This window comes from Deltaproteobacteria bacterium, assembly GCA_016235345.1.
GTDB lineage: Bacteria > Desulfobacterota > Desulfobacteria > Desulfobacterales > Desulfatibacillaceae > JACRLG01.
On the sequence record JACRLG010000013.1, the window covers coordinates 115,344 to 171,765 of the forward strand.

General features: G+C 58.1%; 57 protein-coding genes (2 of these 57 only partly in view). 22 read left to right on the plus strand and 35 right to left on the minus strand.

The window, feature by feature from the left end; translation table 11 throughout:
• From bamA to HZB23_06655, 6 genes are all read left to right on the plus strand, one after another.
• Positions 1–1,163 carry the final stretch of an outer membrane protein assembly factor BamA gene (gene bamA, locus HZB23_06630; protein ID MBI5844325.1) on the plus strand. It extends 1,462 nt beyond the left edge of the window, so 1,163 of the gene's 2,625 nt are visible here — the last part of the coding sequence; its start codon lies off the left edge, out of view; the stop codon is at positions 1,161–1,163.
• Between the two features lie 130 nt (positions 1,164–1,293).
• A complete protein-coding gene (locus HZB23_06635; GenBank protein MBI5844326.1) occupies positions 1,294–1,884 on the plus strand; it encodes an OmpH family outer membrane protein in 591 nt (196 codons plus the stop codon).
• The gene (lpxD, locus tag HZB23_06640; GenBank protein MBI5844327.1) at positions 1,881–2,924 is read left to right on the plus strand and encodes a UDP-3-O-(3-hydroxymyristoyl)glucosamine N-acyltransferase; all 1,044 of its coding nucleotides are present in this window, start codon (positions 1,881–1,883) and stop codon (positions 2,922–2,924) included. Before HZB23_06635 ends, lpxD begins: the two co-directional genes overlap by 4 nt.
• A 75-nt stretch (positions 2,925–2,999) precedes the next feature.
• Positions 3,000–3,788: an acyl-ACP--UDP-N-acetylglucosamine O-acyltransferase gene (gene lpxA, locus HZB23_06645; protein ID MBI5844328.1), complete on the plus strand. Its 789-nt coding sequence runs from the start codon at positions 3,000–3,002 to the stop codon at positions 3,786–3,788.
• Positions 3,785–4,612 carry a UDP-2,3-diacylglucosamine diphosphatase LpxI gene (lpxI, locus tag HZB23_06650; GenBank protein MBI5844329.1) on the plus strand — a complete coding sequence of 276 codons (828 nt, stop codon included), beginning with the start codon at positions 3,785–3,787 and terminating at the stop codon, positions 4,610–4,612. Before lpxA ends, lpxI begins: the two co-directional genes overlap by 4 nt.
• Positions 4,609–5,523, plus strand: a complete 915-nt coding sequence (locus HZB23_06655) for a Gfo/Idh/MocA family oxidoreductase (protein MBI5844330.1) — start codon at positions 4,609–4,611, stop codon at positions 5,521–5,523. Before lpxI ends, HZB23_06655 begins: the two co-directional genes overlap by 4 nt.
• Before the next feature lie 375 nt (positions 5,524–5,898).
• On the opposite strand, the gene HZB23_06660 is transcribed toward HZB23_06655, so the two are convergent.
• The 7 genes from HZB23_06660 to HZB23_06690 form a co-directional block, all read right to left on the minus strand.
• Positions 5,899–6,447 (minus strand): hypothetical protein, encoded by a 549-nt coding sequence (locus tag HZB23_06660; protein ID MBI5844331.1) that lies wholly within the window; start codon positions 6,445–6,447, stop codon positions 5,899–5,901.
• Positions 6,448–6,748: 301 nt separating this feature from the next.
• On the minus strand, positions 6,749–7,735 hold the full coding sequence (locus tag HZB23_06665) for a 4Fe-4S binding protein (GenBank protein MBI5844332.1): 987 nt from the start codon (positions 7,733–7,735) through the stop codon (positions 6,749–6,751).
• Between the two features lie 126 nt (positions 7,736–7,861).
• Positions 7,862–8,779 carry a PAS domain S-box protein gene (locus HZB23_06670; protein MBI5844333.1) on the minus strand — a complete coding sequence of 306 codons (918 nt, stop codon included), beginning with the start codon at positions 8,777–8,779 and terminating at the stop codon, positions 7,862–7,864.
• Between the two features lie 66 nt (positions 8,780–8,845).
• Positions 8,846–9,067 carry a hypothetical protein gene (locus HZB23_06675; GenBank protein MBI5844334.1) on the minus strand — a complete coding sequence of 74 codons (222 nt, stop codon included), beginning with the start codon at positions 9,065–9,067 and terminating at the stop codon, positions 8,846–8,848.
• 37 nt (positions 9,068–9,104) lie between these two features.
• Entirely contained in the window at positions 9,105–9,584 is a 480-nt protein-coding gene (gene smpB, locus HZB23_06680) for an SsrA-binding protein SmpB (GenBank protein MBI5844335.1), read from the minus strand.
• Between the two features lie 220 nt (positions 9,585–9,804).
• Positions 9,805–11,592 (minus strand): phosphoenolpyruvate--protein phosphotransferase, encoded by a 1,788-nt coding sequence (ptsP, locus tag HZB23_06685; GenBank protein ID MBI5844336.1) that lies wholly within the window; start codon positions 11,590–11,592, stop codon positions 9,805–9,807.
• 5 nt (positions 11,593–11,597) lie between these two features.
• Complete coding sequence (locus HZB23_06690; protein MBI5844337.1) at positions 11,598–11,885, minus strand: HPr family phosphocarrier protein; 288 nt, start codon at positions 11,883–11,885, stop codon at positions 11,598–11,600.
• 235 nt (positions 11,886–12,120) lie between these two features.
• Between HZB23_06690 and HZB23_06695 the strand changes: the two genes are divergently transcribed.
• Positions 12,121–12,570, plus strand: coding sequence for an Hsp20/alpha crystallin family protein (locus HZB23_06695; GenBank protein ID MBI5844338.1), 450 nt, complete (start codon positions 12,121–12,123; stop codon positions 12,568–12,570).
• A gap of 227 nt (positions 12,571–12,797) precedes the next feature.
• On the opposite strand, the gene HZB23_06700 is transcribed toward HZB23_06695, so the two are convergent.
• The 3 genes from HZB23_06700 to HZB23_06710 form a co-directional block, all read right to left on the minus strand.
• Entirely contained in the window at positions 12,798–13,709 is a 912-nt protein-coding gene (locus HZB23_06700; protein MBI5844339.1) for an amino acid ABC transporter permease, read from the minus strand.
• Positions 13,706–14,554, minus strand: a complete 849-nt coding sequence (locus HZB23_06705; protein ID MBI5844340.1) for a transporter substrate-binding domain-containing protein — start codon at positions 14,552–14,554, stop codon at positions 13,706–13,708. Before HZB23_06705 ends, HZB23_06700 begins: the two co-directional genes overlap by 4 nt.
• Positions 14,555–14,952: 398 nt before the next feature.
• Positions 14,953–15,783: an amino acid ABC transporter permease gene (locus HZB23_06710; protein MBI5844341.1), complete on the minus strand. Its 831-nt coding sequence runs from the start codon at positions 15,781–15,783 to the stop codon at positions 14,953–14,955.
• Between the two features lie 124 nt (positions 15,784–15,907).
• On the opposite strand from HZB23_06710, the gene HZB23_06715 reads away from it, so the two are divergent.
• Positions 15,908–16,282, plus strand: coding sequence for a PilZ domain-containing protein (locus tag HZB23_06715; GenBank protein ID MBI5844342.1), 375 nt, complete (start codon positions 15,908–15,910; stop codon positions 16,280–16,282).
• 42 nt (positions 16,283–16,324) lie between these two features.
• Here the strand turns inward: HZB23_06715 and HZB23_06720 are convergent, their stop codons facing one another.
• Positions 16,325–17,056, minus strand: coding sequence for a 4-vinyl reductase (locus HZB23_06720; protein ID MBI5844343.1), 732 nt, complete (start codon positions 17,054–17,056; stop codon positions 16,325–16,327).
• A gap of 410 nt (positions 17,057–17,466) precedes the next feature.
• Between HZB23_06720 and HZB23_06725 the strand changes: the two genes are divergently transcribed.
• Together HZB23_06725 and HZB23_06730 are read left to right on the plus strand one after the other, a co-directional pair.
• Positions 17,467–18,132 carry an adenylate kinase gene (locus tag HZB23_06725; GenBank protein MBI5844344.1) on the plus strand — a complete coding sequence of 222 codons (666 nt, stop codon included), beginning with the start codon at positions 17,467–17,469 and terminating at the stop codon, positions 18,130–18,132.
• A gap of 302 nt (positions 18,133–18,434) precedes the next feature.
• Entirely contained in the window at positions 18,435–19,187 is a 753-nt protein-coding gene (locus HZB23_06730) for a DUF1003 domain-containing protein (protein MBI5844345.1), read from the plus strand.
• 88 nt (positions 19,188–19,275) lie between these two features.
• Here the strand turns inward: HZB23_06730 and HZB23_06735 are convergent, their stop codons facing one another.
• Positions 19,276–21,117 (minus strand): acyl-CoA dehydrogenase, encoded by a 1,842-nt coding sequence (locus tag HZB23_06735; GenBank protein ID MBI5844346.1) that lies wholly within the window; start codon positions 21,115–21,117, stop codon positions 19,276–19,278.
• Between the two features lie 526 nt (positions 21,118–21,643).
• On the minus strand, positions 21,644–24,484 hold the full coding sequence (locus HZB23_06740; protein ID MBI5844347.1) for an FG-GAP repeat protein: 2,841 nt from the start codon (positions 24,482–24,484) through the stop codon (positions 21,644–21,646).
• Positions 24,485–24,812: 328 nt separating this feature from the next.
• Here HZB23_06740 and HZB23_06745 point away from each other — a divergent pair, with 328 nt between their 5' ends.
• The 5 genes from HZB23_06745 to dctP all read left to right on the plus strand — a co-directional run bounded on the left by HZB23_06745 (position 24,813) and on the right by dctP (position 31,594).
• Positions 24,813–26,018 (plus strand): 3-dehydroquinate synthase, encoded by a 1,206-nt coding sequence (locus tag HZB23_06745; GenBank protein MBI5844348.1) that lies wholly within the window; start codon positions 24,813–24,815, stop codon positions 26,016–26,018.
• Complete coding sequence (eboE, locus tag HZB23_06750) at positions 26,015–27,145, plus strand: metabolite traffic protein EboE (protein MBI5844349.1); 1,131 nt, start codon at positions 26,015–26,017, stop codon at positions 27,143–27,145. The genes HZB23_06745 and eboE overlap by 4 nt, the downstream gene beginning before the upstream one ends.
• Before the next feature lie 60 nt (positions 27,146–27,205).
• Positions 27,206–28,546, plus strand: a complete 1,341-nt coding sequence (gene glmM / locus HZB23_06755; protein ID MBI5844350.1) for a phosphoglucosamine mutase — start codon at positions 27,206–27,208, stop codon at positions 28,544–28,546.
• Positions 28,547–28,842: 296 nt separating this feature from the next.
• Complete coding sequence (locus tag HZB23_06760; protein ID MBI5844351.1) at positions 28,843–30,342, plus strand: FAD-dependent oxidoreductase; 1,500 nt, start codon at positions 28,843–28,845, stop codon at positions 30,340–30,342.
• A gap of 202 nt (positions 30,343–30,544) precedes the next feature.
• The gene (gene dctP, locus HZB23_06765) at positions 30,545–31,594 is read left to right on the plus strand and encodes a TRAP transporter substrate-binding protein DctP (GenBank protein MBI5844352.1); all 1,050 of its coding nucleotides are present in this window, start codon (positions 30,545–30,547) and stop codon (positions 31,592–31,594) included.
• Positions 31,595–31,795: 201 nt separating this feature from the next.
• Here dctP and HZB23_06770 read toward each other — a convergent pair whose 3' ends face one another.
• The 16 genes from HZB23_06770 to HZB23_06845 all read right to left on the minus strand — a co-directional run bounded on the left by HZB23_06770 (position 31,796) and on the right by HZB23_06845 (position 44,965).
• Positions 31,796–32,347 (minus strand): type I restriction enzyme HsdR N-terminal domain-containing protein, encoded by a 552-nt coding sequence (locus HZB23_06770; protein MBI5844353.1) that lies wholly within the window; start codon positions 32,345–32,347, stop codon positions 31,796–31,798.
• Positions 32,347–32,769, minus strand: coding sequence for a ribosome silencing factor (gene rsfS / locus HZB23_06775; GenBank protein ID MBI5844354.1), 423 nt, complete (start codon positions 32,767–32,769; stop codon positions 32,347–32,349). The genes HZB23_06770 and rsfS overlap by 1 nt, the downstream gene beginning before the upstream one ends.
• A gap of 68 nt (positions 32,770–32,837) precedes the next feature.
• Complete coding sequence (locus tag HZB23_06780; GenBank protein ID MBI5844355.1) at positions 32,838–33,476, minus strand: nicotinate-nucleotide adenylyltransferase; 639 nt, start codon at positions 33,474–33,476, stop codon at positions 32,838–32,840.
• 62 nt (positions 33,477–33,538) lie between these two features.
• Complete coding sequence (locus HZB23_06785) at positions 33,539–33,868, minus strand: hypothetical protein (GenBank protein MBI5844356.1); 330 nt, start codon at positions 33,866–33,868, stop codon at positions 33,539–33,541.
• 29 nt (positions 33,869–33,897) lie between these two features.
• Positions 33,898–35,148, minus strand: coding sequence for a glutamate-5-semialdehyde dehydrogenase (locus HZB23_06790; GenBank protein MBI5844357.1), 1,251 nt, complete (start codon positions 35,146–35,148; stop codon positions 33,898–33,900).
• A complete protein-coding gene (proB, locus tag HZB23_06795; protein ID MBI5844358.1) occupies positions 35,141–36,328 on the minus strand; it encodes a glutamate 5-kinase in 1,188 nt (395 codons plus the stop codon). The genes HZB23_06790 and proB overlap by 8 nt, the downstream gene beginning before the upstream one ends.
• A 93-nt stretch (positions 36,329–36,421) precedes the next feature.
• The gene (gene obgE / locus HZB23_06800; protein ID MBI5844359.1) at positions 36,422–37,468 is read right to left on the minus strand and encodes a GTPase ObgE; all 1,047 of its coding nucleotides are present in this window, start codon (positions 37,466–37,468) and stop codon (positions 36,422–36,424) included.
• A gap of 131 nt (positions 37,469–37,599) precedes the next feature.
• A complete protein-coding gene (gene rpmA / locus HZB23_06805; GenBank protein ID MBI5844360.1) occupies positions 37,600–37,893 on the minus strand; it encodes a 50S ribosomal protein L27 in 294 nt (97 codons plus the stop codon).
• A 186-nt stretch (positions 37,894–38,079) separates the two neighbouring features.
• Positions 38,080–38,448, minus strand: coding sequence for a 50S ribosomal protein L21 (rplU, locus tag HZB23_06810; GenBank protein MBI5844361.1), 369 nt, complete (start codon positions 38,446–38,448; stop codon positions 38,080–38,082).
• Positions 38,449–38,721: 273 nt separating this feature from the next.
• A complete protein-coding gene (locus tag HZB23_06815; protein MBI5844362.1) occupies positions 38,722–39,522 on the minus strand; it encodes a hypothetical protein in 801 nt (266 codons plus the stop codon).
• Between the two features lie 144 nt (positions 39,523–39,666).
• Positions 39,667–40,512: a DUF1566 domain-containing protein gene (locus HZB23_06820; GenBank protein MBI5844363.1), complete on the minus strand. Its 846-nt coding sequence runs from the start codon at positions 40,510–40,512 to the stop codon at positions 39,667–39,669.
• 14 nt (positions 40,513–40,526) lie between these two features.
• Positions 40,527–41,186 (minus strand): hypothetical protein, encoded by a 660-nt coding sequence (locus tag HZB23_06825; GenBank protein MBI5844364.1) that lies wholly within the window; start codon positions 41,184–41,186, stop codon positions 40,527–40,529.
• Positions 41,183–42,439, minus strand: a complete 1,257-nt coding sequence (locus HZB23_06830; GenBank protein ID MBI5844365.1) for an AAA family ATPase — start codon at positions 42,437–42,439, stop codon at positions 41,183–41,185. Before HZB23_06830 ends, HZB23_06825 begins: the two co-directional genes overlap by 4 nt.
• Positions 42,440–42,542: 103 nt before the next feature.
• Positions 42,543–43,247 carry a hypothetical protein gene (locus tag HZB23_06835; protein MBI5844366.1) on the minus strand — a complete coding sequence of 235 codons (705 nt, stop codon included), beginning with the start codon at positions 43,245–43,247 and terminating at the stop codon, positions 42,543–42,545.
• Positions 43,248–43,253: 6 nt separating this feature from the next.
• On the minus strand, positions 43,254–43,433 hold the full coding sequence (locus HZB23_06840; protein MBI5844367.1) for a hypothetical protein: 180 nt from the start codon (positions 43,431–43,433) through the stop codon (positions 43,254–43,256).
• Positions 43,434–43,675: 242 nt separating this feature from the next.
• Complete coding sequence (locus HZB23_06845) at positions 43,676–44,965, minus strand: acetyl-CoA C-acetyltransferase (GenBank protein MBI5844368.1); 1,290 nt, start codon at positions 44,963–44,965, stop codon at positions 43,676–43,678.
• 145 nt (positions 44,966–45,110) lie between these two features.
• Between HZB23_06845 and HZB23_06850 the strand changes: the two genes are divergently transcribed.
• Both HZB23_06850 and HZB23_06855 read left to right on the plus strand, forming a co-directional pair.
• On the plus strand, positions 45,111–45,644 hold the full coding sequence (locus HZB23_06850; protein ID MBI5844369.1) for an NRDE family protein: 534 nt from the start codon (positions 45,111–45,113) through the stop codon (positions 45,642–45,644).
• Positions 45,551–45,787 carry an NRDE family protein gene (locus tag HZB23_06855; GenBank protein MBI5844370.1) on the plus strand — a complete coding sequence of 79 codons (237 nt, stop codon included), beginning with the start codon at positions 45,551–45,553 and terminating at the stop codon, positions 45,785–45,787. Before HZB23_06850 ends, HZB23_06855 begins: the two co-directional genes overlap by 94 nt.
• Before the next feature lie 6 nt (positions 45,788–45,793).
• On the opposite strand, the gene HZB23_06860 is transcribed toward HZB23_06855, so the two are convergent.
• Positions 45,794–46,201, minus strand: a complete 408-nt coding sequence (locus HZB23_06860) for a hemerythrin family protein (GenBank protein ID MBI5844371.1) — start codon at positions 46,199–46,201, stop codon at positions 45,794–45,796.
• A gap of 126 nt (positions 46,202–46,327) precedes the next feature.
• On the minus strand, positions 46,328–46,963 hold the full coding sequence (locus HZB23_06865) for a hypothetical protein (GenBank protein MBI5844372.1): 636 nt from the start codon (positions 46,961–46,963) through the stop codon (positions 46,328–46,330).
• Positions 46,964–47,304: 341 nt separating this feature from the next.
• On the opposite strand from HZB23_06865, the gene HZB23_06870 reads away from it, so the two are divergent.
• From HZB23_06870 to prmC, 5 genes are all read left to right on the plus strand, one after another.
• On the plus strand, positions 47,305–48,027 hold the full coding sequence (locus HZB23_06870; GenBank protein MBI5844373.1) for a lipid-binding SYLF domain-containing protein: 723 nt from the start codon (positions 47,305–47,307) through the stop codon (positions 48,025–48,027).
• A gap of 1,029 nt (positions 48,028–49,056) precedes the next feature.
• Complete coding sequence (rho, locus tag HZB23_06875; protein ID MBI5844374.1) at positions 49,057–50,334, plus strand: transcription termination factor Rho; 1,278 nt, start codon at positions 49,057–49,059, stop codon at positions 50,332–50,334.
• A 75-nt stretch (positions 50,335–50,409) separates the two neighbouring features.
• Complete coding sequence (gene rpmE, locus HZB23_06880) at positions 50,410–50,628, plus strand: 50S ribosomal protein L31 (protein ID MBI5844375.1); 219 nt, start codon at positions 50,410–50,412, stop codon at positions 50,626–50,628.
• Between the two features lie 261 nt (positions 50,629–50,889).
• Positions 50,890–51,954 (plus strand): peptide chain release factor 1, encoded by a 1,065-nt coding sequence (gene prfA / locus HZB23_06885; GenBank protein ID MBI5844376.1) that lies wholly within the window; start codon positions 50,890–50,892, stop codon positions 51,952–51,954.
• Between the two features lie 11 nt (positions 51,955–51,965).
• Positions 51,966–52,850: a peptide chain release factor N(5)-glutamine methyltransferase gene (gene prmC / locus HZB23_06890; GenBank protein MBI5844377.1), complete on the plus strand. Its 885-nt coding sequence runs from the start codon at positions 51,966–51,968 to the stop codon at positions 52,848–52,850.
• Between the two features lie 73 nt (positions 52,851–52,923).
• Here the strand turns inward: prmC and HZB23_06895 are convergent, their stop codons facing one another.
• The 4 genes from HZB23_06895 to HZB23_06910 all read right to left on the minus strand — a co-directional run.
• Positions 52,924–54,246, minus strand: a complete 1,323-nt coding sequence (locus HZB23_06895; GenBank protein MBI5844378.1) for a (Fe-S)-binding protein — start codon at positions 54,244–54,246, stop codon at positions 52,924–52,926.
• A gap of 179 nt (positions 54,247–54,425) precedes the next feature.
• Complete coding sequence (locus HZB23_06900) at positions 54,426–55,688, minus strand: DUF362 domain-containing protein (protein ID MBI5844379.1); 1,263 nt, start codon at positions 55,686–55,688, stop codon at positions 54,426–54,428.
• 284 nt (positions 55,689–55,972) lie between these two features.
• A complete protein-coding gene (locus HZB23_06905; GenBank protein ID MBI5844380.1) occupies positions 55,973–56,161 on the minus strand; it encodes a 4Fe-4S binding protein in 189 nt (62 codons plus the stop codon).
• A 241-nt stretch (positions 56,162–56,402) separates the two neighbouring features.
• A protein-coding gene (locus tag HZB23_06910) for a response regulator (protein ID MBI5844381.1) crosses the window boundary here: on the minus strand, positions 56,403–56,422 show its 3' end. It continues 3,532 nt past the right edge of the window; 20 of the gene's 3,552 nt are visible here — the last part of the coding sequence; the start codon falls outside the window, past its right edge — the gene reads right to left on this strand; the stop codon is at positions 56,403–56,405.

The window sequence follows — 56,422 nt, forward strand, 5'->3', positions numbered from 1 at the left end:
GCGTCATACGCCGGGAGCTTGCGGTCCAGGAAAAGGGGCTCTACAGCGGCACGGCCTTGAAGAGGGGGCTTTCCAACATCTCCAGGCTGGATTATTTCGCGGACCTCAAGGTCGATACGGCCATGGGAAGCTCCGACGACAAGATGATCCTTTCCCTTGGGGTGGAGGAAAAACCCACCGGCACCTTCAGCTTCGGCGGCGGCTATTCCAGCGCGGACAACGCCTTTTTCATGACCTCCATAGGCCAGAGAAACCTCTTCGGGCGCGGCCACACCTTAAACCTCCAGGCCCGGATAGGAGGCAGCTCCACCCTCTACAACCTGGCCTTCACCGAGCCCTATTTCATGGGAACCAGGCTTTCCACGGGGATCGACCTTTACCGCTGGGAAAAGGAATACGACGACTACACCAAGCTGTCCAACGGCGGACGCCTCCGCTTCGGCTACAAGCTGACCGACAACTGGCGCATAGGATGGTCCTACGGCTACGAACTGGCCGACATCAGCGAGCTGACCGAGTACGCGGCGGCCTCCATTGTCCAGATGGAGGGAGAGAACGCCGAGAGCCTGGTGTCGTTCAACCTTTCCTACGATTCGCGCAACCGCTTCTTCAACCCCACCAAGGGCAACTACGAGCGCTTCACGGTTGACTACGCGGGCGGCTTTCTGGGCGGCGACATAGCCTATACCAAGTACACACTGGAAGGCGGGGTCTACATCCCGCTCATAGGCGACCTTGTGGGCTTCGCCCACGCCGAGGGCGGCTACATAAGGGAAAATTCCGACGGAATACTTCCCATCTACGAGCGATTCTACCTGGGCGGCATCAACTCCCTTCGCGGCTACTACTGGGACGAGCTGAGCCCGCTGGATTCCACCGGGGCCGAGATAGGCGGCAACAAGTACGTGCAGGCCAACCTGGAGCTTCTGTATCCCATAATCAAGCAGGTCGGCCTCGTGGGCGTACTTTTCTTCGATACAGGCGACGTTTACGACAACGAGGAGGACATAGACCTCGGAGACCTTTACCAGTCCTGGGGCCTGGGCGTAAGATGGTACTCGCCCATGGGGCCCATAAGGCTGGAGCGCGGCTTTCCCATCAACCCGCCTGACGGGGTGTCCACCGAGGGACGCTGGGAATTCACGATGGGCACGGCTTTCTGATGCAGGTTTAGAGGTGGGATCAGGGGATGTTTAAGCATCTTTCGGACTTCAATTTGATGTCGAAGCGGGCCGGGGCCTTTTCCCGGAACGCAAAGCGACTTTTCGGACAAATCATGAAAGGGATGGAATAATGTTTAAGAAAACATCAATCTTCATCTTCCTGGCGGCCATGCTGGTCGCCGGAAGCTCACCCGCCATGGCGGAAAAAATTGGAGTTGTCGACATGCAGCGGGTTCTCAACATGTCCAATGCGGGCAAAAACGCTTCCGCCACCTTGAACGCCAAGGGCGAGGCCATGGAAAAGACCCTCACTGCCAAGCGCAACGATTTCGAGGAAGAGCGCAAGGGCTTCGAGAAAAAGGCCGCCATGATGTCCGCCGAGGCCCGCGAGGACAAGCAGCGCGAGCTTCGCATCAAATACACCGACCTTAGGGACCTTGAAAGAAAGTACGCCGAGGAGCTTAAGCGCCTGGAGTCGAGCCTTCGTGAAGGCATCCTGAATGAAGTCATCGAAATGATGGAGGAAATCGGCAAAAAGGAAGGCTACTTCCTCATCATGGACAAGATGGAGGCGGGCGTGGTCTTTTCCCAGCCCTCCCTGGACCTCACCGACCGGGTCATAAGGGACTTCAACGCAAGGTGGAAACCCAGGGCGGCTGCGGCCAAGCCTGCGGCCAAGCCCGCCGCCAAGCCCGTCGCCAAGCCCGTTGCCAATAAATGAAGCCCATGAGGCTTTCGGACATAGCCGAAGCTGTGGGCGCGACCTGCCTTTCGGACCCGGACTTTACGGTGGCCGGTGTTGCGCCCTTTGAAACCGCAGGCGAAACCGAGCTTACATGCGCGGCGAGCCCCAGGTTCTTGAAGGAACTCGCCGGTTGCCGGGCCGGGGCCCTGATACTTCCCGTTTCGGCGGAGGCCCCCCCCGGCGTCCGGGTTCTTGCAGCGCTTAATCCCCTGGCCGCCTTCGCCAGGGCCATATCCCTGTTTCACCCAAAGGTCATAAGGGAAGGCGTCCATGCCTCCGTGGCGGTGGGCGCTGATTTCAGGGCGGGCGAGGGCCTCTTTGCCGGTCCGGGGGTCGTGATAGGCGACAAGGTCAGCCTTGGCAGCCGGGTCTGCCTTCATCCCAATGTGGTCCTGGGCGACGGAGTGGTCCTTGGCGACGACGTGGTGCTCCACCCCGGAGTCAAGGTTCTCGACCGCTGCACCGTGGGGGACCGCACCATAATCCACGCAGGCACGGTTATAGGAAGCGACGGTTTCGGCTTCACCCAGGACCAGGGGCGTCACCTCAAAATCCCCCAGACCGGTTTCGTCTCCATAGGAAGCGACGTGGAAATAGGGGCCAACTGCGCCGTGGACCGCGCCACCTTCGGGGCCACGAAGATCGGAAACGGCGTCAAGATCGATAACCTTGTGCAGGTGGCCCACAACTGCACCGTGGGTGACCACGCCATCCTGGTGGCCCAGGTGGGCATAGCGGGGTCCACCTGCATAGGCCAGTACGCCATTCTTGCAGGTCAGGCAGGGATAGCCGGTCACATCAGCATAGGCGACGCGGCGGTGGTGGGGCCCCAGGCCGGGGTGGGCCACTCGGTGGCTCCGGGCGAGGTGGTGAGCGGGACCCCGGCGATTCCCCGTTCTGTGTACCTGAGAAGCCAGCGGCTGGTGGGCAAGCTCCCGGAATGGCACCGTGAATACAGGGAGCTTCTTATAAGGGTGAGAAAGCTGGAAGAGATGATCCGGGACGAAAAATCCTGACGCGGCGCAGAAACCGGCCGGTTTAACATCCGGTCGAGAGAATGAACCACATCATTCCCCCTGGGGAGACAGATCATGATCCATCCCACAGCCATAGTGGACAAGCGCGCCGAACTGGGGCCTGACGTGGACGTCGGGCCTTTCGCCGTTATCGAAGGCGACGTCACCATAGGAGCAGGAACCAAAATCGGCAGCCACGTCAACATCTTCCGCTATACCCGCATAGGGGCCGGGTGCGCCGTGCACTCCCACGCGGCCCTGGGCGGGCCTCCCCAGTCCCTTCGTTTCGCGGGCGAGGAAACCTGGGTGTCCATCGGCGAAAAATGCACCATAAGGGAATTCGTCACGGTTCACCGGGGCACCGGCTTCGGCGGCGGTTTAACTTCGGTGGGCGACGAGAACTTCCTCATGGCCTACACCCACGTGGCCCACGATTGCAAAACGGGCAAAGGCGTCATCTTCGCCAACAACGCCACCCTTGCCGGGCACGTGGAAGTGGGCGACTACGCCACCGTGGGCGGCCTTTCCGCAGTTCACCAGTTTTCCCGCATAGGGGAATACGCCTTCGTGGGCGGCATGAGCGGAGTGGCCAAGGACATCCCCCCCTACGTCCTGGCTTCGGGCGAGCGCGTCCGCCTTTATGGAATCAACAAGGTTGGCCTGGTGCGCCGGGGCTTTTCCGCCGAATCGGTGGACGGGCTCAAGAAGGCCTACCGCATAGTCTTTCGGCTGGGGCTCACCATGAACGAGTCCATCAGCCGGGTAAGGGCCTCGGTGGAGCAGTCCCAGGAGGTAATCAGGTTCCTGGAATTCCTCCAGACCTCCAACCGGGGTGTGGCCAGGGCCAGGGGCGCGGGCGAATGACCCCCCCCATCCCCGTGGGCCTTCTTGCAGGTTCGGGCCGCTTTCCCGTGCTTTTTTGCGAAAAGGCGCGGGCTCGCGGCATCCCCGTTTTCGCCGCCGCGTTTTTCGGCCAGACCGATGAATCGGGCGTGGAAAAGGCCCGTGCCGTGGAATGGTTCCACCTGGGCGAGGTGGGCCGGGTCCTTTCCTGGTTCAAAAATAACGATGTGGCCGACATGGTGTTTCTGGGCGGCATCAGAAAGCCCGACATCTACTCGGACATCCGCCTGGACCCGACGGCGGTCAGGCTCCTCTCCTCCATCTCAACCACCCACGACGACGACCTTCTGCGGGCAATCGCAGCCTTCATCGAAAACGAGGGCATAAGGGTGAGGCCCTCCACCTGGCTTCTGCCGGAGCTTCTCGCGCCTTCGGGCGTCTGGACCAAAAGGGAGCCAACCCCTCTGGAATGGCGCGACATCGGCTTCGGGTTCGGCCTGGCCAAAAAAATAGGGGCGCTGGACGTGGGCCAGTGCATTGTTGTGGCCGACCGCTGCGCCGTGGCCGTGGAGGCCATGGAGGGCACGGACGCGGCCATCCGCCGGGCGGGAACCCTGCGCCGGGGAAACACCGTGGTGGTTAAGGTGAAAAAGCCCATACAGGACGCGCGCTTCGACCTTCCCGCAGCCGGAGTGGAGACCATAAAATCCATGATGGAGGCAGGGGCGGGGGTTTTGGCCCTGGAAGCCGGGGCCTCGGTGGTGATCGACCGGGAGGAGATGATCGCCCTGGCCGACCTCAACAATATCGCCGTGGTGGGAGTTACGGAAGAGATGACGCCATGAAAAAGATTCGCGCAGCCGTCATAGGAACCGGCTACCTTGGGCAGTATCACGCTGAAAAATACGCGGCCCGCCCGGATGTGGAGCTGGTGGCCGTGGTGGACCCGGACTGCGGACGGGCATCAGCCGTGGCCGACAAATGCGGCACAAGCGCCTGCGGAAGCCACGCCGAGCTTTTGGGCAGGGTGGACGCCGTATCCATAGTGACCCCAACCCCCACTCATTTCGACATAGGCCGGGACTTCCTCTCCCACGGCGCTGACGTGCTCATGGAAAAGCCCGTCACGGTAAGCCTGGAAGAGGCCGACACCCTAATAGGCCTTGCGGCCCGTAAGGGGCTCATCCTCCAGGTGGGCCACCTGGAGCGCTTCAACCCGGCTGTAAAGGCCCTGTCCGCCGCTGTCGCCGCCCCCTTTTACATCGAGGCCAGGCGCATGTCGGTTTTCAAGCCAAGGGCCGCAGACACCAGCGTAGTTCTGGACCTCATGATCCATGATTTGGACATCGTTTCGAGCCTCGTAAAATCCAAGGTGAAATCCATAAGCGCCACGGGAACTCGCCTCATCACCGACAAGCCCGATCTGGCAAGCGCCCGGATAACTTACGAAAACGGGGCCGTGGCCGACATAACCGCAAGCCGCCTTGCCCTGGCCGACGACCGCAAGATGAGCGTTTTTTCAAGGGACGCCTGGTTTTACGTGGATTTCGCCGAACGGATACTGAAGGCCGTGAAGCCCGGAAACCCCAGGTGGGAAACAACAGTGGCCGGCCAGAGCTTCGAGAAGGCCGACGCCCTGGCCGAGGAAATCGCGGCCTTCGTGGAAAGCATAAAGACCCGCAAGCCCCCCCTTGTTACGGGCGAGGTGGCCCGCGAGGCCCTGGCCTCGGCGCTTTCCGTGGACGGAATGATTTGACGAAGTACTGCGTTAACCTGTACGCCCGTTGAAAAAGGCATGACGTGAAGCCTGGGTGCCAGTCTGAATATTAGCGATGAAATTCGAAGGTTGGTGAACAGAGCGAGGGCATCATGCACGCGCCGCCCGCAAAGGATATCCCGCTTTTCAAGCGGAGCGCGGAATGTGGGCAAGACACCTTACCGTCACCTTCAATCTGAGGTGCGGTTGGCGGAAGCAATCAGCGGAGACATGAAGGCTTCCGCCCACGTTACAGAAGACCTGATTCATGCGGCCCTTTTGGTCGTAGCCATAAGCCACCGAGTAACCCTCGCCGATATTTAGAGCCCTTGCCGAGATACCTAACTGTCTGGCAAGTGCTCAATTTTTTAAATCTTATTTACAACAACCGCACGGTTTCCAAGAACCTTCGATTCTTCGCATCCATGGATCAAATTTTTTAGAATATTTATGTGGAAAAGAAATTATTAATTGTTTAGAATTATAATTGCCTTCTATCATATCAATTTTATGTAATGTTTTGATGCCATTTCTTATACTTACAATCAAAATTATATGCCGGAACTTATAAGTATAAATACTAAAATATGTAATTGATTTACCATATTTTACATTTAATTTTCGTAACATATATTTAAATTCTGTTTCGCCATTAATTAGTAGATTTTCTGGTATAAGATCGAATCCAATTGACTCTACAATAAATTTTTCTTGTTCATCTTGCAATTTAACATACCATAAATATTCTCCTTTCAAACTTTTTGGATCCATTATTAACTGAACGGGATAATCGAATGATGGGTTTGAGCCAATATTAAAGTTTTTCCAAATATCATCACCATATAAATTAGATGAAAATTGAACATTTAAAATAATAAGTACATATATAATATATTCAAAATTTATTTTAAGTATAGTTTTCATATTTTTTTACTATGCTAATCAGAAAGGGCCTAGTTCAAAGTCAGGAATATGACCATTTCGTCTTCTTATCATTTTTAGATTTTCTTTCATTTCTATTGGTATTTTCTCGGTTGGCGGCAACAATAAGAAACCTGGCTCTTCCGCAGAATTTGTGGGTTAGCAGGCAGGGTTTAGGGCTCATTGAGCGTGGGTTTTTTGAGGCATAGGGGGTCTATCTCCGGTGAGGTTTAGGACTGGGGCGCGAACTTTTCGGTCCGCGCCGTGAAGCCTGACACAGCAGTTCACGTTTTTAGACAGGCTGTCAGGTCGCCTTTTTCATTTTCGCCTCCAGTATGGCGATCCCCAGGTCCAGAACCCGGCCAAAGGGCTCCTCGCGGCCCGGCTTGAGGCGAAGGGCGATGGCAGCAGTGGGGCAGACCCCGGCGCACAGCCCGCATCCCAGGCAAAGACCCGCATCCACCACCGCTGTTTCCGAAACGGCCACCGCATCCACAGGGCACCTCGCCTCGCAGTCGCCGCACCCGGCGCACAGATCCGGGTCCACCACCGCCTCGTAAAGGGCATTGAAATACCTATGCCTGTCGTGGCCCTTCTGGGTGATCCCCTTCATGGATGCGCAGCAGCAGGGGCAGCAGTTGCAGATGTTTGAAAGGTGCGCCGTATTGACCCCCGCGTGCACAAGGCCCGCCCGGTCCGCCTCGTGAAGGACCTCTATGGCCTCGTCCGCAGTGATTTCCCGGCCCATTCCGTTTTCGATGTAATACCGGGCGGCCACTCCGAAACTGAGGCAGGTTTCCAGGGGGTAGTCGCAGCCGTGCCCTGTGAGGCGGGATTCCTTGCGGCACACGCACTCGGCCAGCGCAATGGTTTTCGCGGCCCTTATCTCCTTTTCCACAGCCGGGTAGGGATAAAGGGCCATGTCCGCGCAGATGCTTTCGGAAACAGGCAGAACCTTGAACCCCGGCACGTTGCTCGCGGCCATTTCGTTCTGGTAGGCCAGATCGTAATATTCCTTGAAAAGGGCGGCCAGTTCGGCGTCCATTTTTTTGACGGAATACTCGTAAATGCCGATCATGAAGGGGGCTGAGTTGAAAAATGTCTGGGAATCGCGGGTAAGCCGGAAAACGAGCCCCTTTCGGGACATGGATTCCAGGCGACCGGCAAGGCTTTTTTCATCGATTCCCGCGCGGGCCGCTATCTGGCCGGCTGTTTCCGGGAAGGGGGACAGGAGGACTGCGGTTTCCGCCTCCTCCGGGGTGAAGAGCTTCTTTAGGATCGCAATTTCCACCCCTTTCTCCGTTTTCGGAAATCCGAGGGGGAACTGGTCCAAAAATTCCCTGAGCGAAAAATACGCCTTATCCTGCATGACGCGCCTTCCACTGTTGCGAAACCGGCGTCAGAACACCGTCCGGCCTCAGTTGGCGGTTAAAAAGGAGCGCAGGTTCTTGCGGCTTTTTTTGATGCCGAGCTTCTTTCTTATGTTGTCCCGGTGAAACTCCACCGCCCTGCGGGTGGTCTGGAGAATGGAGGCGATCTCCTTGGACGAATGGCCCTGGCGCACCAGATTCGCCACCTCCATCTCCCTTGGGGAGAGGTTTCTTTCCCTGGTTCCCATGCGGGCCACGAAGGAATCCATTATCTGGGTGAGGTTGGATTCCAGGACATTGATGGACACCATCTGGTCGTCCGTAAGGGGCCCCTCCTTCATGCGGCCTATGAGGGGCATGACGAGTTCCTCCACGTTTCCCATCACCCGGTTCTTGAAGTGGACCACGTCGCTTCTGGACTGGGCCGCTATCTGCTGAAGGGCCTTGTTGACGGCGGTAAGCTCCTGGGCCCTCTTGGCCAGCTCCATCTCCTTTTCCGTGAGCTTTTCCGAAAGGGAGCTGGTGGCCTCCTCCAGCTTCTGCATCTCCCTCACCCGCCCGGTGATGTCCACGAAATTGCCCACAACGGCGGGGCGGCCCCGGTAAGTCACCGCCGCCGCCAAAAGCCTGACCCACACGGTGGAGCCGTCCCTGTGAACCACCCGAAAATCGTAGCAGTTGGGCACGTCCTCCCCCCGGCAACGGGCGATGGCGCGTGAAACCACCATTTCCCTGTCGTCCGGATGCACGAATTCCAAAAAATCGCGTCCCAGAAGGTCGTTTCTGGAGTACCCTGCATACAGAGCCATCTGGTCGTTTATATAAAGGAACTTGCCGTCCTGCTGTAAAAAGGTCCCCACCTGGATGTTGTGTGCAAGAAGGCGAAAGAGTTCCAGATCCTCAAGGCATTCCGCAAGCTCGGCCCTGGTCTTTTCCAGGGTTTTTTTCATCTGCGCGTTATCCAATCCTCCTCCTTGGATTTTTATGGTTTCCGAAATGCCTTGCTAAGGGGCGGTTTCATGTTTTTCGGCTCACAGACCCGTGACCGGCCTTCTCGCTCCGAACAGGAGTTCACACGGCGCGTTTTTAACCACGTGCTTCTGAAGCTTTTCGCACCAAAGGGAAACAAAGGTTCGGCAGGAGCCGTCCAGGCCGTCGGTTTTGGCCTGCCGGGCGTTTTCGCACCTTAAGTCGCAGAAGCGGACCTTGGAGGATTTCACCCCGGCGTTTTCGTCATCATAGGGTTTTTCCACGCCCGCCTTCCCTTCGCCCATATTCCAAACGGCTGTTTCAATCCCTGGAGTCCTTCTTTTTGGCCCTGTCCATCTCGCGCTTGTGCTCGCGCTCCTGGATGGCGTCCCTTTTATCGTGCTGGCGCTTTCCCCGGCACATGGCGATGGTTATCTTGGCTCGCCCGTTCGAGAAATAAATTTCAAGGGGAATCAGCGCGATCCCCTTGTTTTTGATCTTTCCCTCCAGGCGGTAAATCTCGTGCTTGTGCATGAGAAGTTTCCGCACCCGCAGGGGCTCCTGGGGAACGTAGGTGGCTGCCGGATACTCGCCTATATGAATCTGGTAAATGAAGATTTCGCCCTTCCTGATTTTAGCGTAGCCGTCCTTCAGGTTGGCCCTGCCGTCCCTGAGGCTTTTGACCTCCGCACCGGTGAGAACGAGCCCCGCCTCGTATTCGTCATCAACGAAATAGTCGTGGCGGGCCTTCCGGTTTACGCACACGACCTTTACGTTTCTTTTTTCCTTTACCTTGGCCATTTTAAAAATCAATTCCTTGAGGCGATTGTAAAACCTCGTGTAGGTTGGGTGGTTCCGAGCCGAAAGGCGAGGGTTCACCCAACATTTCTCTAATACTTCCTATGTGTTGGATGAACCTGCCCTCCGGGCAGAACCACCCAACCTACATGAAAATTGCCGTTTCGAGAGGTTCTTCAATTACCTCCCTTGTAACCTATTCAATAGGCCCCGCAAGGCCCGTTCAGCCCGTTATATGGCTTGGGGCTAAGAGCCCCCTGTCCCTCAGGGTCGCCCCGCAGGATTCCTCGATGAGCCGCGCCACACCTTCAGCCGTCTTTTCCCGCGCGGCCCGCTCAGCCACTTCCCGGCAGTGGGAGCCCGAAAAGGCGCGCACTGCGTTTTTCACCGGGCCAATGGCCGCCGGGTGCATGGAAAGCTCGGTGAAGTTCATTCCCAGCAAAAGGGGCGTGTGGAAGGGGTCGGCGGCCATTTCCCCGCACATGGCAAGGCGCACGCCGGTATCCCGGCAGACCTCGGCCACCCTTCCCAAAAGCCTTATCACCGCCGGATGCAGGCTCTGGAATAGATGGGCCACGTGCTGGTTGCCACGGTCCACGGCCAGGGTGTACTGGATGAGATCGTTGGTGCCCACGGAAAAAAAGTTCACATGCTCGGCCAGAAGATCGGCCATGACCGCAGCAGAGGGCACCTCTATCATCACCCCCACTTCGGGTTCCGGGCTGAAGGACACCCCCCGCGAATCCAGTGCGTCCGCCGCCTCCTTCACCGCCCGCCGGGCCGCCACCAGTTCCGTAAGCCCGGAGATCATGGGAAAAAGCAGGCGCACCTTTCCGTAGGCCGCGGCCCGCAATATGGCCCTCAACTGGGTCTGGAACACCTCCGGGTGGGCCAGGCAGAACCTTATGGCCCGAAGACCGAGTGCGGGGTTGTCGGCATGTTCGAAAAAAATGCCCTTGCCCACCTTGTCGCCGTTGACATCCAGGGTGCGTATGGTGACGGGCCTTGGGGCGGCCAGTTCCACCACCTCCCTGTAGTTTTCGAAAAGCTCTTCCTCTGTGGGCAGCTCCGTGCGGTTGAGATACAAAAACTCGGTGCGGTAAAGGCCGATGGCGTCGCCGCCCTTGTCCATCACCGCCACAACCTCCTCTTTAAGCTCCATGTTGCCGGACACCGTGACCGAAAGCCCGTCGGAAGTTTGCGCCGGAAGATGGCTGCCCTTCTGCTGCACGGACTGAATCTTCGCGGCGTCGGCCCGCTTTTCCTCGTAGAGCACAAGGGTATCGTCGTCCGGGTTCACTATGACCGCCCCGGCGGCCCCGTCCACGATAAGGAGGTCCCCCGTCCTTATGCTTGAAGACGCCCCGGCAAGGCCCAGGACCGCCGGGATGCCAAGGGTGCGGGCGATGATGGCGGTGTGGGAGTTCACGCCTCCCAGGTCCGTCACAAAGCCCATGACGTGCTCGAGGTCCATGCGGCTGGCTTCCGCCGGGGAAACGTCGTGGGCCACCAGGATGGCCCTTCGGGCCACGTGGGAGTAGTCCGGGGCCTTGCCGCCCAGAAGGTTTCTGAGCACCCTGTGATAGACGCTGGCCACGTCCGAGCCGCGCTCGCGCAGGTAGGGATCCTCTATGCGGGCGAAAACCGTCTTCACCATGTCCACGGTGGTTTTTAAAGCGTACTCGGCGTTAACCCTGGCCTTCTGGATGGTCTCTATGGTGCGGCTGTAGAACAGCTTGTCCTTCAAAAGGGACTTTTCCATCTCCAGAAGATAAAGATGCTGGCCCATCTCCTTGGGGGAGCGCTTGATGAGGCGGGATATCTCCTGCTCGGTGGTTTTCACCGCAGCCTTGAACCGGTTGACCTCGCGTGCCACCTGTCCGCCGTCCAGGCTGTAGCGGGCCACCACTTCTGGCAGGTCGCGGTCCACCAGAAAGGCCAGTCCGATGGCGATTCCGCTGGATGCCGGAATGCCTTTCAAGCTCGTTTCGGGAACACCGGATTGTGGCATGGCGTTTATTTTTCTCCGAAGCCGTCCCTTACAAGGGCGGCCAAAGCGTCCACAACGTGCCGGTCAGCCCGGTCGTCGGCTGAAATGGTGAATACTGAGCCTGGCCCGGCTTTGAGCCTTAAAAGCTCAAACACGTCCTTTGCGTCTGCGCTGGCGTCGCCAAGACCTATGCGTATGCCGCCCCGCGCCTTCATGGCGGCCCTGCTGATGATCTGAGCCGGCAAAAGATGCATGAAGTCCCGGTCGTTGAAGGCGGCGCGGACCGTGTAGGGTTTTGAAAAAAACCGTTTCATGCGCGCCCCGGCTCCAGATTCGCCGACCTTAAGGCCTTCCCTCGAAAACCGACTGAAAAAACCAGGAAAATTTACATCGTCGGCGCGCTTATGTCAAACGATGCATTGCGATGCCGGATGACCGGCCCCTGTCCGGCGGCCCTGCCCCATCTTGACAAAGATAGCGCCGTGATTAAGGTTCTATACAAGGTTGATATGGAACAACCTGCAACCAGGAAGAAAGGAGGTGCGGATCATGTTCGCTCTTACACCGATTTTAAGACGATCAGGACTTGCGGCAAGGCCCACGAAATCGGTCTTTGACCGTTTCATGGAAGAGATGGGCCTGCCCGACCTGTGGCTGGAAGAGGATGAAAAAAGCTGGATTCCGGCCCTGGACGTCACCGAAACCGAAAAGGAAATAAAGGTTTCCGCCGAGGTTCCCGGCATAGCAAGGGAAGACATCGCGGTAAGCCTCACCGAAGGGCTTCTCACCGTGAGCGGGGAGAAGAAGGAAGAGAAAGAGGAAAAATCCGAGGGCCGCACCGTGTCCGAAAGGTGCTACGGTTCCTTTTCCCGCACCGTTCGCCTGCCCGCCGAGGTGGACGCGGAAAAGGTGGAGGCCTCCTACAAGGACGGCGTCTTAACCATCAGCCTGCCCAAGTCGGAGAGCGTAAAAACCACCAAAATCACGGTCAAGTCTTAAGGCCGTCCACAAGCGCGAACTGCTGTGTCAGACTTCGCCGGGTGCGGTGCGCACGTATCTCGATACGCTTACGCCCGCACCCGGCTAGTCTTCCTTGCATTTCATCACTTGTGATCGGCCTTAATGAAACCGGGGCAATCCGGCTGAAAAAAACAGGGGTTACGGGGCGGTCCGGGGAGACGATGTTTCCCCGGACCGCTTTTTTTTCTGCCGACTGCCGACTACCGTCAGGGCCGTTTCAGGGAGTTTTCCAGGCGTCTGGCCCCAAGGGAGGCGGTGAGGGTGAGCACGAGGTACAGGGCCGCCACGCAGAGCCACACCTCGAAGGTCTTGTAGGTGGCGTTCATTATCTGCATGGCCTCGAAGGAAAGGTCCGGGATGGATATGACGCTCATTATGGCCGAGTCCTTGATGGTTGAAACGAACTGGCCTGCAAGGGGGGGAATCATCCGGGAAAAGGCCTGGGGTATGATTACATGGATCAATACCTGCCTTCGTGAAAGCCCAAGGGAACGGGCCGCGTCCCACTGCTCGCGCTCGATGGACAGGATGGCCCCCCGGACGATTTCCGCCACGTAAGCGCCCTCGTACAGGGCAAGGGTGACCACCGCCGAGGCCACGGCGGCGAACTGTCCCGGAGGGGCCACCAGAAAGGCGCAGGCCCCCCGGAGGACGGGGGGGAGCGCCCCAATCGCCCTGGAAACGGCGTCCGACGGAAAAAACTGCCCGCTTATGAAATAATACCCGATGAAAATGATGACCAGGGGCGGCAGGTTGCGGAAAATCTCGATGTAGGTGCGCGAGAGCATCCGAACAGGGCGAAGGCGGGACATGCGGGCCAAGCCCGCCAGTATCCCGGCAACTGCGGCGAGAATCGTGGCCCAGGCCGAAAGGCGCACGGTCATCCCAAGGCCCTTGGCCAGGGGCCCCGGATGCCAGCCGTCCGCGTTCCGCCGGGCCAGCCAGCCGAAAAGGGCGGGCCAGTCCCATTGGTAGTGCAGGTTTTCACCCACCCGCCACGCGGCCCACAAAAGAAAGAGCCCCAAAAGGGCGAAAATGCAGGCGTCAACAGCCGTGAAACGGGGGCGGCGGGGCGAGGCCGAAAAATCCCCTCCCCGCCGGTCCTTAAAATCGGTCATTTGAGCGAAGCTTCCCACTCGTCGGTTTCGAACCAGTAATGCTTTCGTTCGGCAAGCCAGCCCTCGGCATCAACGGTCCTTATCCAGTTGTCGAAATAGTTTAATGTGTCGGAGTCGCCCTTTTTCACGGCAAAGCCGATGGGCTCTTTCGTGAAGGTGCCGCTTACGGGCAGGTAAAGGCGTTCCGGGTTCTTTATGGCCTGCTGGGCCGGAAGGGGGGCCGAGGCCACCAGGGCGTGGGCGCGGCCATCCAGCACCTCCTGAACAGCCGGGGCCTCGTCGGCAAAGGCCCTTATGGCGGCGTTGGGGAAGAACTTCCGGGCCGCCTTTTCGGCGGTGGTGCCCTGGCGTACCGCTATGGTGATTTCGGGCTTGTTGAAGGCTTCCAGGCTCGTGAGGCCGGGGGCCAGGGCCTTGCTGGCCGCAATGGCCATGCCGGTGTAATCGTACGGAACGGTGAAGTTGACCTTCAGGTTGCGCTCCGGGGTTATGCCCATTCCGCCTATGACCACGTCGAACTTGCCCGAAAGCAGGGCCGGGATTATTCCGTTCCACTCGGTGGGCACGAATTCCACGGCGACTCCCATGTCCTTGGCAAGGCGCGAGGCCACGTCGATTTCAAAGCCGGTGAAACGGCCCGTCTTGTCCTTCATGGCCCAGGGCACGAAGGTGTCGAAACCAACCTTCAAGACCCCCCTCTTCATTATCTCCTCTATGCCGTTTTCGGCGGCGAGCCTCTCCTTCAATGGCTTTTCCGGCTTGGGCTCCTCCTTGGGGCCTGTGCAGGCGAAAAAAATCAAAGCTGATAAAAGGATCGTCAAAAACCCCCACACGGATTTTTTCATGCCGCCTCCCTTGGCTTTTGGGGTTGATTCAGACAGCCTGTAGCAGCCTGTTGAAAAAGACTGAAAGTATTAAGCGGAGCATGATTCTTTTCCCTTTTTTAAGGGAATCCGGCCCGGAGAAGAAATGCCCCGATCTTCTGCCGCCGCCCTTTTCGGTAAAGCGAAAAATGGAAATAAATAGCGCTCCCGGTAATATTGATGACTCCGTAAAAAGTGGTCATTAGTGTTCGATTTTAGCAATATGGCCATGTCTCTGACGTTAGCCAACCAACCCGGATGGCTTCGTAAAAAGGCGTCAGGCAAGGAAAGCGAGCGTTTTTGAGGGTGAGCGTACTTTTCGTGCGTGGCCCCTCTTCAACGCGATGCTTGACGCAGCATCACGCCTTTTTACGAAGCCATCAGTATTTTGTTTTGGTTCTGCGATACAGCACGTCAGCCGCAGCGGAAAGCAAAAGCGTGAGAACCAGGTAGACCGCCGCCACGCAAAGCCAGGTCTCGAAGGCCAGGAAGGTGTCCGAAACCACACTCCGGGCGGCCATGGCCAAATCGAAAAGGGCTATGGTGCACACCAGGGCCGAGTCCTTCACCAGGGAAACCGCCTGGCTGGTGAGGGGAGCCAGCACGTGGGAGAGGGCCTGGGGAAGCACCACGTGGGCGTAAACCTGCGGCCTTGAAAGCCCCAGGCTCTGGGCGGCCTGCCACTGGCCGTGGTCCACGGCAAGAATCCCGGCCCTGATTATCTCAGAGGCGTAGGCCCCCTCGAAGAGAGACAGGGCAAGAACCGCCGAGGTGAAGCGGTCCATGGGAAAAACCTTGCCAACCACGAAATAAAGAAAATAAATCTGGATCAAAAGCGGCGTGTTGCGGATCGATTCCACGTAGAGCCGCGAAAAAAGCCGCCCGGAAAAGGAATGGGACAGGGCCGCAAGGGCGGCCAGAAGGCCTGCCAGGGACGCGAAAAAAAAGGAGCAGGCAGTCACCTTCAAGGTTGTGGCAAGGCCCCGCATAAGCGGCCCGGCCACGAGGCCCGAATCGGTAAAGGAGAAAAACTTCGCGGGCATCCTGTGCCATTGCCAGTTGTAGCCCGATTCCCTGGCCCCCGTCACCGCCACGTAAATAAAAAAAACCGCCACGGCCAGATAGACCGCAAGGTCAAAGGCAAGCCTTGGGCCGGGCTTGCCGAAAAAAGACCGGAGACTTGCAGCTTGGCTTTCCCTGGTGCGTCGCATCATGGCGCAAGGCTCTTCTTGAAGTTCCTTTTCCGGTAAGGTATGACAGGGAAAAAAATAATACAAGGCGATTGACGCCTTTTTGTATCCTTAAAAACGATTCTGGCGTTCTCCGGGGGGAAACATGGTGAAAGCAGGCGACAAGCGGCGTTTCCTGAGAATAGGGCGAGACGTGCCCATCGAGGTGAACCGGCTCAGCTATCCGGTTGACGACAGCACCTCCCAGGGCGGGCAGGGCAGGGACGTCTCCGGCGGCGGGATGAAATTCTGGGTTCCCGTGCCTTACGAACCCCGCGCAAGGCTCATGCTCTCAATCAGAATCCCCGGCGAGGGCGTGGATGCGCCAGCGCTTTCCGCCGTGGCCGAGGTGGTGTGGTGCATGAGGGCGGAACGCCGTGAAGGCTACGAGGTGGGCATCCGTTTCGTGGACATGGCCGCCGAAGACTACAGGACCCTGAAGCGCTTTATCGAAAGCGCCTCCCATAACGAGGACGCCTGATTCCGAAAGCCCCTTCCCTGCCCAGCCTTTCTCAACAGGCTGCTAAACCCTCTCCACCGTAAACACGCAACAAGGCGCTCCCATGGCCTTGCAGGCCGTTTCCCTGGCCTTCATCGGCTCGTTTGAAATGGTGCTCGCGTAACCGGCCACGATACCCGCGTAAAAATGGCAGACAGGCGTTTTGGACGGCCCCAGCCAGCGGGCTTCCTGGGAGTTTTTAAGGCTGACTTTCAAGGGCATGGATGAAAAATCGAAATCCAGGTGCCCCCAGCCGCCCTCGTCAGTAATGAGCCTCGACATGGTCTTTACGATCTGGCCGAAAAAATCCGCCACAACCGGGTCGGTCTGAACCTGGTCCAGGATTTTGCTGTTCATTATGAGCGGCGTTAAGCTGGAAGGCGCCCACCTGCCGTGTTCCAGGGCCTGCCCGACCTCCCAGGTGCAGAGTTTTTGGCCCATGCGGTAGAGGGCCTCGTTTTTTTCCTTCTCGGACACGTACTCGCCAAGGGTAGCGTGCAGAAGCTCGATAATTTTCGAGCCCGCCATTATCTCCTCGACCCCGCCGATGCCTATGCGGCCCTTTTCCATGTCCACGTCGTGAATCTCGAAGGCCGTGGCCCCCATGTAGGCCCTGGCGAAGACCGGAAGCCTCCGGCCAAGCACCGGTGCGTTGGCCAGGGGCCGCAGAAGCCGCCGAACCAGGAAAGGGTGCTTTTCAAGGGTCTTCATTATCCCGCCCAGAACCGCCATCTGGATATTGCCCGATTCCGCCATGTCTCTTCCCCCGCAAAAATTGAAAAGTCTCAAACGATTCGAATTCCGGCGCGCCATTCGCCCGGTTGCGGGCGCGCCCTGAAAAGGTGTTTGGATTGATTGGGGCATACCGCACTATTGCCGGATTTGCAAGATGGCCGGTTCCCGGACAGCCGCCCTCCATTGCCCGAAAGCCCCCTAAAATGGCCCGTCCCGCTTGACAAGCCTCTGTCCTTCGCATAGAACCCCGTTCGATGGAATAAATCGGCCAAAAGGCCGGTAATTGAAATACTTGGGAAATTTCCAAGGGTGCTGCGAAAAAGCGGCAACCCGGACCCACGTTGAAGCCGAAGCGCACCGACGGTTTCGGGCGCTTCCCTAACCTGACCCGATTTTTTGGGCTAAAATCAACCACAAGGAGAGTCAACATCATGCGGGTTCTTTTTTTCGGACCGAACGGCAGCGGCAAGGGCACCCAGGGCGCAATCGTAAAGGAAAAGTACAAGCTGCCCCACGTCGAATCGGGCGCAATTTTCCGCGAGGCCATCGGCAAGGGCACCGAGCTTGGCATGAAGGCCAAGGCCTTCATCGACAAGGGCGACCTCGTTCCCGACGACATCACCATTCCCATGATCCTTGCCCGCCTTGGCCAGGATGACTGCAAGAAGGGCTGGCTCCTGGACGGCTTTCCCCGCAACGTGAACCAGGCCAAGATGCTGGACGAGGCCCTTCAGAAGGCCAACATGGGCCTCGATATCGTCATCGAAATCCTTCTTGACCGCGAAACCGCCAAAAACCGCATCATGGGCAGGCGTCTTTGCGTCAACGACAACAACCACCCCAACAACATCTTCATCGACGCCATCAAGCCCAACGGCGACAAGTGCCGGGTGTGCGGAGGCGACCTCAAAACCCGCGCAGACGACCAGGACGAGGCCGCCATCAGCAAGCGCCACGACATCTATTACGACACCAATACCGGCACCCTGGCCTCGGCCTACTATTTCCGCGACAAGGCGAACGGCCCCCGCTACATCACACTGGACGGAAGCCCCGGAGTGAAGGAAGTCGCAGCGGAACTGGTCACCAAGTTGTAAGGCTGTCCAAAAACGCGAATAGCTGTGTCAGGCTGGCTTGGTCGGCTCGTTATGTACATTTAGTACACGGCCTCCCCGCCCAAGCCAGCCTTCCTTGCTCTTCATCGTTTTTGATCAGCCTTATCCGTGGCGACAAGTAACGGATTTGCAGCCTTCCAGTCCATGCTCCGGGCCTCCTTCGCGGTTTTTGCCAATTCTTTTCGATCCCAGCGCTTTTAGGGCACATAGTCCTTTCCGACATCCTCCATCAGTTTTGCTCGCCGGTATCCGTTCATCATTTTTTTTGCCAGGGGGGATTAAGTATGAGCCATTCCAAAAGCGAAAAAGCCGCGCTTTGCCAGATCTGCGGGTCGCATGATGAATTGAAGCCTGCGATTCTGGTCCGGCCAGCCCTGGCCAAGATAATAAGGCGGGATCACGGCGACTTCGACGACAAGGGATGGATATGCGCAATCGATTACAAAGCCTATCGCGGGAAATTCGTGGAGGAGCTCATAAGGACCGAAAAAGGCCAGCTTACCGACCTTGAAAACGAAGTTATAAAGAGTTTGAAGGAAGGGGAGATTTTTGCCCATGATCCGATAAAGGACCTGGTCGAACACCTTACCCTGGGCCAGAAAATGGCGGATAAAATTGCCGAATTCGGGGGAAGTTGGGGTTTTATTTCCATTTTTGGGGTAATCCTCTTTTCCTGGATGGGCATAAACACCCATATCCTTTTATCAAAGCCCTTTGACCCGTATCCGTTCATATTTTTGAATCTGATGCTTTCGTGCATAGCCGCAATCCAGGCCCCGGTAATAATGATGAGCCAGAAACGGCAGGAGGCGCGGGACAGGGAAAGCTCCATGCACGATTATCAGATCAATCTGAAGGCCGAGCTTGAAATACGAAACATCCAGCAAAAGCTGGACCACCTTATGTCAAGCCAGTGGGACAGGCTTCTGGAGCTTCAAACCCTCCAGATGGACCTCATGGAAGAGGTCCGGGCGGCGGTGGCCGTTTTCAGGGAAAACGCCCCTCCCGCGCCGAATTCCAAAAAGCCGGGCGCATAACGGCCCGAAATCGATTGAATAAAAAAAGGCTCCCTTCCACCTGATAAGCGGAAAGGAGCCTTTTTTTATTTCAGCTTACTGCCGGGAGCTACTTACCGGAGAACCCGTCGTCCGTGATGTCCATGGGGGCGGAGTTCATGTTTTTGATGGCTTCCATCTTGCCCTTGGTGACGGGAAGGATGGCGTTCACGAAATACTCGGCGGTCTTCACAAGGCCGTCGTAGTAGGCCGCGTCGCGGTTGGATGCGATCTTGGCCGCGTCGCCGCCGGTGAGGGCCTCCAGCTTGGGCTTGGCGATGGCGGCGCGCCACAGGTGCATCCAGGCCATGATGGTGTCGCCGGTGACATCCAGGAAGTTGTAGGAGTATGCGAAGGCCGTTCCCACCTTGGCGCTCATTGCGGTGGCGCCCATGAGCATGGCGATTTCGGCGAGCTTATTGGCGGCTTCCTCGACCTTGGCGGCCAAGTCTTCCAGGCCGGGAATGGCCTTGGCCTCGGCCACCTGCTTCTGGATGGCGGCGATCAGGTCCATGAAAGGCTTGCCGCCCTTCATGCCCAGCTTGCGGCCCAGAAGGTCCATGCTCTGGATGCCGTTGGTGCCCTCGTAGATGGATGTTATCTTGCAGTCGCGCAGAAGCTGCTCCACCGGGTATTCCTTGCAGTAGCCGTAGCCGCCGTAGGTCTGGACAGCGTAGGTGCAGACCTCGAAGGACTTGTCGGTGCAGTACGCCTTGACGATGGGGGTCAGGACCTCAATCATGCCGTTGGCGGCTTCCTTGGCAGCCTCGTCCTTGGAGGAGCGCATGGTGTCGAAGCACTTGCCGATGAAATAGATGAAGGAGCGCATTCCGTCCACGTGGGCCTTCATCCATATCAGCATTCTGCGGACGTCGGGATGCACGTTGATGGTGACCTGGGGCGCATCGGGGTTCATGAAATCCAGAAGGCTTTTCCCCTGCTTGCGCTGGCGGGCGTAGTTAAGCGCGTACATGTAGGCGCAGGTGGCGAAGGTGTAGCCCTGGATGCCGACGCCCAGGCGGGCCTCGTTCATCATCTGGAACATGACCTTCATGCCCTTGTTCTCTTCGCCCAGAAGGGTGCCCCGGCACTTGCCCTTGCCGCCCAGGATCAGCGAGCAGGTGGCGTTGCCGTGGATGCCCATTTTTTCCTCGATGCGGTCGCAGATCACGTCGTTGGGCTCGCCCAGGGAGCCGTCGTCGTTCACCCAGATTTTGGGGACGGCAAAGAGCGAGATGCCCTTGGTGCCAGCCGGAGCGCCCTCAATGCGGGCCAGGACCGGGTGAACGATGTTGTCGCAAAGGTCGTGGTCGCCGCCGGAGATGAAAATCTTGTTGCCCTTGATGGAGAAGGTTCCGTCGGGGTTCCTGGTGGCGGTTGTTTCGAGGGCCCCCACGTCGCTTCCGGCTCCGGGCTCGGTGAGGAGCATGGTGCCCCCCCATTCTCCGGAATACATCTTCTTCATGTAGAGCTTCTTCTGCTTCTCGGTGCCGTACACCTCCACAAGGTGGGCCGCGCCGTGGGTGAGGCCGGGATACATCATGAAGGCGCAGTTCGCGCCGACAAAATACTCAGCCGCAGCCTGGGTCACCATGATGGGCATTCCCTGGCCGCCCACTTCCGGGTCCTCGGCCATGGCGATCCACTCGCCTTCGCAGTACTTCTGGTAGGCCCGGTGAAAACTTTCGGGCACCGTGACCTTGCCGTTGTCCCATTTTGCGCCTTCGGAGTCGCCTATGGCCTGGGTGGGAAGGATTTCCTTGATGGCAAGGCTCCGGGCCTCGTTGACGATGAGGTCGATGGCCTTCTTGTTGAACTCCTTGTAAAATGCGGTCTTGGAAAGCTCCTCCGCGTTCATCTGCTCGAAAAGGACGAAGTCCACGTCCCTGCGGTCGGCAATTAACTGCGCCATGATGTGCTTCCTTTCATGCCTTTGTAGTATTGTTTTTCACCCTTTTCGAAAAGGGTGGTCGGGACCATCAGATATTAGAAATGAATGAACATTCAGTCAGTGTCAATGAAAAAAAAGGCTTGCTGAAAAAAGTGTGCGCCCGGAATAAAATTTTGCATGAAGCCGCAGCCTCAAATTTTTTCTCAAGCGTATATAATATGCTGTAAACCCTCAGTAATAGTGGCATTGGGGCAGGGCGTTGATCCGGGCCGCCGAAGGGGAATTTATGCATTAAAATAATTCGGGTGGGTAAAAAATCGCAAAAAAAAGTCCCCCCGTCCGGCAGTGCGGACGGGGGGACAAAGTGGAGAACGCTTCAATTACCAGCCTGTCTAAAAACGCGAACTGCTGCGTCAGGCTTCACGGCGCGGTCCGCCACGTACGAAAAGTACGCTTGCTCCCGCGCCGTTCGCCTTCCTTGCATTTCATCGTTTTTATCCAGGCTTCGCATCAAGCCTTTTTCAACAGGCTTCACATCAAGCCCGGATCAGAGCTTCGCCACGTACTCCTTTACCTTGCGGGCAAGGGACGAGGCCGCTTCCAGCACCATGCGGCCAGCCGAGCCTTCATCCGCAACCGATCCGATAAAGCATACCGGGTCGGGGTCGCTCTCGTAAAGCACGAAGAAGGAGAAGCCCGTCACCCCCGTAACCGTTGCGGTGTTGAGGAAGCGGTTATGGGTGGTGGTAAGCAGGGTGTAGGTTCCCCCAAGGGTTGGCGAAGCATAGATGTCGAGGTATTTTTCGTTCAGTCCCGCCACCTGGGAATCCTGGTAATGGAAGGTGATGGACGTGGCGAAGGCGGCCCGGTCCGAGGTGATCTGCCACTGCATGTTGGCGGTGCGGGCGAGTATCATGTTCACCCCGGCGTCGCTCCGGGTGAGGACCACCGTGGTGGTGCTGTCGTTGGTGCCGCTTGAAAAGTCCATGGTGACGCCGGTTGTTCCGAAGCTCTTGGGTGCGGGGTTTCCGCTGTGGCTGGTGCGCTTGACCGTGTCGGAGGCCGGAAGCACGCCCTCGCACACCACGTAGACCTCGCCCGCAGCCGCACGGCCCTCGGCTGGCCCGTCGGCCAGGGCTGCGCCGAATATGAGGTCGTCCGCGCCGTTTTCGTTAACGTCGCCAAAAGCCATCGCGCCTGAGGCAGTCATGGCGTCGCCCGCCGTGGCCCCGTAAATGGTGACATCCTCGCCGCTGCCGTTGAAGTCTATGGAGGCGGCAAGGGCGTTGGAGCCGTAAACCACGTAGGCTTCGCCCGCGTCGGCGCGAAGGTTGGACGGCCCGTCCGCACCCGGCCCGCCGAGCACCACGTCCGCGTTGCCGTCGCCGTTGACGTCGGCAAGCATTATTCCGCCGCCCGCCGTCAGGGCGTCGCCCCCGTCAGCCCCGTAGAATATGGTGTCTGCGCTGGCGGCAAGATCAAGGGTGGCCCCGAACCCGGCGTTGCCCTTTACAAGGTATGCCTCGCCCGCGTTGGCCCTTGCGTTGCCCGCGCTTGCCGCGTCCATGGCTCCCAGCACGATGTCGTCGATGCCGTCACCGGTGACGTCGCCCACCTTCAAAGCACCTTCCTTGGTGAGGGCGTCGCCTGCGTCGGCCCCGTAGATGGTGAGGTCTTCGCCGCTGGTGGAGAAATCTATGGTGGCCCCCAGGGCGGCTGATCCGTATATGACGTATGCCTCACCCGCCCCGGCCTTGGCGTCGCCCGATGCGTCGGCCCCCGGCGCTCCCAGCACCAGGTCGTCGGTGCCGTCGCCGTTCACGTCGCCCACGGCCATTGCCCCGCCGGAGGTGAGGGCGTCGCCTGCGGTTGCCCCAAGAATGGTGACGTCCTCGGCTCCTGTTCCTATGTCGTAGGTGGCGCTCATGGCCCCGGAACCGTAAATGATGTAAGCCTCGCCGTTACCCGCGTTTTTGGTTCCAAGGATGAGGTCCCTCACCCCGTCCTCGTTCATATCGCCCAGGATCATGGCCCTGTCTATGGTGAGGTTCTCGCCCGCTCCACCGCCGTAAACCGTCACGTTCTGGTGTGTTCCGGGCTGGGTGGTGTCGAGGTCCACGGACGTGGGCAGGGTGGCGGCCCCGTTGATTACGTAAGCCTCGCCCGCGCCCGCCAGAAGGTCGCCCGCCCCGTCTGCGTCAGGGGAGCCCAGGACCACGTCGGCCCTGCCGTCTCCAGTGATGTCCCCCAAAAGTATCGCGCCTCCCACGGCGTCGCCCGCAGTGGCACCGTATACCGGCACGAACCCGGTTCCCGATACGATGGTGAGTGTTACGGGAAGGCTTGCAGCCCCTGCTATGAGATAGACCTCGCCCGCCCCGGCCCTGCCGTTGGCCGGGCCGTCGGCCCCCGGAGCGCCCAGGACCAGATCGCCTATTCCGTCGCCGGTAATGTCGGCCACCGCCACGGCGGAGCCTAAGGCGTCACCTGCCTCGGCTCCGGTGATGGTCATGCCCGGAATGGTTCCGCTGGTTCCGGCCACGTCGCGGGTTCCGGCAAGGGGCGCGTCCCCGAAGAACACGTAAACTTCGCCCTTGCCGCCCTGGGCCGCCGGTGCTCCCACGATCACGTCCACGACGCCGTCGCGGTTCACGTCGCCCACGGCAACCGAAGGCTCCCCGGCGGGCAGTCCGTCGCCTGCGGTTCCGCCGTAAATGAGGAGGTCTTCAGCCGCGTTGGCCATGTCCACGGTGGCGGGCAGGGCGGGCGGGGTGGCTGTTCCGTTCACCCGGAAGGCCGCGTAGGTCGTGTTGGGCGTGACGGTCCAGGTCTGGCCGAAATCAAGGCTTTGGGCCATGTCTCCGGTAAGGGCCGCCGTGGTGTTCCGCCAGTTGAAAAGGTCGGTGTGGTCGGGAGGTCCCGAAAGCCAGACCCAGTAGGTGGAGCCGCCGGTAAGAACCGTTGTCCCGCCGAAATTAACGGTCACCTTGGCCGCAGCGTCGGGGGCCACCGCAGCCTGGATTTCCAGCACGTTTCCGGGCTGCCCCGCGTTATCGGTGGCAATCATTATATTGAAGGTCTTGGCGGGAATGGCGTCGTGGGATTGCAGAAAAACCACGGGAACTTCTATGCTGTCCAGGTAATAATCGGTGCCTGCCGGAAGGGTGAAGCTCATGGCCCGCTCGGTCCTGAACATGCAGCTCAAAAACATGTAAAAGCACCCGAAGCCCAGGCCGGAATCGGCGCTGAAGGTGTCGCCCGCGTCGAAGCTGTTATAAAGGACTGCGGCAGGCGCTGGAGCGGCGGAAAAGGCCAGAACAAGTACCGCCAGCATAAGGGCGGGCATGAATTTCCTGACTGCGATTTTCCTGATGGATTTACCTGTCATGGCCATACTCCTGCATAAGAGTCTTTCTTGGATGGGCTTGGCCTTTCGGATGATAGGCCGGAGGGTTGGGTTTGAGGATGCCTGCCCGACGCCTTAAGCGCCCGACAGAATTTTTACTCCTGACACCCCATTGTTTAAATATCATACCGTATCCTTACTATTCAAGATAAGCAATAATCGTGCCGTTTATTTTTTCCAACGGCGCGCGCCCCATCCCGCACTCATCCTCATGGTTGACTCGAATCTCATTTTCTTTTAGGTATTCATATTGAAAATGCGGTAAGAATTTGACTTGCCATGAATTACAACCCCGGAAAGGGCTATCTTCATGCCTAAGCCCAGTCCCCAAGGCCCGACGAACGGCTTTCGGGCGTCCCGTCAAATTGAGCGGATAACGGTTTCCTATTCATACCCGGTGCATTTCGTAAGGGACGCCTTTTCCAAGGATAACAAGCTCATAGCCTCGCTCGCGCTTTCAACGGGCGAATCCGGCCCTTTCAGGGTCCTTTTTTTCCTGGATTCTGGGGTTCACGAAGCCTTTCCAGATCTGGCAGGGCAGCTTGAAGACTACGCAAGGGCGCACCCGGAAGCCCTGGCCCTGGCCGGTCCCGTGCAGGCGGTGCCCGGGGGCGAGGCGGCCAAGATGAGCGCGGAGCCCCTGATGGCGGCACTCGACGCCATGGCCCGCGCCCGCCTTTGCCGCCATAGCTTCGTGGTTGCGGTGGGGGGCGGAAGCGTGCTGGACGTGGTGGGCATGGCCGCCAGTCTGGTTCACCGGGGGCTTCGGCTCATCCGTTTTCCCTCAACGGTGCTTTCCCAGTGTGACGCAGGGGTTGGCGTCAAAAACGGAATCAACGCCTACGGGGCGAAAAATTTCCTGGGCTCCTTCGCCCCGCCCTTTGCCGTGGTGAACGACTCGCGCCTTCTCACGACCCTGCCCCAGGACCACTGGATAGGCGGGGCGGCGGAGGCCTTCAAGGTGGCCATAATAAAGGACAGGGCCTTTTTCAACTGGCTCGCCAGAAACGCGGAACTGCTTGCCGGGCGCGATCTTAACGCCATGGAGCATCTCGTGAAAAAGGCCGCCAAGTCGCATCTGGACCATATCGCCACCTCCGGCGACCCCTTCGAGTTCGGTTGCGCCCGGCCCCTTGATTTCGGCCACTGGAGCGCCCATCGGCTGGAGGTCCTCTCCAACTACGAAATGGGCCACGGACAGGCGGTTTCGGTGGGAATCGCCCTGGACTGCGTTTACGCCGAGCAGGAGGGCCTTCTCTCCCACGCGGAGCTGAAAAAAGTGCTGGCGGCCCTTTCCCGCGCCGGGCTGCCGGTTTTCTCCACGCTTCTTGAAGCCCGTACCCCGGAAGGCAAGCTGGCGGTTTTAAAGGGCCTGACGGATTTTCGGGAGCATCTTGGAGGCGAGCTTACGGTTACCCTTCCTGACGGCCTCGGAAAAAAAATCGAGGTGCACGCCATGAACGAGGCCGTGATAGAGCAGAGCGTGATGCATCTCAAAAAACTGGCGGCCCCTTGAAAATACCGGGATATCCAGACACCCTTCTTTGCTACTGCCAAAACGTTCACCCGGCGGAAACCTGGGACGAGGCATTTTCGGCCATAAGCACCCACGCCTTGGCTGTTCGGGAGAGGGTCTCGCCCTTTAGCCCCTTCGGACTGGGCTTGAGGCTCTCGAAAAAGGCCGCAGACACGCTCATCCGGCCCGGAAACCTTGCGGCTTTCAGGGACTTCCTCAGAAGCCGCGACTGCTACGTCTTCACCATCAACGGGTTCCCCTACGGTAATTTTCACGCGACCCCGGTAAAGGAGCGGGTTTACGCGCCCGACTGGAGGGATGCGGATCGCCTTTCCTATACCCTCTCGCTTGCCGAAATCCTTGCGGGCCTTCTTCCCGATGGAATTTCAGGCTCCGTAAGCACCGTGCCCGGCTCCTGGAAGCCCTGGCTGAAAGGCCCTGGCGACGTGGAGGAAATACGCGCCAACCTTGGCCGGGCCGCCCTTGGCCTTGCCGAAATCTTTGAGCGCACGGGCCGCACGGTGAATCTCGCCCTGGAGCCGGAGCCCGGCTGCCTTCTTGAAACAACCCGTGAGACCATAGATTTTTTCGACACCCTGCCCGACGAGGCCCGTGGGCGCATAGGCGTTTGCCTGGACGCCTGCCACGCCGCCACGGTTTTCGAGGAGCCTTCGGAAAGCCTCGCCGCACTTTTGAAAAACGGCGTTCCGGTGTTCAAGGTGCAGGTTTCGGCGGCCCTTTCGGCGGAGCTTCCGGAAGGCCTTGCCGCGCTGAAAAAATTCGCCGATCCGGTCTATCTGCATCAGACCCGGATAATAGGCGAAGACGGTTGCATCAGGGCATGGGACGACCTCCCGGAGGCCCTCGACGCTTACAACGGCGGAAAAGGAACCTGCCGGGTCCACTTCCACGTTCCCCTTCACACCCCTCCCATGCCCGGCTTTTCAAGCACGGCGGAGGGCCTTTCTCCTCTATTCTTCGCCCTGGCCCTTCAAGGCGGGGTGAGCCATTTCGAGATCGAAACCTACACATTCGATGTGCTTCCCCCGGAACTTAAAGCCTGCGGGGTGGTCACCTCCATCGCAAAAGAATACGGGTGGGTGCTTTCCCGGCTTCCGGGCGCTTGACTTAAGTCCCTCAATTCGCCTAAATCCATTGAATCAGGAAACGATTCCAAAGGAAAAATCATGGCGGAAAAAAGACTGTTCGGAACCGACGGCGTAAGGGGCCGGGCCAACGCAGCACCCCTTGACTGCGAGACCGTGGTGAAAATCTGCCGGGCTGCGGCCCGGCATTTCGGGCAGGAGGGCAGGCCCGTGGTCATAGGCCGGGACACCAGGCTTTCGGGGGAGATGCTGGAAGCGGCGGCGGCGGCGGGCGTGGCCTCGGCGGGCTTCGACGCCGTGATCCTTGGGGTCCTGCCCACCCCAGGAGTCGCCTTTGCGGTGAAGGACCTTGGGGCGTCTTGCGGAATCGTGATCTCCGCCTCCCACAACCCCTGGCAGGACAACGGCGTGAAGCTCTTCGACGGAGCTGGCGTGAAGCTCCCGGACGAGGTGGAGGACCAGGTGGAGGCCCTGATGGAGGAGAAGTCCGATCCGCCGGTGAAAACCGGCAGGGTGATCAGGGCCTCCGACGCTGCCGACCACTACGCGTCCTTCCTGGCCGGGCTCATGCCGGGCGGCTTTTCCCTGAAGGGCTTCCGGGTGGTCCTGGACTGCGGCCACGGGGCGGCCTTTGAGGTGGCCCGGATGGTGTTTGAAGGCCTTGGGGCCGAGGTCATATCCATCGGGGTCAGCCCGGACGGCGTAAATATAAATGAAGGCTGCGGAAGCCAGCACCCCCAGGTCCTAATGGATATGGTGCGGAAAAAGCACGCCCACGCGGGTTTCGCCTTTGACGGCGACGCGGACCGCTGCATCTGCGTGGACGAGACCGGCAGGCGGATTTCAGGCGACGGGATGCTGGCCATCCTGGCCGGCCACATGCGAAAGGCCGGGCGGCTTTCGGGCGATACCGTGGTCAGCACCGTCATGAGCAACCTGGGCCTTCGCCGGGCCCTTTCCAAAATGGGCATCCGCCACGTGACGGCGGACGTGGGCGACCGCTACGTGCTTTCGTCCATGATGGAGACCGGCGCAAGCCTTGGCGGCGAGGACTCCGGCCACATGATCTTCCTTGACCGCCACACCACGGGCGACGGCATCCTCACGGCCCTTTTCCTGTGCGAGGCGGTGAAGGACGCCCAAAAGCCCCTTTCGGAGCTTTCCGCCTTTCTGGAGATTTTCCCCCAGATTCTGATCAACGTTCCGGTAAAAAGCCAGGTCCCCCTGGAGTCCCTGACCGGAGTCCGGGCGTCCATAGCCGCCGTGGAGGCGCGCCTCGGCTCATCGGGCCGGGTCCTGGTGCGCTATTCGGGAACCCGCCCGGTGCTCCGGGTGATGGTGGAAGGCCCCACCCAGGCCGAAACCCAGAGGGCCGCCGACGAGATAGCGGAGGCTGTCCGGGCCGAGCTGGGCGTCGATTAGCAGCCTGTCTAAAAACGCGAACTGCTGTGTTGCGCTTCAAAGCCAATTCCGTCACGTACATTTAGTACGCTTACTCATTGGCTTTTTGCGCGCCGTGTTCATCGTTTTTATCCAGGCTTCATATGTCCGGGCCAGAATTAGGCGTCGATTAGCAGGCAGCCCGCTTCCGGCCTTTTTCCGTCTGGTTGCAAATATGGGGCGCTTGGTGCATACTTGGTCCATCCGTGTTAATCCCGGTCCATTTTCCAAAAATCCCGAAAGCCTTTTTCGTCAACCGTGATTTAAGGGGGTAAGTCATGTCCGAAGCGGTAAATCTTGGGGGATTCCAACCGGATGTCGTCATTGTGGGCGGCGGGCTTTCCGGGCTCACGGCGGGCCTTGGGCTTGTCCAAAACGGGTTGAAGCCCCTGATCCTGGAGCGCGACGCCATACTGGGCGGCAGGGCCAGAAGCTGGATCGACCCCGTAACGGGCGACTCCGTAACCGTGGGGCCGCACATCTTTCTTTCCGAGTATCCCAACATGCGCAAATTCCTGGGAATGCTTGGAACGGATGACCGCATAGTGTGGCAGAAGGGCCGTTTCATAGACATAGTGGACGGCGAAAAAATCACCGAGATCAGGATGAGGCCCCTCCCCCCGCCAACCCATTACGTTCCGGCCATAATCGAAAACCCGAAGTTTTTCCCGTTTAAGGACATCCGCTCCAACCGCCTGACGGCCCTGATGTGCATGGGGCTTTCCGAAGAGGACGTCTTAACCCTGGACCGCATGGACGCCTTAACCGTCCTTCGCCGCCTTGGGGTCACCGAGGATTACATAAAAAATTTCTGGGCCTTCACGGGTCTCGCCATCATGAACGTACCCCTTTCGGAGTGCTCGGCAGGCTCCATCATGCGCTTTTTCAAGCTCATGATAAGCCACAAGCAATATGACGTGGGCTTCGGCGATTCGGGCCTTGGGGACATGTTCACCGAGCAGGCGAAGGCCCTGATCGAAAAAGGCGGGGGCCGGGTGCTCACGGGGGTTGAGGTGAGCCGCATCACCGGTGAAGGCGACAGGGCAACCGGAGTAAGACTTAAAGACGGAACCGAAATAGTTGCAGGGCACGTGCTGGCCGCCCTTCCGCCCACCCAGCTTGGGGCCATAGTGCCCGAAGCCTGGAAAAGGTTCAAAAAGCCCTTCAGCACCGCGCACAAGTTCGCGCCCTCGCCCTACATCTCCACCTACCTGTGGTTTGACCGCAAGCTCACAAGCCGCCAGTTCTGGGCCAGGAAGTATGACGAAAACGACCTGAACTGCGATTTCTACGATTATTCCAATATCTACAGAAACAGGAAAACCGACACCAGCCTCATCACCACCAACTGCATCTACTGCGCCCGTTTTTCCCACATGACAGACGCCCAGGTGGTGGAAAGAACGGTGAGGGAGCTTTCGGATTTCCTGCCCGAAGCCGCCAGCGCGAAGCTGGTCCACAGCCTCGTTGTGCGCATCCCCATGGCCATCCACTGCCCCGGCGTGGGGGTGGAGAGCCTTCGTCCGGCGGTCGACACCGACGTGTTAAACCTGAAGGTTGCCGGAGACTGGATTCAGACCAATGTTCCGGCATCCATGGAAAGCGCCTGCGGATCGGGCTGGCTGGCAGCCCAAGCCATACTGGCCGAGATGGGAAGGGACGCATCCTATTACGTGAAGCGTTCGCCCAGCCAGGGAATCGCCGCAATTGTGGAGCATCTCACCCCGCGCCTTCGCCCCATAGGGCTTGTACCGGATCCCAAAGATTACGTGGTCTGAAATCCTGTCTAAAAACGCGAACTGCTGTGTCGCGATTCAAAGCCAATTCCGCCACGTACCTTTGGTACGCTTGCTCATTGGCTTCTCGCGCTCCTTGCATTTCATCGTTTTTATCCAGGATTTGCATATAGCCATTTTTACAGTTGGTAACGATAAGCTATCATTAAGGATAAACTGCTATTCTTTACTCTCCGGGGGGAAGATGAAAACAACGTATATCGGAAGGGTGGCGGCCCTGGCCATGGTCCTGATGCTGGCGCTTTCGGGTTTCGCGGTGCCCGTTTCACGGGCCGCAGAAAAAAAGCCCCTGCACGTTTTCAAGATGGCCACCATCGCCCCCAAGGGCACGGGCTGGGCCAGGCAGTACGAGGAAATAATGCTCCCGGAAATCAACAGGGCCACCAACGGCGAGGTGGCCTTCAAGTGCTTCTGGGGCGGGGTGATGGGCGATGACGAGGACATCGTCAAAAAGATGCGCTTAGGCCAGATCGACACCGCAGCAGTCTCCGGCCAGGGTGTGGGGGCCATCTGCCCCGCCATGACGGTGCTTACGCTTCCCTTCCTCTTCAACAACTACGGGGAGGTGGATTACATAAGGGAGAAGATGTTCGCGTCCTTCGACCTTCTCACCAACGCCCAGGGCTTCAAGCTGATTTTCTGGATTGACCAGGACTTTGACCAGCTTTACTCCACCAAATACGATTTTTCGAGCCCGGATCATTTCAGGCAGGCCAAGTTCCTCACCTGGTACGGCCCGGTGGAGGAAAAATGCCTGGAAGCCCTTGGAGCCTCGCCCATCCCGGTGAACGTGCCGGAGGCGGCCTCGTCGGTCCGGCAGGGGGTGGTGGACGCCCTGATCTGCCCGGCCTTCGGCATAATCGGGTTTCAGATGCAGAGCCAGATCAAGTTCATGAACCCGATAAAGATCCGCTACTCCCCGGCCCTGGCGGTGTTTTCCGCCAAGAGTTGGACCAGGATGCCCGAAAAATACAGGGCCCCCATGGACGTGGACCGGGACAGGCTGGTCAACAGGTTTCTTGCGGCAACGAGGAAGGACAACGAAAAGGCCCTGACGGCCCTGGTGCGCTACGGAGTGAGAAAGACCCAGGTGGACGCAAAAACCATGGACGCCATGCGGAAAAAAACCAGGCCTGCGTGGGACGCCCTTGCGGGGAAAATTTACACCCGGCAGACCCTGGATGAAATTTTGCGCCATCTGGCGGAGTATCGCAAAAAACACCAAGGGGCGTGAAAGCCCGTCTAAAAACGCGAACTGCTGTGTCAGAGCAAAGCGGGCGGGTCGTCATGTACGACAAGTACTATTCCTTCCCGCCCGCTTCACTCAACCTTCGCATTTCATCGCCAATATTCAGACTGGCATCCAGGCTTCGGATTCGGCCTTTTTCAAGATGATGGCAAAAAGCAATACGCGGCGGCCATGACGTGGCTGGAATCAGGTTGCGGGGTGGTCGCCCCTGAGATAGGCCGCGTTCACCACGTCCTTGTCGTAGGAGCGGAAGATCAGGCGTTCCCGGTAAAGGCGGTCCCGTGGTATGGGCGGCGTTGGGCTTAAAAGCCTGGATGCGTCGTTTTTGGGGGGGATGGCCGAAAGCCCCCTGCCGAAGCGCTTTCCGGTTTCGGAATCGAGGATTACGGCGTCCTTGCCGTCCGACGATACCGCAAGCCTAGCCGGAGTTTCGGATATTATCCGGGCTGCGGCCAGGGCCATACGCTCCCAGGAATCTATGCTCCCCGCCGCCGTCTTCACGGTCATGAAGGGCCTGCCCTCCACGAAAACGAGAAGGTCCACCGCCGAGCGATAGATCACGCCCTCACCTATTTCAAAGGACAGGGGGAAATCCACTCGTATGTCGCTTTTTTCGTAACCGAGCTCATCCACCAGAAAGCGTTCCACCGCCTGGCGGTTTTGTTCGCACCCGGAATCGGGCACGGTCTTTCCCGTCACGTAGTCCAAAAGGCTTTTGGGGTGAGCAGGGGAGGTCATCACCGGTTCCTTTCCTCTTTCCAGAATCGGTCGTCATCTTCGGTTTCATCATCTTCAATGGGGGCGGAGGCGTCTTCATCCTCGCCGAAATCGTCTTCCCCGTCGTCTTCGGCGTTCGCCGTCTGAACGTGGATACGTGGGGCCTCGGCCCAGAGGCCCTCAAGATCGAAGCGCAACCTCTGCGCCTCGAAAAACACGTGGATCACCACGTCTCCGTAATCCAGCAGAATCCACTGGTTTTCCGGCCTGCCCTCCACGCCTATGGGCTTGATTTTTTTTGCGGCCAGGAAGTTCTCCGCAGCGTCGGCGATGGCGTCCGCCTGGCGGGTGGAGCGAGCCGAGGCCACTATGAACCAGTCCGCAACGCTGGAAATCCCCCGCAGATCAAGGGCCATGACGTTTTTGGCTTTGCGGAGGCCCATGGCCTCCAGGAACGGGGCTATGCCCGTTTCGTCCAGGGCAATTTTCTTCTGAGCCCTTTTGATGTTGCTCACAGGTAAAGACCTTTTTCTTGAATGTAGTGAAACACGGCGTCGGTGACCAGAAAACGTATGCTGCGCCTCCCGGCCACGGCCCGGCGTATGGCTGAAGACGAGATGGCAAGGCTGGTGCAAGCAAAATACTCGATTCCCAGGCTTTTGTCACCAGCCTTTTCCAGGATCGGGGCAAGGCGGGCGGAAATATACGCCTCCATCGCCCTTCGGCCCGGTTCCGCAAAGCCCGGACGGTTCATCACCACGAACCGTGCAAGGGGAAAAAGGCTCTCGTATTCCTTCCATGTGTGGATTTCCAGAAAGGCGTCCAGCCCCACCAGGAAAAAGCGCTCCCAGTTGGGATATTTGTCCCGGAAAAAGGAAAGCGTTTCAATGGTATAGGACGGAACCGGGCGACTGGTCTCCACGTCCGAGGCCACGAAGCCGGGCGTGTTTTCCACGGCAAGCGCCGTCATGGCGAAGCGGTCGGCGCTTGCGGCAATACCTCCGGTGGCCTTGTGGGGAGCCCGGAAGGAAGGCACGAAATGGACCGTTTCCAGCCCGAACGCCTCCTGCGCCTCCAGAGCGGCCCTTAAATGCCCCAGGTGGATGGGGTCGAAGGTCCCGCCGAATATGCCCAGCCTTTTGCGCGGCATTGTTGAAAAAACCTCACCCGGCTGCCATAAAAGGTCCGGCCGCTTTTTTCACTACCCGTAATTCAATAGAACCCGCCACTCAACCATACATATATAAATAAACCTGCAAACAATACAGGCGCTGCACTATATCCAACAGCCGCCAAGATAAGCAAAGTGCGAAGGGACAGGCCAAAAACTTGCTGATTTTTCCTACGCTTAACAGCGGCATATAAGAAGATAAGACAAGTGATGGCATTGAAATCCAACGCAAAACCTATAAAAAAAGGCCTTGATATGCTAAGCGCATCGCGGAACTCAATAATAGCGATGAAACTGGTAAGGCCACTAAAAAAGAAAATTATTAAGAGCACCAGGGTCGCTAGGGTTTTGCGCAGAATGATAAGGTTCATGAAGGGCGATCTCTCCATTGCATTAACCGTCAGGACCTCACCTGCCCACTCCCCATCACCACGAATTTTTTCGCCGTCAGCTCGTCAACACCCATTGGGCCGAAGGCGTGGAGCTTGGAGGTGGAGATTCCGATCTCCGCCCCAAGGCCAAGCTGGCCGCCGTCGTTGAAACGGGTGGAGGCGTTCACCGCCACCATGCTTGCGTCGGCCTCCCGCACGAAACGCTTGGCGCGTTCAAGGCTTGTGGTCACTATGGCCTCTGAATGCTGGGAGCCGTAACGGGCGATGTGGTCAAGGGCCTCGTCCATGTTCGCCACCACCTTCACGGCCAGGATCAGGTCAAGGAACTCGAAGCCGTAATCGGTCTCAGCGGCCGCCTTGGCCCAGGGAAGAACGGCGCAGGTCTTGGGGCAGCCCCTTATTTCCACGCCAGCGCCTTTGAGGCTTTTTCCCGCCAGGGCCAGGAATTGTTCCGCCTCATCCTTGTGGACCAGAAGGGTTTCCAGGGCATTGCACACCCCCGGCCTCTGGACCTTGGCGTTCATCACGATTTTTTCGGCCATGGCGAGGTCGCAGCCAGAGTCAACGTAAACGTGGCACACGCCCTTGTAGTGCTTCAAAACCGGAATCCGCGAATGCTCGCAGACAAAGCGTATAAGGCCCTCGCCGCCTCTGGGAATCACGAGGTCGATCTCTTCCTCGCAGGCAAGCAGAATCTTCACCGCCTCCCGGTCGGTGACCGGCACCACCTGAACGCAGTTTTCGGGCAGGCCGTTTTCCGAAAGGGCTTCGCGGATTATGTCGCCAAGTATGCGGTTGGAGCGTATGGCCTCCGAGCCGCCCCGGAGTATCACGGCGTTTCCGGCCTTCAGACACAGGCCCGCCGAATCCACGGTGACGTTGGGGCGGGACTCGTAGATCATGCACACCACACCCAAGGGAATGCGCATCCGGGCCACTTCCAGGCCGTTGGGGCGCACCACGGTTTCGGTGAGGCTTCCTATGGGATCGGCTAGGGCCGCGACCTCGGAAAGGCCCTGGATCATCCCGGCTATCACCTTGTCGGTTACCGTAAGGCGGTCGATCATGGCTGAGGAAAGCCCGCGCTCCCTTGCTTCCGCAACGTCTTTGGCGTTTTCGGCCTTGATCTTGTCAGCCTGGGCTTTTAATTTTTTGGCGATCGAGCCCAAAACCGCGTTCTTGACGGTTCCGGGGCAGGCGGCCATTTTTCGGGAGGCTTCCCGCGCGGCCTTGGCCATTTTTTCGATGGAGTCACGCATTGGTCGAATCCTTGTCAGCTTCTTTTGCTTCGTCGATCAGAACCAGGTTGTCCCGGTGGACCACCTCGTCATGCTGGCGTCCGCCCAGAATTTCTTCGATCATTGACGAGGGCTTTCCCATGATGCGCAGGATGTCCGCCGATGAAAAGCTGGAAAGCCCCTTGGCGATGATTTTCCCGTTCCGGGCCTTGACCGCCACGGGCGAGCCTTCGGAAAAAACGCCCGAAACCTCTTTCACTCCCACCGGAAGCAGGCTTTTCTTGCCCGTCACCAGGGCTTTTTCCGCGCCTTCGTCCACAACCAGAACCCCCTTGGGCCGGGCGGCCCAGGCGAGCCAGCACTGGCGGCGGGCCATGCGTTTTTCCGAAGGGGGGAAAAAGGTGCCGCAATTTTCCCCGGAAAGCACGCTAAGTAGCGTTCCCGGCTTTTTGCCGTTGGTGATTGCAACCGGAATGCCCGCGTCCGTGGCCTTTTTGGCAGCAGCCACCTTGCTGGCCATTCCGCCCGTGCCCACGGCGCTTCCCGAACCGGCGCAGACTATATCCCGGCCCTTTTTCCCGGTGCAGGAAAGCTCCGGCACAAGCCGGGCCGAAGGGTCCGTGCGGGGGTCTGAAGTGTAGAGGCCGTCAATGTCGGTAAGAATCACCAGGGCGTCGGCGTCCAGAAGGTGCGCCATCATGGCGGAGAGGTTGTCGTTGTCGCCGAATTTCAGCTCTTCGGTGGCTACGGTGTCGTTTTCGTTGATGATGGGGGTCACCTTCCAGGCAAGAAGCGTGGAAAGGGTGTTTCTGGCGTTCAGATAGCTGACCCGGCGCGAGAGGTCGTAACCCGCAAGAAGCACCTGGGCCACGATTTTTCCGTGCTCCTCGAAGGCCTTTTCGTACTTGCGGATTAAAGCCCCCTGGCCCACTGCGGCCACGGCCTGCTTTTCGCGCATCACGGCGGGCTTTTTGGCTATGCCCATGCGGCGCATTCCCGCAGCCACTGCCCCGGAGGACACCAGGATGACCTCCCGGCCCTGGTCCCACAGCGAGGATATCTGGCGGCTAAGCTCGGCGATGGCGGCAAGGTCCAGGCCGTCTTCGGCGGTGAGCACGGCGCTCCCCACCTTCACCACCACCCGGCGGGCCGCCGGAAGGGCCCCGCGTCCGCCCCTGGTTTCGATATCCCTGCCTTGCATAGAAGTATTCGGATATGCGGTTCGATGTTTGTGCGAGAAGGTGCGGTTCTGCTTTCCAACCTTTTGAAATACGCCTGATTTGGTCCCGACAGCCTAATATCGCCTGTCGGAATTTTCCTCTTCCAGCGCCGCCTCTTTTGCCTTTTTGTCCAGGGCCGCCACCTTCCGGGCCAGAAGGAGCATGAAATCATGGGTTCCCACCCGCCCCATGGCCGAGAGGAAGATCACGTCACGGTCAAAGGCGTTCACAAAGGCGCGGAAACCGTCGGCTGCCTCCGGGATGTCGCTCTTGTTGAGCACCACGATTTCGGGCTTTTCGCATAGAAGGGGATTATAGGCCAAAAGCTCGTTTCTTACAACAGAGTATGGGGCCAAGGGATCTTCAGGGGAAAGGGCCGCAGCGTCGATCACGTGGACCAGGAGCCTCGTGCGCTCCACGTGGCGCAAAAAGCGGTCTCCAAGGCCCAGGCCCTGGTGCGCGCCTTCTATGAGACCGGGGATGTCCGCCACCACGAAGGGCTCTCCGTAGGGGCTTTCCACGACTCCGAGGTTCGGCGTAAGGGTGGTGAAGGGGTAGTTGGCGATGGCGGGTTTGGCCCCGGAAATGGCGGCTATGAGGCTGGATTTTCCAGCGTTGGGAAGGCCGATGAGGCCCACGTCGGCCAAAAGCTTCAGTTCCAGGACGAGGCTTTTTTCCTCGCCCGGCTCTCCGGGCTGGGCGAAACGCGGGGTCCGGTGGGTGGCCGTGGCGAAGTGCTTGTTGCCCTTGCCCCCCCTGCCGCCAAAGACCGCTATAAAGCTCTGGCCGGGTTCGGTGAGGTCTGCAAGGACCTCGCCGGTTTCGGCATCTTTGATAAGCGTGCCTGGAGGCACTTCCAGGATAAGATCGTCCCCGCCGTGGCCGGTCTTCTGGACGCCCGCGCCGTTAAGCCCGTTTTCGGCCTCAAAACGGACCTTGTGGCGGAAATGGGCCAGGGTGCGGTGGTCGCGGGTGACGGCAAAAATCACGTCGCCGCCCTTGCCGCCGTCGCCGCCGTCAGGGCCGCCTCTGGGGATGAACTTCTCCCGCCGGAAACTCACGCTTCCGGCCCCGCCGTGTCCGGCCCGAACGGAAAGCCTTGCCTCGTCTATGAATCGCACAGGAAAAGCTTACCTTACAGGGATGTGATTATGGTCGCCGGAAGAGCGGACAAACACCGAAACCGGGGGACAGGCGAAAAAGCCTGTTTTCCCCGGTTGTGGACGCCAATCAGCCAGCGGATTTCCGCTTCTTAAGACGCGGCGACTGCTTCCGCCGCAACATCGGAAGCGGCTTCTGCGTAAACGCTCACCTTCTTGCGGGTGCGGTCGTAGCGCTCAAAGGTCACCCGTCCGTCAATGAGGGCGAACAGGGTGTAATCCTTGCCCATGCCCACGTTGTTGCCCGGATGAATCTTCGTGCCCACCTGGCGGATGAGAATGTTGCCCGCCCGGACCTTTTCGCCGCCGTAACGCTTTACGCCCCTGCGCTGCCCTGCCGAATCGCGGCCATTGCGGGAACTGGAGCCTGCCTTTTTGTGCGCCATGATAAGATTCCTCCAAAACCTCGGCCAAAAGCGCGGCGTGTCGCAACCCTTTCAGTCCCTGCAAAAGGCCGAAAGATTATTGACAGAAGCCGCAACCGGGCTTTTTTTATGGAAAAAATTTCAGCTTTGAGCGGTTTTGACGGGATGGCGGAGGTTCAGAGAACCCGCTTCATCCCGCAAACTGCATCAGGCTTCGACCTGCACGGCTTCCGCGCCCTCTGGCACAACCGGGGCCGCCGACAGGCCGGTATCGATCTTTTGGATCCTCACCGAGGTGAAGGGCTGGCGATGGCCGTTAAGGCGGCGATAGCGCTTACGGCGCTTGGTCTTGAAAACCAGGACCTTCTTGGCCTTGTCCTGCTCAACGATTCCAGCCGTCACCAGGGCGTTTTCCACGTAGGGACGCCCGATGGTGAGGTTTTCGCCGTCGGAAACCAGTAGGACCTTGTCGAAGCTGACGCTCTGGCCCTTGTCCCCGACAAGTTTCTCCACGCGAAGGGTTTCGCCTTCGGTGACGCGGTATTGTTTTCCGCCGGTAGCAATGATGGCGTACATGCCTTCCTCCCCTTAAAACTTTGATGAGCGCCGGTCGCCCGGTCGCCGAAAACCGTTCTTCTTAGCTTTGATATGCGATTATTGTCAACCCAATTTTGACAAACCCGGAAAAAGACTCCGTGCCAAGGTTTAATCCACAACATGTTGTAGGCAATGCCCCGTATGAACACGCCAACACGGCGAATTATAAACCTTGCCCGGCTTTCTGCGGGCAGGCCGGCTTTTGAGGGCCTCTCCTGCAGGCCCGAATTTACCCGAACCCTGCAAAAAAAATCACTTGATGAGTCCGGCTGCGGCCTTCCAGTCAATCCTTTTAATGATGTCGTCGCAGACCTCCGACACCGCCTCAATGGCCACCAGCACGGTCTGAATTTTCATGTAGTGGTTGGCGCGCCATTTGGGATCGGGATAGACCTCTATATTTTCCGGGCTTTCACGAACGCTGAACGGCCCCACGAAGATAAAGGTGTAGGCGGTGGGGGACTGCTCGCCGGGCTTGTCGGCGGAAATCCTGCGCACGGCGGCCTTGGCGTGGGGCGGAGCGGCAATGCTGTTAAAGCCGATGTTGTCGAAGCCGCCTGAATTGACGGTGATTGTGATTCGGGCGTTGTTCCGCCTGTTTTCGGCTTCTATATCCTGATAACGCTCTCCGCCCTCGGAGTTTTGGGCCACGTTCTGCATTTCGGCCTGGATGCGCTCCATTTCGGCCTGATTCCCGCTCGCCATGGCCTCGTTCATTTTGGCCATCAGGGCGTTTATCCGGCCCGTCATGTCCCCGAAGGTGTCCATGTCCCGATTCATTTGCCCCATGTCAACAGGCTGCTTTTTCTCGAAAAGGCATTCAACGGAAAAGGACCAGGGGTATTTGTCCTGGGATGCGGACATTTCCTTAAGGGGCGTAATGTCGGTAGGCCGCTTTTCCCAGCCCTTGGGCATGGCGGGCAAAAGGGCCATCATTGCCTTGTTGTACTTTGTAAAGTGAGCCTTTTCTGCGGCGGTGGCCGGGCGCGGAGGGCCTTCGCCGTCAGCCAGGGCCGCAGCCGAAAAAACCATGACGGCGAGAAGAGCCGCCAAGCATGATGATATCTTTTTCACTGAAAACATTTGGCAGTCCGTTCAAGTTGAGGTCATGGCAAGATTGGCGCTCTTGGTTGAGCGCATTTCATTAACCGACTGCCCCCCGCATTTCAAGCCACATCGGAAAGCGCTGACAGGGGATTATGTCGGAAGCCCGTGGGCATCTCCGTCCATTACGGCCCAGAGGTAAAATTCGGGCGATGTTTTGACCCCCACGCCCAGGGCTCCGTCGCGCAGATAAAGCGCCCATGCGTAGGTTTCGTCGTACTTGCTTGTGGTGGATGACCAATGGAAGTCCCGAACCTCCGAAAACGGATGCCCGGCAGGAATGGCCGGGGAGTGCCGATCCAGGTCCACCAGGGTTTCAAGCTCGGATATTCCCGGAATCCGCCAGTTGCGGAAACCGAATCTTTCCTCCCGGTTCATCCTTTCCACTTCTTTGAATGCCGATTCCCAGTCGAGCGGACCATTGGCGCAGTCGGCGCTTTTTGTCCAGACAAGTCCGGTTGCGCGGTCCGTCACTGTTTGGCCGAGAACGGAAAACCTCGCAGCCAGGGGTGTTGCGCCGCGCCATTTTTCGCGCGAAATTTTGTATCCCGCCGCCCCCCGCACCGGCCAGACCATGTAGGAGACGTCCTTCATTCCCTTGAACACGCGGGCTCCGCCGAAGTGCACGTACCAAGCCTGTTCCGGCAACCTCGCGCAGGTGGTGGAGGTCCAGTAATAGGTGTTTTCCACGTTTACGAACGGGTGACCCGGGGGCAGGCAGGGATTGATTAACTGGTGGCTTACGAGACTGAAAAGCTCCCGTCGGTTGGGGAGCTTCCAGTCGTCGAAGCCGAGAAAAAGAGAGCGGTTAAGCTCCCCGATAAAATCGAAGGCTTCTTTCCAGGCAAGTGGAAACTCGCTGATGGAAGCATCCCGCGCCCAGACAAGACCGGTTTGATTGTCCTTAACCGCGCCGTCTTGAAGGACGAATCTTTGCATTTTTCCCCGGCGGCCTAAAGCCCGATGTCGGGGCTGTCGAGTTTGAACCATTTTTGCATGGTCTGTCGAAATTTTTCAAAGGATTTGTCCAGGCAGCCTGTAAGGGGGATAGTTTTGGCCAAGTCGTTGAAAATGGACGCTGACTGGGGTTTACGAACCTTTCGAAGGGCATTCGCCATGGCGTCTTTGGGCCTGTGTGGTTTTGGAGCGTCTTTAATCCAAAGCCCGGTATCGCTTACAAGCCATTCTTTCAATCCCATGCTTTGGCCCTTCCAACCAAGGCAGGTTTCGACTTTTCGGGAGTCAGACCACACCCATATTTCCAACTCAGGGTCCAATACAACCACAGCACTGCGCTTATCCCATCCGTTGGCGTTGAGGCGGTCTTCGACTTCCCGCTCAACAATTTCCTTTGATTTCTTCTTTGAAGGGTGCTCCTGGCCGCATCCTTCAAAGTCGAAGATTACAAGCGCGTGGGCGTATTGGCTTGAAAACTGCCTCAGAAATTCGTGGCATTTGCCGTAGCAACCTGAATCCCTGTTGGGGTGATTGATTATTTTGTATTTTATATTCCTGATGCCCATATCCAAAGGTCGGGACAACAATCCCTCCAAGGTAGCGTGGATATCTGCGTCTGCTGCGAGAATGATCAAATCGTTTTGTTCGGGGCTCATCCCAAAACACCCCCGGCAAACAGCTCCCCCAGATTGGTTTCCCCCTGCCACTCGCGCAGATTTGGATGACGGTCTCCGCGAACAATGTCAACGTAACCGGCTTTGGTCTTTGCAAAACATAAAACCTGCCTTGCTTCAGCCATGCTCAAAATTACAGGGGAATGTGTGGCCAAAAGGATTTGAGCGTCATAAACCGACTGCAAGGAGGCGAAAACCGCTTGCACCGCTCCTGGATGTATTCCGTTTTCAGGCTCCTCTATGAGGTAGACCCCCGAAAAATCCGGCATATATGCTATAATGGTTAGGGCAAGCATCCGAAGGGTGCCGTCGGAAAGCATCCATGACGGCGCGTCCAGGCCACTGTCGTATTTCACCATAATATAGCGGTGGCGGTCCTCTTCGCGCAGAACTGTGCGGATATCCACAATATCGGGAAGTGTGGAGCGAACGTGCCTGACCCAATCGGAAAACCTCTCCGGCGCCTCATCTTTTAGTTTCTGCACCACCCATGCGAGATTGGAGCCGTCCGGCTTGAACTGGCGGGCTTGTCCCGGAGGGCTTGCCCGCTTAATCAATTGGCTGTTCAGGACAATCTGCTGGACGCCTTCAGCAAGCAGGTTTTTCAGCCATGTGCTGACCGGAAGGTTGGATTCGTCTTCCGGTAGATTGCCAAGGGTGCTTCGCCTTGGCCCAAGCCGCATTGAAGGCTTCCAACCTTTGCCTTTTTCCTTGTATGTTTCGGAGTAATAGTTGTCATTTTTACCCAAAACTTTAGAAAAAACGGTTCTGAATTTCGGGTTTCTCACATGGCTCAAGATCGTACTGACATCAGGCGGCGCGTCCGGGAAAATTAATTTTTCCTGGGATATTGTTGGCAGCTCGTCATTTTTCAAAACACCGCGTTCCGCCAAAATACACAGTTCGCCATTTTCTGAAAGTCCGAATGAAATTTCATATCGTACTAGAGAAAAATCCATCTCCAAAATGGAGCGATACTTTTCCGGGATTTCCGATTCTATGGATAGCTCAAATCGATCACCCTTGCGGCCCCACACAAGATCGTGAAAATTGCTCGTCCTGTTATCGATTGCTGCATCTAATCCATCTCTTACAAGGTCTCCGAGAAACGTTACTACATCGAGAAACGTCGTCTTTCCGCTGGCGTTCTGGCCCACGAGAATTTGAAAATCATCAAGCCTGCAATCAATCTTTTTCAAGCATCGATAATTAAAGGCTTCAATCCGGCGGATCATCACTTTTCTCCGGGCAATGGAAACACGTGGAGGCGACCCGCCCCCTTCCTTTATCGATATAGCATAGCGGAACTCTCTAAAATATCAATAAATTTGATCGGGCTCACAGCCCGATGTCGGGCCTTGTGTGGTGGTCGAACCAGAGGGAGAAAAGGACGATGACCACGGAGACTATGCTTGCGCCGATCACCGAGGCAGGCACCGCCATGACGCCCATGTCCGCCCAGCTGGTGAGCGCCCCGTAAACGAGTACCATTAAGATGATCCAGCTCGCTATGTGCCAGGGCTCCAGGGTGGCCGCGATGCGCTTTCCCACCAGGACCTCCCAGCTTCGGCGGATTCTCGCCCTCTGGGCGCATTTGACGGCGAACGCCGCGTCCCGGTCGGTCATGAGCCGATAGCCCAGGTCCTGTTCACGCGCCGGGTCGAACTTCGCGCTTTTTCGGACTCTGCCGGTTCCTCGCTCGAACACCACGGTCTCGCCGCTCCTTCTGCCCCGGTCCCACCCGCTTTGCTGGGCTATGTCGCCGTTGTCGAAGCGGTCGATCCATGTTCCGTGCATTTTGCCTTCAAGAAAACTTCCCTGGCTCTGAATCTGGCCGTTTTCCCACCATTTGATCCAGGGGCCTTCCTGCTTTCCGGCCCGGTAGGAGCCTTCCATCAGCTTTTGGCCGTTTTTGTGGAAAAAGACCCAGGCCCCTTCCCGGCGTCCATCCAAAATCCGGCCCCTGGCGTAAACCGGGAAGCCCTTCCACACATCGAGGCCAAGCGGCCAGTAAATAACCTTTTCATAATCGGAAACAGGCATTTTAAATCAATGCCCCCCGTCCGTCTTTTTCACGCCCAGAAAGGCCGTGGCCGCCGCTCCGGCATAAAGCGCCGCCTCGAACACCCCCACGGCGATCCATGAATGACCAGCGAGCGCGTAGACGATCCCGCCGCCCACAATGGCCGGAACCCCGAAAACCACCAAAACCCCAAGCCTGCGTGACATGGCCTGACACCTTCTTTTATGTTTTTATTCGCCGCCCATTGCGGGCGGGACGCCCGCGCTCCCAGGAAACACCCGGATCGGCAACCCTTCTTTTTTATTCTTTTTCTAACCGCGACCTTGAGGGGCTTTCCAAAACGATGAGCTGCAAGGAAGGCGAGGAGGACGGGAAGGACGCGTACTAAAAGTACGCGACGCGCCGTCCTACGACGCCTGACACCGCAGATCGCGTTTTGGGGAGCCCCTCAGACGGCCTCAACGATCATCGCCATGCCCATCCCGCCGCCTATGCACATGGAGACCAGGCCGGTTTTGGCGTTTACCCGCTTCATCTGGTTGACAAGGCTCACCATCTGGCGCGCTCCCGTGGCCCCAATGGGATGCCCAAGGGAAATGCCGGAGCCGAGCGGGTTGGGCTTGTCCACCGGAATGCCGAGTTCCTTCATGCAGGCTATGGCCTGGGAGGCGAATGCCTCGTTAAGCTCTATCACGTCAATGTCGTTGATTCCCATTCCGGCGGCTGAAAGGGCCTTTTTGATGGCCGGTATCGGCCCTAAGCCCATGTAGGCCGGGTCGAGGCCCGCCGAGGCGAAGGACTTCACCTTCACGATGGGGGCAAGGCCCAAGTCCTTGGCCTTTTTCGCGCTCATGAGCAGCACCGAGGCCGCGCCGTCGTTGATGCCGGAGGCGTTTCCGGCTGTGACGGTGCCGTCCTTGGCAAAGGCGGGCTTCAACTTGCCCATTTTCTCCATGTCGGTGTCCATGGGGCGCTCGTCGGTGTCAACTATGACGTCGCCTTTTCTGCCCTTTATCACCACCGGAACGATTTCCTGGGCAAAGGTGCCGTTTGCGATGGCCGCCCTTGCGCGGGCGTGGGAAAGCACGCCGAGTTCATCCTGCTCCTTGCGGCTTATTTCATACAGGCGCGCTATGTTTTCGGCGGTGACGCCCATGTGGTAGCCGTAGAAGATTTCGTAAAGGCCGTCAAATACCATGAGATCGGTGATCTCGCCCGTTCCGGTTAGCTCCATGCGGTAGCCCCAGCGGGCCTTGGGAAGGGCGAGGGGCACGTTCGACATGCTCTCCTGGCCGCCCGCAAGCACAACCTCGCTCTGGCCGGTCATGATGGACTGGGCCCCAAGGGCTATGGCTTTCAGGCCCGACGCGCAGACCTTGTTCACCGTGAAGGCCGGCGTCTGGCGGCAGATGCCCGCCTTTATCATGGACTGACGGGCCGGGTTCTGGCCCTGGCCCGCGACGAGCACGTTGCCCATTATGACTTCGTCCACCGCCACCGGGGTCAGGGTCTGGTCCCAGTTGTAGGATTCCTTTTCAAGGGGAATCAGGCCGTTTTCCTGGATTTTTTCAGGAGCCGTGGCCAGCATCGCCCCTTCGGCCACAGGGCGGAGCCCGGCCCTTTTGAGGGTTTCCTTCAAAACAATGCTTCCAAGGCTTACCACGCCCACATCCTTCAGAACCCCGCCGAAGGAGCCGATGGCGGTTCTTGCGCCGCTTACGATAACTGCCTCGTTCATCTTGAACATCCTTTCATTTTTTATGAACCGGAAACCGGAATTCTCTCCTGCCGGTTTTAACCAGATTTGACAAAGGATGTAAAGAGCTTCAAAAAGGCTGGAGCCGGTCAAAAAGGGCGGGCGTTTCGGAGGAAGACCCATGTGCGTGTATTTTTTCGCGATAAACGTCAATCCGCGTTTTCCGGTCATTGTGGCCGGTAACCGGGACGAGTTCCTGGAGCGCGGCTCCAAGGCGGCGCATTTCTGGCCTTCGCCTCCGGACATGCTGGCGGGGCGCGACGAGAGGGACGGCGGGACCTGGATGGGAGTGAACAGAAAGGGCCGCTGGGCGCTTCTGACCAACTTCCGCGACCCGTCTTCGGTCAGGGCCGACCGGCCAAGCCGGGGAGGGCTGGTAACCGATTTTCTGTGCGGAGAAAAACCGCCCGAAGAGTGGCTTCTTTGCGTGGAGAAAGAAGCGGCCCAATACAACCCCTTCAATCTCGTTGCTGCCAGCGGGGCCGACATATTCTGGTTTTCAAGCAGGTTGACGGGGGTAAGGAGGCTAGGGGACAGCGTCCCGAAAGGTTGGAGCCCCTTTTCGACATGCTGGCTGACACGGAAACCGCGCCGGACGACAAACTGCCGGATACGGGCGTGGGGCTCGATTTCGAGCGGATTCTGTCGTCGGTTTTCGTGAAAAGCCCGGTTTACGGAACAAGGTGCTCCACCGTGCTTTTGATCGACCACAAAGGAGTTCTCACGTTTTCCGAGCGCACCTATAACAACTGCGGCCCCGGCGATTTCACCGGGGCCGCGTTCTCTTTTCGAACTCGAATCTGACGGGAATCAGCTTAAGCCTTGGGAATTGAAGTAAGCGCTGTAGCGCTTGTCCACTTCAGCTATATGGCTGAAGAGCCAATTTTTGAGAAAGAGCGCAACGTCGATGAGATCGACCCGCTCGCCGCGCGCTTCCTTGTCAAGATACTCCTGCACCCTGGCTTTGAGATTGTCGTGGGCCAGCTTGTGGGTGGCGTATTCGGGATACCCGTAGCTCTGCATCAGGCGTTCTTCGTCGGCCAGATGCGTCATGGTGTAGTTCACTATGCCCGAAAGCACCGAGGCCACGGTCTCGCCGCCCTTGAACTCCATCATCTTGTCGTAAACCTCGTCCAGCATGGTGAAGAGCCGCTTGTGCTGGTCGTCAAGCTGGTTGACCTTTACCGAGTAGTCGTCCTTCCAGATGAAAAAAGCCATGTACCATCCTCCTTTATTGTTGAAAACCAAACCCACCCGAAATTTTGTCACGCAAAATAATATTGATAATTAATCCTAAAGTCAAGGCCAAAATTTTCAATTCGCTTACCACCTGCACGGCGGCGGTCATCGGGCGTGGCCCGAATAAATCCGGTCGGGGTTATGTTTTTTAACGTATTTTGATACGTTGATACGAACCGGGATGTCGCCGCCATAATAATCTTCCGGATAATCCATCGGAACCAGAAGAGTGATGGATATTGTGCCGCTAGATAGCCACTCATAGTCAAAGGCCACTAATTTTTCCGTCTTTACGGTCCAGATTTTTCCGTCGTCAAGCCTTACGATTTCAGGACGGTCCGGCATACTTTCCATTTGCGGCAAAAAAACCGCATATTCGCCGGACGGGTTAATGGCTATTCGAGCCGATTCAGAATATTCGTTATCAGGGCCTTGATAGATAATCCCCCCGTCTATTCTGAAGACGGTAATCTGTGCGCAGCCCGTACCGCACCCGTTGACAAGCACAATTCTGCCGGTTTTGCTCCAGGTCCATGTTCCGCCAGCGCCGGGTTTCCACGTGTGAAGGGCTTTAAGAGTTTCAAGATCGTAAACGGAAATCCTGGTGGGGCTAAAATCCATGTGATGCACAAGGGCGCGTCTTCCATCGCGCGAAACGCTGAAATCGTAAATATTGTGGGGGTTGCGGAAACGGGTGAGGTTGAGCCATTTACCGTTCTTCCGAACATAAACCTGGCCCATGCCCCATTTATCCGTTCCCTCCTTCAGCCTGGGGCCGCCGGGTTTCGCAAGCGCTGATGCGGGAGAGGCAATAAGAAAGGCCAGCAAAAGGGCGCATAGCAGCAATCTTTTCATGGGCGCACCTTATTGTTGCCGACATGCGTTACATTATTCATCGCCAAGGCCCTCCGGGCCAAAACCAAATTTTGATTGCCCAAACCCATGATTGCCCAAACCCATTGACCTTAAGATAAGTTTACAGTATTTTCATGGCAAAGCACATCATTTAAGGCAAAGGGGCGGCCAGCCGGGACGCCCTTTGCAATCGGCCGGTACAACACCAAGCCCTTGGGGGAATCCTTATGCGGAAAATTATCGCGGTTGCGGCGATTCTGGCGTCCGTCATTCTTTTCACGAGCCCGTCCTTTGCCGGAAAGTCGGAGGGAACGGAGCGCATTTCAGACTCGGTGGCGGCATTCAACGATCTCATGGAAAGCGACGAAACGGCCATCCCCGAGGAAATCCTGGCAAAATGCAAGGCCGTGGCCATTTTTCCGGGCATGAAGAAGATCGGCTGGGGCATTGGGGCCATGCAGGGATTCGGCCTCGTCATGGCCAAGGACGAGAAGGGCGAGTGGAGCGCCCCGGCCTTTTTCCGCATCAGGGCCTTGAACACCGGGCTTCAGATCGGGGTCCAGGTGATGGACACGGTGATAGCCATCATGGATGAAAAGGGCCTCAAAAGCTTCATGAGCGGCGATTTCGGCGTGGGCGTGGACGCGGCGGTGGCCGCCGGGCCCGCCAAGAAGCGCAAGGAGGCCACTACCACGGCGGACCTTGAGGCAAATCTTTTAAGCTACTCCAAGGTTAAGCGCGGCCTGTACGCCGGGGTGGCCATAGAGGGCTCCCGCATCGTGTTTCAGGAGGACGACACCGCCGCCTTCTACGGCCAGAAACTGAAGGCATCGGAAATCCTCACGGAAAAGAAGGTCCCCATGCCCGGCGAGGCCAAGCCCCTGGCCGAAGCCCTGACCAGGGCCGCCAAGCCGCCCGCCAAGGAGGAAAAACCGGAAGCGAAAAAATAAGCCGGAAGCCCGGAAAGGCCCGGCGCACCACGCGCCGGGCCTTTTGCCCTTCCGGTTCGCCGGTCGCGTCAAAAAAAAGACGCACTGCGTCAAAAAAATTTTCCAATTCTGTTGACAATGACTCTTATCTTGCTCTATTATTCAAGTATGAAGTTGGGGGGCTGTGCCATCATAATGGGCTCTATAAGCCGGCAACAAGGAATGCCGGGACAACACTGCGTCAAAACCGTCTTTTTTTCGCACCGGGAAAATTCCCTGGAACTCTTTTCTCTTCCGAAATCGAAAAAACGCACGCAATATTTTAGATACGAAACGTGCTGATCCGTCTTTTCAAGGAGACCGTTCCCGGTACGATTAGGGCGTGATGCTCGTGCCACTGCAACCCCCTCGAGGCTTAAGCGCCCCGACCGGAAGAACGAAAAGTTCACTCCTTCCCGTCAACGCGAACCCCGGCCCGGAACAAGGTTGTCCCACACGACGACGCTTTTTTGGGACATGCCCTGATGGCCGCAACCAAGCCTTCATAAAACCAGTCTTACGGTTTTACGCCTCCGTTTTGCACGCTCCGATTCCGTAAGTCCGAGAAAGCCTCTTTCCGCGCCCTACTCCTTTTTCAAAGAAGGCGGCGGAAAACGGCGCAAGGGCCGGACTTGAAAAGGGCCTTGCGCCTTCCTCGAATCCGCCGGAGCAGCCGTGGCAGGCCGAATTTGACGGTCGTGCAAAAACCTTTCGGGGCTTTTTTGCGGGCTCACGGAATTTGCCGGAGGCGCAACAAGGCTTTTGAAAAAGCCGCCAATCTTGACTTGCACTTTTTGTGAAGCCGTCATAAATCCGACCGGTCGGTCGATAATCTGTGATTGTTTTCACCAGGCGGCTAAGAAGGCGTCGGTCCATTATTTTTCAAAAGCGTCCCCGCGCAGGCCCGTTTCAGGGACCAATGCCGGTGCGACGCCCTTATTCAAGGAAATCCCCTTATCGTAAAAGCGAAAAGGTTTCTACATAACACGCCTACAACCCAAGGAAACGACAATGGCTCCAGACAAGCTCGAGGTAAGCAACTTAAACCTCGCCTCACTCAAAAACAAAAAAATCGCCGATCTCAACAAGATGGCCAAGGAATTCAACGTTGAGAACGCCTCCGGAATGCGCAAGCAGGACCTTATCTTCGCCATACTCCAGGCCCAGACCGAAAAGAACGGCGTGATCCACGGCGAGGGCACCCTTGAAATCCTGCCGGACGGCTTCGGCTTTCTGCGCGCCCCGGATTACAACTACCTGCCCGGCCCGGACGACATCTACGTCTCCCCAAGCCAGATAAGGCGCTTCAACCTGCGCACCGGCGACACCGTGAGCGGCCAGATACGCCAGCCCAAGGAGAGCGAGCGCTACTTCGCCCTTTTGAAGGTGGAGACGGTCAATTTTGAAGACCCGGACGTGTCGCGGGAAAAAATCCTCTTCGACAACCTGACCCCCCTCTACCCCGAACGCCGCATCCAGTTGGAGCGGGGCTACGACAACTACTCCATGCGCATCATGGACCTTCTGACCCCCATCGGCTTCGGCCAGCGCGGGCTCATCGTCTCGCCGCCCCGAACCGGCAAGACCATGCTTTTGCAGAACGTGGCCAACTCCATCGTGGCCAACCACAAGGAGGTCTTCCTCATCGTGCTCCTCATCGACGAGCGCCCCGAGGAAGTCACGGACATGCAGCGTTCCGTCGAGGCCGAGGTCATAAGCTCCACCTTCGACGAACCGGCCCAGCGCCACGTCCAGGTGGCCGAGATGGTCATCGAAAAGGCCAAGCGCCTGGTGGAGCACCAGAAGGACGTCGTCATCCTTTTAGACAGCATCACCCGCCTGGCCCGCGCCTACAACACCGTGGTTCCGCCTTCGGGCAAAATCCTTTCGGGCGGCGTGGACTCCAACGCCCTGCACAGGCCCAAGCGCTTTTTCGGCGCGGCCCGAAACGTGGAGGAGGGCGGCAGCCTCACCATCATAGCCACCGCCCTGGTTGACACCGGAAGCCGCATGGATGAAGTCATCTTCGAGGAATTCAAGGGCACCGGCAACATGGAGCTTCAGCTCGACCGCCGCCTTGCCGACAAGCGCACCTTCCCGGCCATAGACATCAACCGCTCCGGCACCAGGAAGGAGGAACTCCTCCTTAGCCCCGAAGTCCTGAATCGCGTGTGGATACTGAGAAAACTCCTCACCAGCCTCAATCCGGTGGACGCCATGGAATTTTTACTTGATAAAATGCGCGGAACAAAAGATAATGAGGAGTTTTTGCGTTCGATGAACCAGTAGCGAGCGCCGCATAAGGCAGAAGAAAGAAGAATCCGGCCTTAAGGCGGGCTTTCGATCATTTAAAGGAGAAGCAACATGAAAGACGGCATCCACCCCAACTACAAGCCCACCTCCATCCGCTGCGCCTGCGGCGCAACGATTGAGACCGGCTCGGTGATGGACAACATCAGCGTGGAAATCTGCTCACAGTGCCACCCCTTTTTCACCGGCAAGCCGAAACTGATCGACTCGGCCGGGCGCATCGAGCGTTTCCGCCGCAAGTACGCCAATTTTCAGGCACCGGAAAAAAAGTAGAGTTTTTTTCCTCAGTTTCGATTCCGCCGGGGGCGCAGGGGCTGTTTCCGAAAAAAATTTGTGGCACCGAGGTTGCGAATTCGCCCCGCCGACAAGGCGCGTCTGCTTGCGGAATACTTAACGTATTTCGCAAGGAGCGCTGGCACAGTCGGAGGGGATGAAGGCGCAACCGAATGCAAAAGTTTTTTCGGAAACAGCCCCTAATACGCCTTCCGGCGGAATTGTTTGTTTTTACTGGTCATTAAAAATCGGCGCTGATCCATGCTCGAACGACTGCACGGGGTAGAACAGAGATTCATGGAGGTGGAGGGGCTTCTCTCCGACCCCAAGGTGGTGTCCAACCTGGAGACCTACCAGAAATACGTGCGCGAGCACTCCGAGCTTCAATCGGTGGTGGAGGCTTACCGGGGCTACAAGAAAATCCTGAATGATCTCGACGACGTGCGGGAGCTTTCAAAAGACCCGGACCCGGACATCAAGGAAATGGCCAGGGACGACTTTGACCGCTTAACCAGCCTGAAGGCCGCAGCCGAACAGGAACTCACCCTGCTTCTTCTGCCCAAAGACCCCAGCGACGAGAAGAACGTATTCCTGGAAATACGGGCCGGCACAGGGGGCGAGGAGGCGGCGCTTTTCGCGGCGGACCTTTTCAGGATGTACGCCCGCTACGCGGAAACCAAGGGCTACGGCGTCGAAATCATGAGCTCCTCCGAGGCTGAACGGGGAGGCTTCAAGGAAATCGTGGCCATGATTTCCGGAAAAGGGGCCTTTTCCACCTTCAAGTACGAGTCCGGCACCCACAGGGTTCAGCGGGTTCCCGCAACCGAGGCCCAGGGCCGCATCCACACCAGCGCCGTCACCGTGGCGGTCCTGCCTGAGGTTGACGACGTGGATGTCAAAATCGACCCTACCGAGCTTCGCATAGACGTTTACCGTTCCCAGGGCGCTGGCGGCCAGCACGTCAACACCACGGATTCAGCCGTGCGCATCACCCACCTGCCCACCGGGCTCGTGGTGACCTGCCAGGACGAACGCAGCCAGCACAAAAACAAGGCCAAGGCCATGAAGGCTCTGCAGGCAAGGCTCTACGACCAGGAACTCGGCCAGCAGACGGCGGCCCAGGCCAAGGACCGCAAGACCCAGGTGGGTTCGGGCGACCGAAGCGAGCGCATCCGCACCTACAATTACCCCCAAAACCGTATCACCGACCACCGCATCGGCCTTACCCTCTACAAGCTGGACGCCATCATGGAAGGCGACCCGTCCGAGTTCGTCTCGGCCCTTGCCACCCACCACCAGGCCCTGGCCCTGCAAGCCGGAAGGTAAGGCCGCCCGCCATGACCCGGACCAGCGAAACTTGGACGGTCGGCAAGGCCCTTCAATGGACGGCGGGGTATTTTTCCGAAAAGGGCGTTGACAGCCCGCGCCTCACCGCCGAAGTACTGCTCGCAAAAATCCTTTCCCTCACCCGCACGCAGCTTTTTCTGCGCTTTGACCAGCCCCTCACCGCCGTAGAGCTTGCCGACTTCAAAAACATCATCAAACGGCGCGCAAGCCGCGAGCCTCTGGCCCACATAACTGGCGAGCGCGAGTTCTTCTCCCTGCCCTTTTCCGTTTCGCCCGATGTATTGATACCCCGGCCTGAAACCGAAATGCTCGTTGAAACCGCCCTTTCGGCAATGGACTCCATGAAGGACCTCGCCCCGATGTCTGTTCTGGATTTGGGAACAGGAAGCGGCGCGATAATCTGCGCCCTTGCCTGGGAAAGGCCCGGAAACGCCTTTACCGGCCTGGACAGAAGCGAAAAGGCCCTTTCAGTGGCCAGGAAAAATGCGGAAAAGCTCGGCCTCGGCCATATCCGGCTCCTTGCGTCGGACTGGTTCTCGGCCCTGCCCGTCGGCGAAAAATTCCACGTGATCGTCTCGAATCCGCCCTATATTCCGTCAAGGGTGATTCCCACCCTTAGCCCGGAAGTCTGCCGCCACGAGCCTGTCTCCGCCCTGGACGGCGGCCCGGACGGCCTGGACGCCATACGCGCCATCATTTCCCGCGCGCCGGAGTTCCTGCATCCGGGCGGATGTTTGATCTTCGAGATAGGCTTTGACCAGAAGGAAGCCGCCACAGCCCTTTTCACCGAATCGGGCCGTTTCGGCGAACCCGAATTCGTAAAGGACTACGCCGGGCATTTCCGGGTTGCGAAGGCACGGATCAAAGGTCAATAAAAAAAGTCCCCGGACGGATTTAATCTCCGTCCGGGGACTTTTTTATTCGTGAAGCGTTGAACAAGCGATATGGCTACTCTTCCTCTCCCCTTACTTCGGGCATGAGGAGGTCGGCCAGGTCTGGGCCGAGATAGGTGCGCTCGTTGGGCCCAAGGCAGCCCATTGAAAGGCAGATCAGGGTCCACAGATGCAGCACGTGGTAATGGCCCTCGTAGTGCTCGCTTAAGTCATGAACCTGGGCGTGGCAGTTGTGGCAGGGCGTTATGCAGTAAGTCGCGCCCGTGGCCTTTATCTGGTCGTCCTTCAGCTTGCCGTACTGGCGGCGCTCGTCCGGGTAGCCGCTCTGGAGGAATCCGCCACCGCCGCCGCAACAGTAGTTGTTGCTCTTGTTGGGGCTCATGTCCACGAAATTTTCCTCGCCCACAACGGCCTTCACCACGAACCTCAAATCATCGGCAACGGGGTCGCCGAAGGTCTTGCGAACAAGCTGGCAGGGGTCCTGCACCGTGAACTTGACCTTCAAGTCCTTGTTCCAGTCGGAATTGACCGGCAGTTTGCCCTCACGAATCCACTGGGCGTAATACTGGATGATGCTCTTGATCTCGAAATTGAAGGGAATCTTGAATTTTTGCAGTCCAGCCCGGACCGCGAAGAGTTCGTGCCCTCACTCGGTGTTGAGCCAGACCTTGCAGCCAAGGTCCTCCACGGCCTTGGCTTTTACTTCCACTATGTGTTTCCAGGACTCGTTGTCCGCCATGAACAGGCAGTAGTTCTCGGCGGCCCAGCCCTTGGTGCCGTAGGTCCAGTCTGCGCCCACCTTGCTGAGTATCTTCCACAGGGGCACCATCTCGTCCGGCTCGGTGACGGGCTCGCGGGAGTTCTGATTGAGGAAGAATTCGGCGCCCTGTTTGTTGAGCGGTGCCTCCAGTTCCTCCCAGCCAACCTGGGTTGCCCGGACTTCCTCCAGGATGTCGTTCACCACGAACTCGAAGTCCTCTTCCGTGGCTCCCATGGCCGAGCAGGAGTCGTTCCGCAAGGCCATGTCGCAGGAGCCCAGGATGCCCTTGGGCCTCGTCTCGCGGGGCCAGGACCCGCGCACGTTGAAAACGAGCTGGGGAATGTTGATCTTCATGGGGCAGGCATGGATGCAGCGCATGCACATGGTGCAGTGCCACGCCCAGGGATGGGTGGTGAGTTCCTCGTCAAGGCCCAGGGCCGCCATGCGAAGGAACTTCCGGGGGTCCATGTCCCCTATGCCCGTTGCGGGGCACCCGGACGAGCACAGCCCGCAGGTGAGGCAGGCGTCCAGGTTTCCGCCTTCGGGAAGAATCTGTTTCACCATGTCCATGAAAGCGCTCTTGCGCTTTTTGCCGATTTTTACGACCTGATTCGTCATCCGTCGTCTTCCTCCGTTTCCGTTTCCGCATACATCCGGCGCATGAACCCAAGGCCGGGCAAAAATCCGGGTCAATCTATACGGATGAAAGGATGCTGTCAAGAATAGTTATAACAAGTATCGGTTGATATACGATTTTCACGGGGCGGCGGGGACGGGAAAATGGGACGGATCTGCCCTCAGGCAAGGGAGATGAGATTTTTTTCCGAATCGAAAATCATGGGCCGGAAATCCGAAACAAGGCTCAAGGACGGGTTTTGGGCGATTTCACCGGCAAGGCCCGCCGAAACCTCCAAAATATCAAGGTGTGCGGTGTCTTTTATCCTGACCAGGCGCACTTTTTGAGGATCGTCGCAGCCGCAGGTTTCAAGGCAGGCGGAAAGGGCCTCGGAATCGGTGTCGAAATGCATGGGCACCGCCGCCTTTTCCGGGGAAATGGCCGCAAGGGCGTTCAAGTAGGTTTTTTTCCTGTCGATGGCGGCCACAAGCCGTGATGTGGTGAAATCAGCAAGGCCGATTCCGTTGGCGTTCCCGCCCGATTTTTCCGAAAGCTCCCGTACAAATATGCGTTTGGGGCGGGGAGAAACGTTGAAATCGCCGGTCAGGTCCCGGTGCCTGCCCGTGACGTTGGAGTCCATGCCGATGCCCGAAATGTCCTTTCCGATGCGGTCTATTACAAGGATATCGAGCTTATCGAAGGGAACGCGGGGAAGAAGGGCGTAGGCCTCCTTTAACAGCGATTTTTCGCCTTCAACCAGGTTTTCGGGCAAAAGCGGGTGTGCGCCGGAGAGCTTTCCGAAGCCGTCCTCCAGAAGCGCCAGGCCGAAAAGAAGGGGGATTTTTTCCAGGATGAGGCAACCGGCCCGCTCGATAATCCCGAACCCAAGGCCCGCCGCCGCCCTGTGAAGGGCCGCCGCGCCTTTTTCCTTGCCAAGGCCGATGGAAAGCATCTTCAAAAGCCCGCTTTCGATGGGCAGGGTGAACTTGGTGTGGGGCTTTATGCGGTTGATGATGACCACGTGGTCGGCGGAAAGGGCGTCTTCGGAAAAAAACACCGGGCAGCCGGGGCCAAGGCGGCCAAGCTCCCTCACCCCCATGCCCGCCCGCACCGGAACCGCCATTCCCGCAGCCTTCACGCCCAGGGATTCCAGCACCTCGATCTGGCCTTCCGGCGTGGCCCCCCCGTGGCTGCCCATTGCCGGGACCAGAAAGGGCGAAAGGCCCAGGTCGCGAAGGAACTCCACCGTTTTTGCGACAATTTCGCCGATCCGGTCGATGTTCCGGCTTCCCACTCCCACGGCAACCGTTTGGCCCGGCCTTACAACAAGATTTTCCCTTATGGAAAAAAGGGCCTTTTCCACGGCCTCAAAGGCGTCCAAATCCGCCGCCTTGAAGAGGCTCTGCCCCACAAGCGCCGTTTCGGGAAAACGGATTTTTTGTATGCCGTGGCTCACGGTCCATCCCTTGCCGCGCGGTTTACAATCCTTCAGGCGAAAAAAGGCGGGACGCCGAACCACAGCCCGGAGCCCCGCCTTCCGAAATCAAAAAAACCGACCCGCCGCATTTTCTTGGAAATTGCCTTGCAATCACCGTTCTAAACCGCAAGCCTTAAGCAGGCTGGGTAAAAACGATGAAAGGGGAAGCGCGAGCCGAGCGGGAGATGCGATGTGCACAGTCATGCACGGCTCGCGCCTGACACAGCAGTTCGCGTTTTTACACAGCCTGCCTAAGTTTCTTCTATGGTGATGGCACCCTGCTCGCAAACTTCCACGCAGCTTTCGCAGCCGAGGCACTCGTCGGCCTGGACGGCCACGGATTTTCCATCCTGCATTTCGTAAACGTCAACGGGGCAAACGTCCACGCACTCCTCGCAACCTACGCACTTGTCATGATCGACGATGGGATTGAAAGCCATGAGACTGTCTCCTTTCTGGGGTTGTCAAAAAACGCCTTGCGCGTTCTTCTAATGTGAAAGCCTTTCAAGTCTTTTTCAAGGCTGTTGGAAACCGGCAAAATTCGGCCTTGGCTTGGTTATAACAACAAATCCGGCGAGTCAAGGTTGAATTGCATGAAGATGCCAAAGGCGTTCGGAATACACCGCCAAGCGGCCCTGTGGCCGACAGCGATGCATTCGCCTCTGCTGCGGGGGGTGATTGTCAGACGATTTCGACGCGGG

Bases quoted from the DNA above. Each gene is read 5' to 3' on its own strand.
- HZB23_06740 (MBI5844347.1), bottom strand. From the start codon at position 24,484: ATGACAGGTAAATCCATCAGGAAAATCGCAGTCAGGAAATTCATGCCC.
- HZB23_06725 (MBI5844344.1), top strand. From the start codon at position 17,467: ATGCGGGTTCTTTTTTTCGGACCGAACGGCAGCGGCAAGGGCACCCAG.
- HZB23_06845 (MBI5844368.1), bottom strand. From the start codon at position 44,965: ATGAACGAGGCAGTTATCGTAAGCGGCGCAAGAACCGCCATCGGCTCC.
- HZB23_06705 (MBI5844340.1), bottom strand. From the start codon at position 14,554: ATGAAAAAATCCGTGTGGGGGTTTTTGACGATCCTTTTATCAGCTTTG.
- HZB23_06655 (MBI5844330.1), top strand. From the start codon at position 4,609: ATGAAAAAGATTCGCGCAGCCGTCATAGGAACCGGCTACCTTGGGCAG.
- HZB23_06835 (MBI5844366.1), bottom strand. From the start codon at position 43,247: ATGCCTGTTTCCGATTATGAAAAGGTTATTTACTGGCCGCTTGGCCTC.
- prfA (MBI5844376.1), top strand. From the start codon at position 50,890: ATGCTCGAACGACTGCACGGGGTAGAACAGAGATTCATGGAGGTGGAG.
- HZB23_06870 (MBI5844373.1), top strand. From the start codon at position 47,305: ATGCGGAAAATTATCGCGGTTGCGGCGATTCTGGCGTCCGTCATTCTT.
- rho (MBI5844374.1), top strand. From the start codon at position 49,057: ATGGCTCCAGACAAGCTCGAGGTAAGCAACTTAAACCTCGCCTCACTC.
- HZB23_06700 (MBI5844339.1), bottom strand. From the start codon at position 13,709: ATGACCGATTTTAAGGACCGGCGGGGAGGGGATTTTTCGGCCTCGCCC.
- HZB23_06730 (MBI5844345.1), top strand. From the start codon at position 18,435: ATGAGCCATTCCAAAAGCGAAAAAGCCGCGCTTTGCCAGATCTGCGGG.
- dctP (MBI5844352.1), top strand. From the start codon at position 30,545: ATGAAAACAACGTATATCGGAAGGGTGGCGGCCCTGGCCATGGTCCTG.
- glmM (MBI5844350.1), top strand. From the start codon at position 27,206: ATGGCGGAAAAAAGACTGTTCGGAACCGACGGCGTAAGGGGCCGGGCC.
- HZB23_06905 (MBI5844380.1), bottom strand. From the start codon at position 56,161: ATGGCTTTCAATCCCATCGTCGATCATGACAAGTGCGTAGGTTGCGAG.
- HZB23_06745 (MBI5844348.1), top strand. From the start codon at position 24,813: ATGCCTAAGCCCAGTCCCCAAGGCCCGACGAACGGCTTTCGGGCGTCC.
- HZB23_06635 (MBI5844326.1), top strand. From the start codon at position 1,294: ATGTTTAAGAAAACATCAATCTTCATCTTCCTGGCGGCCATGCTGGTC.
- lpxI (MBI5844329.1), top strand. From the start codon at position 3,785: ATGACCCCCCCCATCCCCGTGGGCCTTCTTGCAGGTTCGGGCCGCTTT.
- ptsP (MBI5844336.1), bottom strand. From the start codon at position 11,592: ATGCCACAATCCGGTGTTCCCGAAACGAGCTTGAAAGGCATTCCGGCA.
- prmC (MBI5844377.1), top strand. From the start codon at position 51,966: ATGACCCGGACCAGCGAAACTTGGACGGTCGGCAAGGCCCTTCAATGG.
- HZB23_06840 (MBI5844367.1), bottom strand. From the start codon at position 43,433: ATGTCACGCAGGCTTGGGGTTTTGGTGGTTTTCGGGGTTCCGGCCATT.
- proB (MBI5844358.1), bottom strand. From the start codon at position 36,328: ATGCAAGGCAGGGATATCGAAACCAGGGGCGGACGCGGGGCCCTTCCG.
- HZB23_06735 (MBI5844346.1), bottom strand. From the start codon at position 21,117: ATGGCGCAGTTAATTGCCGACCGCAGGGACGTGGACTTCGTCCTTTTC.
- HZB23_06660 (MBI5844331.1), bottom strand. From the start codon at position 6,447: ATGAAAACTATACTTAAAATAAATTTTGAATATATTATATATGTACTT.
- HZB23_06865 (MBI5844372.1), bottom strand. From the start codon at position 46,963: ATGGGCCAGGTTTATGTTCGGAAGAACGGTAAATGGCTCAACCTCACC.
- lpxD (MBI5844327.1), top strand. From the start codon at position 1,881: ATGAAGCCCATGAGGCTTTCGGACATAGCCGAAGCTGTGGGCGCGACC.
- HZB23_06690 (MBI5844337.1), bottom strand. From the start codon at position 11,885: ATGAAACGGTTTTTTTCAAAACCCTACACGGTCCGCGCCGCCTTCAAC.
- lpxA (MBI5844328.1), top strand. From the start codon at position 3,000: ATGATCCATCCCACAGCCATAGTGGACAAGCGCGCCGAACTGGGGCCT.
- HZB23_06715 (MBI5844342.1), top strand. From the start codon at position 15,908: ATGGTGAAAGCAGGCGACAAGCGGCGTTTCCTGAGAATAGGGCGAGAC.
- rpmA (MBI5844360.1), bottom strand. From the start codon at position 37,893: ATGGCGCACAAAAAGGCAGGCTCCAGTTCCCGCAATGGCCGCGATTCG.
- HZB23_06860 (MBI5844371.1), bottom strand. From the start codon at position 46,201: ATGGCTTTTTTCATCTGGAAGGACGACTACTCGGTAAAGGTCAACCAG.
- HZB23_06855 (MBI5844370.1), top strand. From the start codon at position 45,551: ATGCTGGCTGACACGGAAACCGCGCCGGACGACAAACTGCCGGATACG.
- HZB23_06790 (MBI5844357.1), bottom strand. From the start codon at position 35,148: ATGCGTGACTCCATCGAAAAAATGGCCAAGGCCGCGCGGGAAGCCTCC.
- HZB23_06825 (MBI5844364.1), bottom strand. From the start codon at position 41,186: ATGAGCCCCGAACAAAACGATTTGATCATTCTCGCAGCAGACGCAGAT.
- HZB23_06820 (MBI5844363.1), bottom strand. From the start codon at position 40,512: ATGCAAAGATTCGTCCTTCAAGACGGCGCGGTTAAGGACAATCAAACC.
- HZB23_06785 (MBI5844356.1), bottom strand. From the start codon at position 33,868: ATGAACCTTATCATTCTGCGCAAAACCCTAGCGACCCTGGTGCTCTTA.
- smpB (MBI5844335.1), bottom strand. From the start codon at position 9,584: ATGGCCAAGGTAAAGGAAAAAAGAAACGTAAAGGTCGTGTGCGTAAAC.
- HZB23_06695 (MBI5844338.1), top strand. From the start codon at position 12,121: ATGTTCGCTCTTACACCGATTTTAAGACGATCAGGACTTGCGGCAAGG.
- HZB23_06780 (MBI5844355.1), bottom strand. From the start codon at position 33,476: ATGCCGCGCAAAAGGCTGGGCATATTCGGCGGGACCTTCGACCCCATC.
- rpmE (MBI5844375.1), top strand. From the start codon at position 50,410: ATGAAAGACGGCATCCACCCCAACTACAAGCCCACCTCCATCCGCTGC.
- HZB23_06830 (MBI5844365.1), bottom strand. From the start codon at position 42,439: ATGATCCGCCGGATTGAAGCCTTTAATTATCGATGCTTGAAAAAGATT.
- rplU (MBI5844361.1), bottom strand. From the start codon at position 38,448: ATGTACGCCATCATTGCTACCGGCGGAAAACAATACCGCGTCACCGAA.
- HZB23_06710 (MBI5844341.1), bottom strand. From the start codon at position 15,783: ATGCGACGCACCAGGGAAAGCCAAGCTGCAAGTCTCCGGTCTTTTTTC.
- HZB23_06760 (MBI5844351.1), top strand. From the start codon at position 28,843: ATGTCCGAAGCGGTAAATCTTGGGGGATTCCAACCGGATGTCGTCATT.
- rsfS (MBI5844354.1), bottom strand. From the start codon at position 32,769: ATGGGCCTCCGCAAAGCCAAAAACGTCATGGCCCTTGATCTGCGGGGG.
- HZB23_06770 (MBI5844353.1), bottom strand. From the start codon at position 32,347: ATGACCTCCCCTGCTCACCCCAAAAGCCTTTTGGACTACGTGACGGGA.
- HZB23_06720 (MBI5844343.1), bottom strand. From the start codon at position 17,056: ATGGCGGAATCGGGCAATATCCAGATGGCGGTTCTGGGCGGGATAATG.